At 46.8% G+C, this 57671-nt stretch carries 41 protein-coding genes and 1 pseudogene (1 of these 42 only partly in view); 7 read left to right on the top strand and 35 right to left on the bottom strand.

Going from position 1 to position 57671, the window contains the following annotated elements; all coding sequences use genetic code 11:
- Positions 1–1322 precede the first annotated feature (1322 nt).
- The 16 genes from H6750_14660 to H6750_14585 form a co-directional block, all read right to left on the bottom strand.
- Positions 1323–2666, bottom strand: coding sequence for an ABC transporter ATP-binding protein (locus tag H6750_14660; protein ID MCB9775549.1), 1344 nt, complete (start codon positions 2664–2666; stop codon positions 1323–1325).
- 26 nt (positions 2667–2692) lie between these two features.
- Positions 2693–3541, bottom strand: coding sequence for an ABC transporter permease (locus tag H6750_14655; GenBank protein ID MCB9775548.1), 849 nt, complete (start codon positions 3539–3541; stop codon positions 2693–2695).
- A gap of 342 nt (positions 3542–3883) precedes the next feature.
- Positions 3884–4990 carry a hypothetical protein gene (locus tag H6750_14650; protein MCB9775547.1) on the bottom strand — a complete coding sequence of 369 codons (1107 nt, stop codon included), beginning with the start codon at positions 4988–4990 and terminating at the stop codon, positions 3884–3886.
- A 489-nt stretch (positions 4991–5479) separates the two neighbouring features.
- Complete coding sequence (locus H6750_14645; GenBank protein MCB9775546.1) at positions 5480–6508, bottom strand: hypothetical protein; 1029 nt, start codon at positions 6506–6508, stop codon at positions 5480–5482.
- Between the two features lie 263 nt (positions 6509–6771).
- Entirely contained in the window at positions 6772–7758 is a 987-nt protein-coding gene (locus H6750_14640) for a glycosyltransferase (GenBank protein MCB9775545.1), read from the bottom strand.
- A gap of 362 nt (positions 7759–8120) precedes the next feature.
- Positions 8121–9056: an NAD-dependent epimerase/dehydratase family protein gene (locus H6750_14635; GenBank protein MCB9775544.1), complete on the bottom strand. Its 936-nt coding sequence runs from the start codon at positions 9054–9056 to the stop codon at positions 8121–8123.
- Between the two features lie 373 nt (positions 9057–9429).
- Complete coding sequence (locus H6750_14630; protein MCB9775543.1) at positions 9430–10260, bottom strand: dTDP-glucose pyrophosphorylase; 831 nt, start codon at positions 10258–10260, stop codon at positions 9430–9432.
- Positions 10261–10298: 38 nt separating this feature from the next.
- Positions 10299–11561 carry a DUF4910 domain-containing protein gene (locus H6750_14625; protein MCB9775542.1) on the bottom strand — a complete coding sequence of 421 codons (1263 nt, stop codon included), beginning with the start codon at positions 11559–11561 and terminating at the stop codon, positions 10299–10301.
- A 68-nt stretch (positions 11562–11629) separates the two neighbouring features.
- On the bottom strand, positions 11630–12160 hold the full coding sequence (rfbC, locus tag H6750_14620; protein MCB9775541.1) for a dTDP-4-dehydrorhamnose 3,5-epimerase: 531 nt from the start codon (positions 12158–12160) through the stop codon (positions 11630–11632).
- On the bottom strand, positions 12157–13392 hold the full coding sequence (locus H6750_14615) for a class I SAM-dependent methyltransferase (GenBank protein ID MCB9775540.1): 1236 nt from the start codon (positions 13390–13392) through the stop codon (positions 12157–12159). The genes rfbC and H6750_14615 overlap by 4 nt, the downstream gene beginning before the upstream one ends.
- 133 nt (positions 13393–13525) lie before the next feature.
- Positions 13526–14593, bottom strand: coding sequence for an SDR family oxidoreductase (locus H6750_14610; protein MCB9775539.1), 1068 nt, complete (start codon positions 14591–14593; stop codon positions 13526–13528).
- Between the two features lie 148 nt (positions 14594–14741).
- Positions 14742–15518: a glucose-1-phosphate cytidylyltransferase gene (rfbF, locus tag H6750_14605; GenBank protein MCB9775538.1), complete on the bottom strand. Its 777-nt coding sequence runs from the start codon at positions 15516–15518 to the stop codon at positions 14742–14744.
- A 218-nt stretch (positions 15519–15736) separates the two neighbouring features.
- A complete protein-coding gene (gene lhgO, locus H6750_14600; protein MCB9775537.1) occupies positions 15737–16942 on the bottom strand; it encodes an L-2-hydroxyglutarate oxidase in 1206 nt (401 codons plus the stop codon).
- 795 nt (positions 16943–17737) lie between these two features.
- A complete protein-coding gene (locus H6750_14595) occupies positions 17738–18259 on the bottom strand; it encodes a transcription/translation regulatory transformer protein RfaH (protein MCB9775536.1) in 522 nt (173 codons plus the stop codon).
- A gap of 368 nt (positions 18260–18627) precedes the next feature.
- The gene (locus tag H6750_14590) at positions 18628–19236 is read right to left on the bottom strand and encodes an IS3 family transposase (GenBank protein MCB9775535.1); all 609 of its coding nucleotides are present in this window, start codon (positions 19234–19236) and stop codon (positions 18628–18630) included.
- Positions 19184–19354, bottom strand: a complete 171-nt coding sequence (locus tag H6750_14585; protein MCB9775534.1) for a transposase — start codon at positions 19352–19354, stop codon at positions 19184–19186. Before H6750_14585 ends, H6750_14590 begins: the two co-directional genes overlap by 53 nt.
- A gap of 949 nt (positions 19355–20303) precedes the next feature.
- On the opposite strand from H6750_14585, the gene H6750_14580 reads away from it, so the two are divergent.
- The 3 genes and pseudogenes from H6750_14580 to H6750_14570 all read left to right on the top strand — a co-directional run bounded on the left by H6750_14580 (position 20304) and on the right by H6750_14570 (position 26587).
- On the top strand, positions 20304–21191 hold the full coding sequence (locus tag H6750_14580) for a tetratricopeptide repeat protein (GenBank protein MCB9775533.1): 888 nt from the start codon (positions 20304–20306) through the stop codon (positions 21189–21191).
- Between the two features lie 66 nt (positions 21192–21257).
- Positions 21258–25493, top strand: coding sequence for a PKD domain-containing protein (locus H6750_14575; protein ID MCB9775532.1), 4236 nt, complete (start codon positions 21258–21260; stop codon positions 25491–25493).
- 170 nt (positions 25494–25663) lie between these two features.
- Positions 25664–26587 (top strand): annotated as a pseudogene (locus tag H6750_14570) (transposase).
- A 175-nt stretch (positions 26588–26762) separates the two neighbouring features.
- Here H6750_14570 and H6750_14565 read toward each other — a convergent pair.
- The 4 genes from H6750_14565 to H6750_14550 form a co-directional block, all read right to left on the bottom strand.
- Entirely contained in the window at positions 26763–29021 is a 2259-nt protein-coding gene (locus H6750_14565) for an FG-GAP repeat protein (protein ID MCB9775531.1), read from the bottom strand.
- A gap of 1343 nt (positions 29022–30364) precedes the next feature.
- A complete protein-coding gene (locus H6750_14560; GenBank protein MCB9775530.1) occupies positions 30365–31999 on the bottom strand; it encodes a VCBS repeat-containing protein in 1635 nt (544 codons plus the stop codon).
- Positions 32000–33176: 1177 nt separating this feature from the next.
- On the bottom strand, positions 33177–34478 hold the full coding sequence (locus tag H6750_14555) for an O-antigen ligase family protein (protein ID MCB9775529.1): 1302 nt from the start codon (positions 34476–34478) through the stop codon (positions 33177–33179).
- 245 nt (positions 34479–34723) lie between these two features.
- Complete coding sequence (locus tag H6750_14550; GenBank protein MCB9775528.1) at positions 34724–35689, bottom strand: KpsF/GutQ family sugar-phosphate isomerase; 966 nt, start codon at positions 35687–35689, stop codon at positions 34724–34726.
- A gap of 490 nt (positions 35690–36179) precedes the next feature.
- Between H6750_14550 and H6750_14545 the strand changes: the two genes are divergently transcribed.
- A complete protein-coding gene (locus H6750_14545) occupies positions 36180–36827 on the top strand; it encodes a hypothetical protein (protein MCB9775527.1) in 648 nt (215 codons plus the stop codon).
- Positions 36828–36885: 58 nt separating this feature from the next.
- On the top strand, positions 36886–37854 hold the full coding sequence (locus tag H6750_14540) for a Gfo/Idh/MocA family oxidoreductase (GenBank protein MCB9775526.1): 969 nt from the start codon (positions 36886–36888) through the stop codon (positions 37852–37854).
- An 11-nt stretch (positions 37855–37865) separates the two neighbouring features.
- Here H6750_14540 and H6750_14535 read toward each other — a convergent pair whose 3' ends face one another.
- The gene (locus H6750_14535) at positions 37866–38621 is read right to left on the bottom strand and encodes a hypothetical protein (protein ID MCB9775525.1); all 756 of its coding nucleotides are present in this window, start codon (positions 38619–38621) and stop codon (positions 37866–37868) included.
- Positions 38622–40102: 1481 nt separating this feature from the next.
- Between H6750_14535 and ilvD the strand changes: the two genes are divergently transcribed.
- A complete protein-coding gene (gene ilvD, locus H6750_14530; GenBank protein MCB9775524.1) occupies positions 40103–41776 on the top strand; it encodes a dihydroxy-acid dehydratase in 1674 nt (557 codons plus the stop codon).
- A 29-nt stretch (positions 41777–41805) separates the two neighbouring features.
- Here ilvD and H6750_14525 read toward each other — a convergent pair whose 3' ends face one another.
- From H6750_14525 to H6750_14465, 13 genes are all read right to left on the bottom strand, one after another.
- Complete coding sequence (locus H6750_14525) at positions 41806–43023, bottom strand: hypothetical protein (protein ID MCB9775523.1); 1218 nt, start codon at positions 43021–43023, stop codon at positions 41806–41808.
- A gap of 92 nt (positions 43024–43115) precedes the next feature.
- Positions 43116–44453 carry a hypothetical protein gene (locus H6750_14520; GenBank protein ID MCB9775522.1) on the bottom strand — a complete coding sequence of 446 codons (1338 nt, stop codon included), beginning with the start codon at positions 44451–44453 and terminating at the stop codon, positions 43116–43118.
- Positions 44454–44462: 9 nt separating this feature from the next.
- Entirely contained in the window at positions 44463–44921 is a 459-nt protein-coding gene (locus H6750_14515; protein ID MCB9775521.1) for a PDZ domain-containing protein, read from the bottom strand.
- A gap of 11 nt (positions 44922–44932) precedes the next feature.
- Positions 44933–45811: a hypothetical protein gene (locus H6750_14510; protein MCB9775520.1), complete on the bottom strand. Its 879-nt coding sequence runs from the start codon at positions 45809–45811 to the stop codon at positions 44933–44935.
- Positions 45812–46193: 382 nt separating this feature from the next.
- Positions 46194–47447: a hypothetical protein gene (locus H6750_14505; GenBank protein ID MCB9775519.1), complete on the bottom strand. Its 1254-nt coding sequence runs from the start codon at positions 47445–47447 to the stop codon at positions 46194–46196.
- 88 nt (positions 47448–47535) lie between these two features.
- Positions 47536–47862: a twin-arginine translocase TatA/TatE family subunit gene (gene tatA / locus H6750_14500; protein ID MCB9775518.1), complete on the bottom strand. Its 327-nt coding sequence runs from the start codon at positions 47860–47862 to the stop codon at positions 47536–47538.
- A gap of 22 nt (positions 47863–47884) precedes the next feature.
- On the bottom strand, positions 47885–48700 hold the full coding sequence (locus H6750_14495; GenBank protein MCB9775517.1) for a tetratricopeptide repeat protein: 816 nt from the start codon (positions 48698–48700) through the stop codon (positions 47885–47887).
- A 14-nt stretch (positions 48701–48714) separates the two neighbouring features.
- Positions 48715–49827 carry a hypothetical protein gene (locus H6750_14490; GenBank protein ID MCB9775516.1) on the bottom strand — a complete coding sequence of 371 codons (1113 nt, stop codon included), beginning with the start codon at positions 49825–49827 and terminating at the stop codon, positions 48715–48717.
- 69 nt (positions 49828–49896) lie between these two features.
- Entirely contained in the window at positions 49897–51669 is a 1773-nt protein-coding gene (locus H6750_14485) for a radical SAM protein (GenBank protein ID MCB9775515.1), read from the bottom strand.
- A gap of 250 nt (positions 51670–51919) precedes the next feature.
- A complete protein-coding gene (locus H6750_14480; GenBank protein ID MCB9775514.1) occupies positions 51920–52876 on the bottom strand; it encodes a nitrite oxidoreductase, gamma subunit in 957 nt (318 codons plus the stop codon).
- A gap of 116 nt (positions 52877–52992) precedes the next feature.
- The gene (locus H6750_14475) at positions 52993–53964 is read right to left on the bottom strand and encodes a molecular chaperone TorD family protein (GenBank protein ID MCB9775513.1); all 972 of its coding nucleotides are present in this window, start codon (positions 53962–53964) and stop codon (positions 52993–52995) included.
- Between the two features lie 331 nt (positions 53965–54295).
- Positions 54296–54715 (bottom strand): 4Fe-4S binding protein, encoded by a 420-nt coding sequence (locus H6750_14470; GenBank protein ID MCB9775512.1) that lies wholly within the window; start codon positions 54713–54715, stop codon positions 54296–54298.
- Between the two features lie 258 nt (positions 54716–54973).
- Complete coding sequence (locus tag H6750_14465; GenBank protein MCB9775511.1) at positions 54974–55972, bottom strand: hypothetical protein; 999 nt, start codon at positions 55970–55972, stop codon at positions 54974–54976.
- Positions 55973–56226: 254 nt separating this feature from the next.
- Between H6750_14465 and H6750_14460 the strand changes: the two genes are divergently transcribed.
- Positions 56227–57321, top strand: a complete 1095-nt coding sequence (locus H6750_14460; protein ID MCB9775510.1) for a WD40 repeat domain-containing protein — start codon at positions 56227–56229, stop codon at positions 57319–57321.
- Between the two features lie 69 nt (positions 57322–57390).
- On the opposite strand, the gene H6750_14455 is transcribed toward H6750_14460, so the two are convergent.
- Positions 57391–57671 carry the end of a sigma-54-dependent Fis family transcriptional regulator gene (locus H6750_14455; protein ID MCB9775509.1) on the bottom strand. Its footprint extends 1180 nt past the window's final position, so only the last 281 of its 1461 coding nucleotides appear in the window; its start codon lies off the right edge, out of view; its stop codon occupies positions 57391–57393.

The raw sequence follows: 57671 nt of genomic DNA, 5'->3' as shown, positions 1-57671 counted from the left end.
GTAACAAATCGAAGTCGCCCAGGCAGGCTTATTGTTCAGTTGTTATAAATTGGGCCTACTTTTTAAGTCCGCAGGCATGGGGTTGAGTGCAATATGTTTGTCATTGTCCTGATGATCAAAAATATGGACAAGATTTACCTACTTCAGCCATACCTGATGGAAGAGCCTGTGGGGCAACGCCCATCGCAGCCAAAAAATTGAAGAAACCTTCCTCATCTTATGGGTGGAGTTAAAATCTAATATAGCCAGGCGCTCTCCCATAAGTTCGGACTTTGTCGGGCCCATAATATCCTCAAAATAGCTCCAGATCCTTAGTAGTAATACTTCTAAGATAGCCTCATGAGAACGCAAGGCCGCCATTGTAGCATGGTAAAAATCAAGATCTATAAAAAAATGCCAATGGTGCCGAACGGGACTGAATAAAATCATCAATCGTCTCTTCCCTAGCCCAGGCTTTCATTGAGAATTTTTTAAGGGTCTTTGCAATCGATCAATGTCAATGACGAATTGAGCTTCTGCATCCGTATTGGGAATATCCCGATAATTCTTTGCCTTTCGAGGACTTCCCCCTGTATCAAAAACCTATATATCAAACTTGTACCTCGAAGATCGGCTCCAGTCTTTCGACAATTTTTTCTAAAGCCACCAAACCATTTCTACCTGCGGCACCAAACTTGACAATCGATATGCGATGAACTCCCAGCACTCGCTAAGTTCATTTCTGCAAAACACCCCACAGATAATGTGGCCTCCGCATCTCGGCTAAAAACTTGTGGAATACAATGTGATTTACCATTGATAACTAAATTCTCTAAGGAGATCCTTCAACGTATTTCGTGAAAGCCCGGTATCCTCCTGCAAGCATTTGCGTATTTCTCTCGAGGGTTTTTTCCCTTATTTTCTTTAACATTTTTATCCATTCGGAAACGTCCGTTAACCATATCTTTGGGCAAATGCTTAGAACATCGAGCCTTTGGCACTTGCCAATCAGGGCTTCCCCAATTTCAATGAATCTTCTGATCGTGTTTTTTCCCCACGGCCATTACAAACTTTCAAAAGTTGATACTTACATGAAAGAATCTGCCTGTCCCACACAACGGCATCACGCAGAAAGCCAATCAAAGGGAAAATTTGTCCCCAACCCTCACCTGAGAAAATCTTTCACACAAAGACCACAAAAATATGATTAGGTGCTAGAAATTAAAATGATTAGTCTAGAAAAGCTGAAAGGACAGGACGTCTATTTGAATTACCACGCGCAACAGAACCAACCCTGTGACATTGAGTACAACTTAATGAAAATCCGGCGGATCATTTATCTCCTACCGGATTTTTTCTACGTGGGCTTCTTTTGGGTTAAATTGGGTTTCCCACTTCAAGAGGGGCCTGACCACTCCCGGGATATTTCCTGTGGAATCACCACGAGCTCCATTCCCATCCATGCTGTCAATCACATGGAAGGCAACTGCATCATTCACCCCCAGGCGCTTAATTGATGGATTTTCAGTCCGAATCGTTGGTCCAATAAAATATCTGCCCTCTGAGAGTAAATTCGCAGGAATCACGGATTTACTCACGTAACGTCCTAATGGGCGTGGTTTTTTTACCCATGCGGAATCATTATCAATGGACATAAACGCTTCTATCCCCTCTTCATTAAATACATGGAAATAAATCCGAAACTCATGCCCTGGCTGAAGTACCTCATATTCTATTTCAATTTGAAGTGGTTCACTGATGTCCACCGTTTCCGACACGTAGCCATCATAGGCTCTGACTCTTACCCCACACAACCGCACGGTTTCATCCCCAGGAGCCTCCATGAGATCACTCCATCGACGCTCAGCTTGAGCACCGGTTTCGGTATTGAGATACACACAGATGACTTCATGTGTCGGACCATCCACCTGAACCCTTCCCCCATTTAATAGAATTGTCCGACCACATAGCCTGGTAACTGCCGGCAGAATATGGGAAACAAATAAGACAGTGCGACCCTGTTTCCCAACATCCTTCATTTTATTTAGACATTTTTTTTGAAATCGTGCGTCACCAACGGCGAGCACTTCATCGATGACCAGAATTTCAGGTTCCAGATGAGCCGCAACGGCAAAGGCTAGTCGTACTTTCATTCCACTTGAGTATCGCTTGACGGGCGTATCAATGAATTTTTCCACACCGGAAAAGTCCACAATTTCGTCAAATTTACGTTCTATTTCCTTTTTCCTCATTCCTAAGATTGTGCCGTTCAGATACACATTCTCTCTGCCAGTGAGCTCAGGATGAAACCCGGTTCCCACTTCGAGAAGGCTTGATATTCTTCCACGTATAGTGACAGATCCGCTCGTCGGAACGGTAATTTTCGAAAGAATTTTAAGAAGTGTGGATTTTCCTGCGCCGTTAATACCAATTATCCCCACCACTTCCCCCTTTTTCACCTCAAAGGAGACATCTCTCAAGGCCCAGATCACATCAGGTCGATTCTCAACCTGGTCTGGTCGCAAATCATCAAATTGATAAAGCGAGCGGTACTTACGATAGTTTTGAAGAGGATCTTTTAAGAAATGCAGCACAGATGCACCGAGGCTATCATGCATGTTTTCCTTTAATCCGATACGATAGCACTTGCTGATGTTTTCTACTTTTATAGCTAAATCATTATTCATGGCGCGTTCCTTGATCGTCTATTCGCTCAAATAACATCTACAATAATCCGCTCCATCCGCTTGAAATACACTGTTCCACTTATTACTAACAGGGCCGCCGTTAACATTCCAGGCCAAATATACAGCCAAGGGATTGGGAAGCCAAGCAAACAGGCCCTAAACCCCTCAATCACTCCGACAATGGGATTCAGCGAATAAAGGAGACGATATTGTTCAGGTATGGATGAAGCGGAATAGACGATTGGGGCGCTGAACATGAGCATTTGAATAAAAAACGGCATTGCCTGCCTTACATCCCGAAACCTAATAGCCAGTGTGGACAACCATGTCCCTATACCCAAAGGGATGGATACCATCATAATTAAGAACAATGGGAAGAATAATAAGTTCCATGTGGGAGACACACGATAGTACAGCATGATACACACGATAATGACCATTGAAATTCCAAAATCAACCAGCTTGGCCAGCACCGGAGTAATGGGAAATATTAATCGAGGAAAATAAATCTTCCCAAGCATACTCGATCCCTGAATCAGACTTTGACTAGACTGCGCCGTCGCCAGGGAGATATAGGTCCACGGAATAAGCGCGACACTGGAAAAAAGAAGATAGGGAATACCATCTGTCGTTAATTTGGCAACATTTCCGAAAATAATCGTGAAAATAACGATCTGAACAAGGGGCTGGAGTATTGCCCACATAAATCCTAAAATCGTTTGGGCGTATAACGTCTTAATATCACGCCACACAAGAAAATAAAACAGGTCTCGATAGTCTTTCAACTCTTGAAAGCCTGTCATGGTCCAACCAGATTTTGGTGGGATGACGGTTAAATAATTCCCGCTAGATGTCGAGGAATACCTATCATTCATAAATTATCCTTTCTAACCTGTCACACCTGTTCCAAAAATCAGGGCGAACCAAAAAGCCGAAGGCATTGAATGCAAGGATGGGAATGCGATCGATTCGCGATCAAACACTAGTGCGTCTATTCGGCCAGCTACTCAATCTGAACTCACCATCGCATTCAATCTAAGCAGGAAACCACTCTAAGAAGAGAGCAAGATTGGATACCGAAACGCCATTCCTAAGAATAAGCCTTCACGAGATTTTGTATGCCAGCAGATTTCCTCCAACCCTACTTTCATTGCTCCAAGAAACACAAACAGATTTCAATCCGAAAGGGTTTCAAAAATCAACAGAATCCACTTTTTTTACATTATTTGAAAAGCGTCCCTTTTAAGCCACTTTAAGACTTCATCACAAACCACCTTATTCCCATAAGGCGTATGATGACCAAAGTCCTTATAGCTAAACCATAATTCATCCCTCTTTTCAGGAACATAAACCTGATCGAATGAATCAATAATTTCGATATTATATTTTTCTGCATATTTTTCAATAAGCATTCTTCTCTCATTGGTTTTTTCAAAATCCCTTTCCGAAAAAATCCACGGATCATACTGCAAAAGGATACTTTTCCTTTTTGTCCCTTTTATGCGGGCAAAGCGTTGCATAGCAAAATCAATGATATCCCTAATTTCTGCAGCCTGTTCCCCTCGAACTTTATATCTCCCATCGTAAAAAAAATTTCCTTCCTTCTGTAGTATTGGCAACAGATGCCTTTGAAGTATCACCGAATAACCAAGCAGCCACATAAAATCAGGGGAAGTGTCAAAATCCCCTGGTGGTACCACCATAGTTTCTCCTTCCACAGAAGCAATATACGGCTTGGAGAAACTCGACCTAACACTCAATTGATCGCGATCAAAGTCCGAATCAACCGTGATCGACCAAATAATAATATCAAAAGTCCCATGAATGGCAACCTCCCGCTCAGCTCTCAAGATGGACTGAGCAGCTCCATAACCAAATACTCCGCCATTCCAAACATCAAGCGGCATTTGTTGGGCAATACAAGCCGGCCACGTATCAGAGTTATTCACCTGGTCGCCAAAGGTGAAACTATCACCCACCGCTAACACCCGATCCCCTGAATGTGCACTCATATGATTGTCATCGACATGACGCCGAAATCCGTGTTGGTCAATGGAGACATACACATTATGCCATCCTGGTGGATGATGAATAATCCCATTAAAACCCGGATTGGGCTTATACCCCAGAAGAGGATCTATTGCAGAAAGGCCAACCATCTTATTTTCATGAAACAGATTGATCCTGGTGAATAAAAATTCGTCACATTCACCAGACAAACAAGTCTTGAGGGTAGAATATGTCCTTGCTCCAACTTCCGCTATAACAAAAAATACCCCTAACATGACAATATTTATGAGCAGGACTTTTATCAGATTTTTCATGATATTTTATCTTTTATATTCGACTCACATCTTGAACTCGGGAAATAAGCTGGCCAATCAAACCGAAAAGCAAATTTTATTCCTTTTATTGAAATTACACTAGGTGTTTCTAAATTGATAGAAATATGACAGGGATTCCTATTGTTTACTATGTTTAAACGAATGCCGCAGATAACTTTCTTCAGGAGGCTCGTATGGGAAAACCTTCAGGCAATGCCAGCCAAAGCCTTCAATGAGGCATGTTTTAATTCCAGCCACTACTACCACCCCCGCCCTTAACTACCCCATCCATTATGAGTTCCGAGAAAAGAAAGGCAGCTTGACAGGGCTCATTCAACCACCCATGAGCAATTGTCGCTCATCCTTGCGATACCTGAATAATGGTGTGGGATAGGGGTTGAGGATGGCTTAGCCAAATTCCAAAACGATTGGGGCGAAATTAGTGAAAATTCCCGCAAGGCCTGACCCATAACACAATTAACGAACAAATTATTTTTTGGCCGAAATGGTCTTGCAAGGGGTAGAACTGGGCTCGCATCTCCCATCAACCGATGCCATCCACTGCCCTCTGATGAAGTGCGGGTCAACATTGTGCATGCCATAGGCATTCCATCCTTCTCCCGACATCGTGACGACAGGCTTTGCTGAAACAATTTTTTCTTTGTAGGTGCTTCTCGTTAGTTCTTCTATTTCAAAGGCGAAGACCTGAATGCCATAACGCGGCTCAGTATCTTGAGTGAATCGGTAAATCCGCCCATCATGAACGAGGACCCTTCCACCCGGTCTGGCGATATGTTTGTTTAATTTCACGATCGGATTCATCGGATGAGGCCTCCAATCTCCCATCAACTCGTCGGCATAGTAGAGATTTAAGGCGTCATTTTTTGGGTTTGTATAAAACAACCACCAGGTGTCGTTAAATCGAAAAATGGAGGGATCCACATAGTGTTCTCCATTAAAGATGCTTTTCAGGTATTCCCATTCCGAAGGAAATGATTTGGCCCGGTACAGTCTGATCGAGAGATCCTCATGGCTCTCCAGAATTAAGTAATCGTTATTTTCCCAATTGAAAACGTAGGGATAGGATAAGTGGAAGGGTTCATCGATAAGAATTTTCTTGTATTCCCACTTTTGACCATTCTCGCTTTCAGCATATCCGATGTCTCCTTGATTGTTGGCCCGATTCAATACTTCGAAAAACAAATAAAAGCGACCCGCTTTGATTGCCATAAAAGGATCGGCAACAAATTTGGCATCGATATCCTTAACATCCTTTGCTGTGAGAACGGGATTCGAAATGTCTTCCGGGTCGGTTAACTCAAATGGGGTGGATCCCGTATAAACCCCAATTGACCAGGGGCCATATTGAAGATCGTCTTCCTCATTATTCACGTAATTTTTTGCCATTTCAAAAAAAGTATAGGGAAAGACATGATATTTATGAATAGCTATGCCATACACCGTGCCGATCCCTAAGGTTACAGCCATGACACCGAGTAACAACCAATTTCTTTTCAATATGCCTAAATTCCTACCTTTTATTGGACCCATGTAGCTATACATCCTATCCCATAGTCAGTTGGTTTACGAATTATTTGAGTCCCGCACTCTGTGAGGTGAAATTCCATATGACTTTCACGTCGAGAGAGGCAACCTTTCTCAGGGCTGCGCGCTTGATCTTTATGTCTCATTGCCTGAAGTTGTCGTGACATTCCTGGACGAACGCCATTGCACCAGCTTAGCTGGGGTCATTTCAAACCTTAACTGACTTTAACGCCCATTCAAGTATTTTTTCCCATCTGAAAATCCATCATAATCTTTTCAAGCATTATTCCATACTGTTTTTCAAAATTTTCCACAGTATGATTCGCTCGGGCAAATTCCCAGGCATTTCGAGATTTTCGCTCAAGTTCTGATGTGGAACAACTCGCAAGTTGACGAACGGCATCCTGAATAGCTTCGATTGAACAATCCTCAAGAACAGCATTCACTTCTTTACTCACATCCACACCAGATTCGCGACTAATAATAGGAATAAGCCCAGCATGCAGACACGTAATGACTGCTCCCGCACTACCTTCGGAACAAGATGGGTAAACAAACCCAACACACTGAAGGGCTAAATTGACAAATTTAGGGCTATCAATATCAATCCACCCGAGGGTATGAATATTTGACGTGTGATACAGTTCTTGCTCATACACTCGCTCAAAATCCTCCTCCTTCGCTACGGGACCACATACCGTGAGATGGTACTCCGGCATTCCTGCGAATGCCTCTAATACTAAATCGAGCCCTTTATGAACCATTCCCGCACTCCCCAACCACAGGAATCGGGATCGACAGGATTCAAAGTTTTTCGCTTCCGCCCACGGATACACAAACTCAGCCGGATATGGGACAAGATAGAAGGGCTTATTGGCATACCCAAACGTTTGAAGGCAAAATTCAGAGGGAACGGTTAGACAATCGGCGTACTCAACCGCCACGGCGTCCCGCACCGGCATAAATCTCCGGGACCGCACGGTCACATGCTTCCTCTCTTGTAAGGCCATCAGCCGTTTGGCTTCCGCGGCATTATGAAAATATGGATGAGCCGTTGTGGCATGCAAAATTTTGACGCAATCTTTGTTGAGCATTGGGGCAAGCCGTTCGAAATTCATTCGAGTATCAATGAAAAATGTATATTCCTTTTTTGGAAGAAATGACTTATTTTCATTGGCAATGACATCAACCGTATAGCCAAAATCCAAAAATTTTCTTGCCATCCGCTCAGTAATGACCCAACTTGGATGATAAGTAGGAACTGGCTGACCTGCCCTTTGCAAAAACAATTCAATTCGGTAAGAAAGAAGCACATGACCGCGCACAGGGCCATCCGGATTCAGGGATACTACCAGATTGCGAATTGGTGGGTTGAATCTCTCAAGAACCTTCTCAAGAGCTCCATAAACCAACTGAAGCACTTTTATGCCAAACTTAGGAATAATGCTCATAAACAAACGCAGCCTGTTTAAAACAGATTTTTTTAATATTGCTTACGAGGCATAAAACCTTCGGCAATATTTATTAAATGTAAATTCAGTATAATACGAACCACAACAACCCCATGCCCCAGCTACCTGATTGGTCATTTTTGATGCGGAGACAATGAGGAAGAACGACATTGCGCTCTATACCATTCCACGGTTTGCTGTAGTCCACTTTCAAGCGAAACCTTTGGATTCCATCCGAGCTTTTCGAAAGTCTTTCTTATCTCCGCCTTGCGTGCCGGCTCAAATGCTCGATCAGGCAGTGCGCCAAAGAGAGGTCGTGTAGAACAGCCCACAATCTTGACCAATTTCTCTACTAATTCACGAACGGTCACGAGCGCTCCCGAACCTAAGTCGAACATGGCTCCCTCAATCTGTGGCATCTGAGCTGCAGCAAGAAATCCGTCGATGACATCATTAATATAAATCCAGTCAGCATTCCATTGCCCGCTAGAAAGCTTTGGAGATTCACCTTGCAGGAGTGAGAGCACAACAGAGGGGATGAGCTTCCGGGAATCTTGTCCCGGCCCATAGGTCATAAAGGTTCTGACAATAACCAAAGGAGTGCCATAGAGTGCATGGAACATACGACCATACGCACTCCCCGCCCATTTAGCCGCAGCATATGGTGAACTCGGAATCATCTCGGGATCCTCGGATTGCGGCTCATTAAGTGACCCTGCCAATACGACACGCTGACAACCGACTTCCGTGGCAACTGTTAAAAGATTGACCGTGCTTGTGAGCAAGCTATGAAATGTCGGCAACACGAATTCCACAGTTTGAATAGCTGAAGCCAACCCCGACATATGGAAGATAATATCCGGCTTGACGGTTTCGAATAGACTGCGAACCGCCCCCAGATCCTCCAAATTTGTTTGCCACCAGAGAGGTCCACCCTTGAGGGTTGGTCGTTGGGTCCGGGAAGTCGCATGTACTTCCCCGCTAATCGGACATAGTCGCTGAACCAAATGGGTTCCCAAAAACCCGCTTGCACCAGTAATCAAGACCTTGGCATCTAACAAGGAGGTCATGATCGGCATTGTGGAGAGCGACCCTCTCGCCCCTGTGCACCAGGATATTGCGAAAATTTTTCAAATAACCGATCGCTGAAGTGAGGTCGGTTAGTAGGGAATAAATACTCAACGGTCGCAAGGTAGCAATCACTCAGCATCATCCAACGAGTACTTTCATTAAGCGCCCAGCACATAATTATTTGCCTTTAACCCTGAAATACCGGCTATCCGGATTCGACAGCTCACAGAAACCTATGGAAATAGACAGAGGGAATCTATGGGAGGTGAAATTATAAAAAATTCTCTTTGATTATTTTTGCATGCATCATTAAGACCAAAGGATGAAAAAGAGAAACCAATTTCTATCCAGAAATACGAAATATGGAAAAAGTTAGGTCAACTGACACCCAAACATTTTCAAAGATTTCAGCAGGTTATCTGGTGTACCAATATCAATATATTTCCCCTCCGGGAATACCACGCCGTACGTCTGTAACCCTTTGCTGATTGCCGCTTGTATCACGGCTCCAACGGTCAAATCCTCTGATTCCAGTTTGCCGCCCTTTGAAGTTTTGAAATCATTTTTTTTTCGAAAGCGCTGAAGGTATTCATGCATAAACTGGGTAAACACGGGCGTCCACACTCCGCCTAACCAACAGAGCTCCAAGTCAGTCTTATCCGGCTTCAAAAACATTGCGTGTATTTTCCCGTTTTCATCCATCTCCACCATGTCCATAATTTGGGGCTTATGCGCCGGGAAAACGGCCAGAACCACATCTGCTTGCGTGCGTTCCTGCTGCGTGAGTAATGAACTAAACACATTTTCGGAACTGATCATAATATCTGGGAATCCAAACGCGACCAACTTATCATGAACAAATGGATATGCTTGGTCTAAGGTAAATGGCGGTCCCAAAGATTCCCCCATGATCAAATACCCGAGATGCATGTTTACGAATTCCCCATGACCGAAATAAGCGGGAATATCCCATTTGCCCTTCCGAAGAATAATATACGTTTTTGTAATTCCTGCTAATTGAAACTTCTCCAATAAATAATGCCCCACAGCCTTTGGACGAGGCCGAGAACTTCCCTCCATGAGTTGAAACCCAAGCGGGAACAATTCTTTACTACAAGGCAAGGGGGCAATTCTTTCGGCTTTTCCGCCAGCGGGCATCAACCCAACGACCTCTCTTTCGCAAGATTTCGCGGAAGTTCTCATCAACGAATTCTTCATAGCCTCATCTCTTCCTGAATGAATCACAGAACAATTTCCTTCAACAACCCATGATCAGCTAGGATTACGGCTGCCTCAGAGATAATACAAAAAGGTATGTTTGACCGTTCCGCGATATCTAAAACGGAATAGTGGCCATCGGATAAATTCAGGACCCAAAGCATCGCCATCTCTCGTTTGGCACCTTCGGACTCACCCCCAATTGCCCGATACAGCCCCCTTTTCCCTAGTTGTGGTTCACACTGAAGGTTTTGACTGAGATAGGTTCTATTCCGTTCAAGAAGGGTCAAGACCTCTAAGCAACAAGTCAATGATGCATCAAGATATTCTGGTTGAACAAAATTTAGATTGTCCCCAGAAGTGTGATATTCAGAATATTCTCCATGAGGCGTTCTCATGAAACAGCCAACAGGCAAATTGAAACCGGGAGAACAGTATTGCCTTTCATCATACCCATAAGGGAAAAAATCGATAATAGCATGCGACTGCCCGGACGCTTTAAGAATATAATTGAACGCCCGGTCAATCTCAGCATTTCCTTGCCGACTCTTCTTGTAGGTCACCGGCCCAGGGTCCCCCACTCCTGTCACAACTATTCCTGCCTTAATTTTGGATACTTGCTCTTGATGCAGCGCGAGCCAAGTGATAGACCCAATCGTTCCAGGGATAAAAAGAAAACGATAAGAGTATCGCAATGATGTCGAAGATAAAGCTTTGGAAAGAAACGTCGCCAGGGCAATTCCGGAGAGGTTGTCATTGCATAGAGATGGATGACAAATATGACAGGAGATTAAAATTTCTTGTTCTAATTCTCCTTTTATATAGCATTCGCCGTAAGTCAAATTTCCCTCTGTAATTGTTGAATCGATGCACACCTCATATTCTTGATCTGTCAGCCCCATCAATTGCTGGTGACTCAGACAGAATCCCCAGCTTTCCTTGTAATAAGAGGTGCGGTAGGGAATCCTTTCAGGGTCACCGGGCAAAGAATGCAAATGAGGCAATAACTCTTCGAGAGTCATTGTGGCGTGAACCGGCTGGCTATAGCTGACAACATGCAAGTTTGATTTCTGAAAATCGACAACCCTCTCTCCCCTGGCGTTCTTTATATAGGCATCTTGAATATTCCACTCTTTAGGTACAATCCAATCAAAGACTTTAGTCCCGCTCGGGACTTCATGAATCTCAACAGGAATATGCTTTCCGATGAAATGAAGCGTTTCTCGAACACCATCGCCGGTAATACTCCGACAAATGGGATACAGATCGGCGATAAACCGATGCATTTCTGTCCCCAACTGAATCCCATTTTTATTAGTCATATGCCCTTGCTATTTCAGAGTTTTCAAACATTTTAGAGAATAAAGTTCGGGAAACTTTGATCTCGATCGGATATGAGACGCTCATCCGTGGGCCAATGAATTCCAAAAGCAGGATCATTCCACCTCACACCTTTGGCAAATTCAGGAGCGTAAAACTCAGACATCTGGTAAAAAACGTCAGACTCATTTTGTAAAGTCTGAAATCCATTAGCGAATCCCTCTGGGATGAACAATATTCGACGGTTTTCTGCACTGAGAACGACGGATAGATGTTGCATGAACGTTGGAGACAAAGGACGTAAGTCAATGATCACATCATGAATCGCCCCATTTATACACCAGACAAGCTTAGCTTCCTCATGAGGGGCAGATTGATAATGCATTCCTCGAAGAATCCCTTTATATTTATTGTGAGACATATTGGATTGGACAGGTTGAAAGGAGATACCATGTCGCTCAAAGTCCCGTTGGCACCATGTTCGTGCGAAGAATCCTCTCGGGTCTTCAATTTTTTCTGGATCAATTAGGAAGGCTCCCTTTAGAGAGGTTTCGGTAAAATTCATGAAAGAACCTCTAATTGGGGTATAGGCACCACAAATTTGCCTCCCCATTCCCGAATATGCGCCATTTGCTCCATGACTTCATCTTTAATATTCCAAGGTAAAATAAGAAGGTAATCCGGCTTATGTAATTTTATCGCATCGGGAGAAAGGATGGGGATGTGTGTTCCCGGCAAAAATTTACCCTGTTTGTGGGGACTCCGATCAACCGTAAAATCCAGAAAGTCCGTTCTTATTCCACAATAATTCAACAAGGTATTTCCTTTTGCGGGTGCCCCATATCCAGCTATGGTTTTCCCTGCTTCCTTTGTAGAAATTAAAAATAACAGAAGTTGTCGTTTGACATAAATCACACGACCCGAAAACGACAAGTAATGCTCTAACTGCCCAAAACCCTCTTGTTCTTCACGATGCAGAAGCTCCGCGACTCGGGCTTGAATAGATTTAGTTGAATCTTCTTCGTGGCAACAGTAAATTCTAAGGGACCCTCCATGAGTAGATAATTCTTCCACATCAAAGACTTTCAACCCATGTTTGGCAAAAATCTTTTGAACCGTATAAAAAGAAAAATAGGAAAAATGTTCATGATAGATCGTATCGAATTGGGTGTCCGCCATCAATCGCATCAGATGAGGAAATTCGAGGGTGATGACCCCATTGGGCTTCAACAACACTTTCAGACCTCGAACGAAATCATTCAAAGCTGGAACATGCGCTAACACATTATTTCCAATGAGCAAATCGGCTTGAGTCCCTTTGCTTGAAAGATCACAAGCCAGCTTTTCCCCAAAAAACTCGACAACGGTAGCAATACCCTTCTCTCTAGCAACTTCTGCCACATTTCGAGCAGGCTCGATTCCCAAAACCGGAATCCCATGGCCATAAAAATTCTTCAAAAGGTACCCGTCATTGCTGGCTATTTCAATCACCTGGCTGCGTGCATTCAAGTCAAACCTATTTATCACCTGTTCTGAATATTTTTGGGCATGTCTGAGCCAGGAATCGGAAAAGCTAGAAAAATAGTCATAATCGGAAAAGATCGTATCCGGACTGGAACATTCCTCAAGTTGAACCAACAGACAGGCTTTACAAACATAGACATGCAAAGGGAGAAACATCTCTACAGCATTCAGTTGGGATTCGGACAAATTGCTATTGGCAAGTGGTGACATCCCAAGATCCAAAAAGGTCACTTCCAATGGAGTGTCGCAAAACCGGCATACGCTTTTGTTCACAGCAAGACCTCTTTCATTTAAACGAATTTTCAACTCCAGGACGGTCGTCTGAGGGAAACTTCCTGATAGACGTCACAAGGATAGATTGGTCGAAAAGACTTTTCATTGTTTCCATTAAGAAGGAGGAAGCTTTTTAGGCCAGAATGGGATCTGTCTTTCCAGTGACCCAATCAAGATTTTCCGTAATTAACTGCTTTGCCTTCAACTGCTTGAGAAGATTCAAGCGAATCAATTGTGAGTTTCGGAAGTCTTTATCCTGAAAGTTTATCGCTTTCATACCATTTTTCAATTCGACAATTGCTGTTTTCAAATCAATGGAAGGCTGAAATTCTGGAGCCAACTTCATAAACCGATCAAAGCTCACTTGATAGGATCTTCGATCAGGCTGAGCCCCTTCATTAATAGAAATGGTCGTCCCCGGAATGACCTGAGCCACCGCATCCGCCAACTGTCTGACCTGATAATTCCATTGATTGCTCCCGACATTGATGGAAAGAGCCTCACCGCCGTCCTGGCTCTTTCTTCGAATACCCCATTCAATAGCTTTCGCCATATCCTTAATATGAATAAGGGGCCGCCAAGGAGTCCCATCACTGAGGATGATAATTTCCCCATTGACCAAGGCACTCGCAACAAAATCATTTAGCACCAAATCCAGCCGAAGCCGCTCACTCATTCCACATGCGGTTGCAAAGCGAAGACATGTTACAACAAACCGCTCATCAGCTAACCGGCTAAGATCTTTCTCTGCGCCTAACTTTGACTTGGCGTAAGCTGTGAGCGGATTCAAGGGTGAATCTTCATCCCTGGCACCTTCGGCAAAACCATAAACGCTGCAAGACGATGCAAAAATAAATGACTTCACGCCACGGGCTTTAGCTTTCACTGCGAGGGCATAGGCCGCATGGTGGTTCACATTTGCTGTCACATCCTCAAATAAGGCACCCATGGGATCATTTGAAATTGCCGCCAAATAGACAATCACATCAATGCCTTGAAGCACCTCATCAGGTGGCTTGCGGACATCGGCGAAGTATTGAATATCGACCTGTGCCCTACTCACCATCTCAGGAGCAGTGAGACAATGTGCAAAAAATCCCATATCCAAGCCAATCAGCGTTGCACCCGAAAAACATTCCCTCAACCGCTGAATAACTGCCGGACCGACATAGCCCAGATTACCTGTAATTAATATCTTCACAAGTACCCCCTAGTGTGGTTCACAAATATGATTCGCCCCAAATTCTTAACGAAACCCATCGGTGTCGGACATTGAATGGAAGCGTTTATGTAAAAGGATTCTACAATCGTCAAATTCTCACAGCCCTGAGCAGTAACAGACTAACCACTTAATCGGTCCATATTTTCCATGGGGCATTTTGTGTATCCCAGAGTTCTTCCAAATAGTTTTTTTCTTTCAATGTATCCATACACGACCAGAACCCATAATGACGGTATCCCATCATTTGCCCATCTTTGGTCAGATCTTCCAAAGGTTCTTTCTCCCAGGATGTTTCATCATCACGGATGTAATCTATGGCTTTACCATTTAGCACAAAAAATCCACCGTTTATCCACCCTTCCCCTGATTCAGGTTTTTCATGAAAGTTAGAGATCCTATCTCCTTCAAAGCTGATTCGCCCAAACCGGGCAGGAGACCGTACGGTGGTCACAGTTGCCAATTTTCCATGGGAATGATGAAATTTAATGACAGATTCAATATTGAGATCGGCTACCCCATCGCCATAGGTAAACAAAAATGTTTCATCATCACCCAACCACTTTTTAAGGCGCTTGAGCCTCCCTCCGGTTTGCGTATGCATTCCGGTATCCACAAGATGGATTTTCCAGTTTGGCTGTTTTCCGTCATGAATCGTAGTTTTTCCATTCGCTAAATCAATCGTGAGATCATTATTGATAGCATAGAAATTCAAGAAATACTCCTTGATGACTTCAGGTTTATACCCTAACGCAACAATGAACTCAGTGACATTATACGCCGCATAGACTTTCATGATATGCCAAAGAATTGGTTTCCCTCCGATCTCTATCATGGGCTTTGGTCTTAAAGCCGTTTCCTCAGAAAATCGAGTTCCCAATCCACCTGCTAGAATAACAACTTTCATAATTCTGTCCCTTTTCTTTTTTCTCGCCAATTATACTATCCCAGCTTAGGACAAGGCATAATTACCCAAAGAAAAATGGACAACAGACAAGCTCCCAAGCCAAGCATTTCCTATGTGACAACCTCGTTTTTTCGCTGACATCGGACATGAGGCAATCAAATAAATTCATACCTTCCCTTCCTCTCAGCATGGATTTTCTGCATTAACCATAATGGCTTTTAACCGGTTTTCACTGACGCCTGAATCTTCTCACAGACATATTCTGAAAAAGGGATGGAGCATGTAAATCCAGGAGATACCGCATTTAATATATGCATGGATTTGTCATCTCCTTCAAGGACAAAATCCATTTGAAGGGTCTTCTCCTTCATATTGACCAGCTGTGCTCGTATCCCTGGTCTTCCCCAGGACTTATAGTGTTCTGTCTGCACGCCATCAAGTAAAGCAGAAACCAAAGTGACCAGATGGCCACGGGAGTATTTCCTTAACTCTTCAAAAGCCAATTTTTTAAAGTCAAAATTAGAAAATCCTATAAGATGCATTTGTCTTAAGGTGAGATCCATGCACTCTTGAGCGTTAAAATTCTCAAATCCGGAATATTGTTCACGCCAAAAAGCGGGGATCGCCGTTGGCCCGATCTTCGCTCTTCCCTCCGAAGTAACAGTGACATGGACTCCGAGAAACGGATTCCGCAAATCCGGGACTGGATAAATGTTTGTTCGGATGGCTCCTATTGGCTCATCCGAGTAGAGGTAGAGTCCCTTAAAAGGGAGAATTTTATAATTCTCGGAAAAACCGAAATCTTTTGCAATTTTGTCTGCATACAGACCGGCCGCATTAATGAGATACCCGACTTTAAAGTTGCCAGCTGAGGTAAAAATTCCTTCCTGCGTTTTTTTGAGATACTGAACCCCGCAACGAACCTGTATCCCTTCATGAATGGCATCGCTGGTCATTGATTGCAAAACTTTAGTTGGGTCCACCGTCGATGTTGTTGGAGAAAACAGGGCTCGCTGGCAGGTTTTCACGCGGGGCTCAATAGCTTTGGCTTCCTCCTCGGTAATAGCTTGTAAATCAATGTCGTTTGCTTTTCCTCTCCTGAGAAGTTCGTCAAGAGCTGGGTGTTCGCTACAATCTTTGGCAACAACAAGCTTTCCACACCTATTCATCGGTATCTGCCTGGATTCACAGTATTCCGTCAACAGTTTATTTCCGAGACGTGTAAATTTGGCCTTCAAACTTTCCGGTGAATAATAAAAACCAGCATGCAACACCCCGCTATTCCGACCACTGGCATGAGCTCCACAGTGATTTTCCTTTTCAATAATAGTCACGGACGCATCGGAAAACTGCCGTTTCAGGTGTCGAGCTATATTAATGCCAATGATTCCGCCACCAATGACCAGAAAGTCTGAAGTTTCCATTTTTCACCTACAGCAGATTCGAAAAGTTTGGTTAAGCCTTAAAAACAAAAAGGAATTGACCGTTTGAAAGATGGCCATGACGTTTTCACCATTTAAAATAAAAATCAATCAAGGGGAAAAAATATCGGTACAGCTTTGGCCGAGGTCACTATAGGGGGGGGACGAATTATAAAATAGGTCATCCTCAATCTAGAGGAGACAAAAGGAAGGTTATACGATTTTTCGTCAAACTATCCATTTCATCTTTTTCTAAATTCCTGCCTGGCTTTTCCGGTTTTCCTAAATAAAAATCCGAAACCCAAATGAAATTCTAAAATTATGGCAACTTTCATCGCATTTATTAGTAATGTACAACAATTTCACTACTTGTTTTGGAGTATAAAAAATCAAGCCCTGTTCCCAAAATAGACAGGCTGCCGCCATGCCCAGCCAACTGAGTTAATCTCCTAATCGTCAAGTTTTCGCACTCAAACAAATAACGAAACTATTCAGACTGCAATCAAAAACACAAGTGGAAGTAAACTAAAAAGGGGCTACAAGTACTCTTATTTAATTTCTTAACCGCCTAATCGATCCATGCCCTGAATTAGCTGTTTTTATTACTTAATTCTTGCGACTACTTAGCCCATTACTTTTATATGTTTTTTTTAAACATGAAACCAAACCTAAGGAAAAATCGAGGAGTATAATTACGTATTAGGAGAAATCTATTGGCTAGATTTGCTGATTTGTCTTATTTCAACGCATTTATTCTCGAAATGGCCAAATTGGCCATTGCAAGCCTCATAAGTCTCATTACAACACTACACAGTCGCGATCAAGGACCATACGACCTTGAAATGCAACGGTTTTCATAAGGAGGACGACTCGTTGCCTCCCATTCAGCTCAAGGTCAAAAATTGCCTCAAAGCCACGAAAGGGCCCTTTATGAATACGAACTATTTGTCCAGATTCCAATGAAGCTGAAAGGGGTGGGTTTACAAACCTATTGTGAACTCTCTCCCTAATTGAGTCAATGATTTCTTCTTCCACTACTGCTGGTTCCGGGCCAAACTTGACCACCCTCAGAACCCCCTGAGCATAAGTCACTTTCCGGTATCCAGTCTTTATATTAAATCTTACGAATAAATACCCTGGAAATAATATTTCCCCTTCAGTTTGAGCTTTACTTCGAGTCGCTTTCAACTCCCGTAAACGTGGGCAGAAAGTCTCAACGCCCAACAATCGTAGGTTCAATTCTGCCAGATCTTCCTGACGGACCTTACTTTGAACGAGATACCACCGCGAATCGGACATTATAGTTTTTGTTCCTTCCATCAGAGCATACCAGAAAATTCAATTAACTCAACGTCTTACTCAAAGACATTTTTTTGATATGGCATAAAACAACCCGGAATGTATTTTTCAATCAATATTAGGCGTTTGAACCTCATAGGCATGACTGTGTTTAAATTGAAATCGTCTCAACAATTGTAATTGTCTCTGTTTTCTGAAGTTTTGGAGCGGATAAATATAGAGATCCTGAGGCCTCCAATTTCTTCAGCAGTTCGGTATAAGGCCCCGGGCGACAAGACTCCGAATTTTGATCTGTGGTAAGCCCATGGCGGGGCTTTTAGAAAGTCTGGAACAGACGCGAACGCTTTGTGGTTTTCCTTTCCAGATTTTTTGGTGGTCTTCCCGCGGTTTCACGGACAGGTTAAAGAAAACTTTTGAGAGTATTGAGAGTATTGCTCCATAAAATTTCTTGGGGTCAGGCCTTGAATAAAAGAGTGGGGCCGTCGGTGGTTATAAAACCGTTCGATGTAATCAAACACATCAGCTCGGGCTTCCGCCCGGGTTCCGTATTGCCGTCGTTGAACTCGTTCGCGTTTCAATGAGCAAAAAAAACTCTCCGCCACCCCATTATCATAACAGCTCCCCACGCCGCTCATGCTACTCACAATCCCATGTGCCTGCAGGAAGGCTTGAAACTCCTGTGCGGTATTCTGCGTGCCTCGGTCGGAATGGAGGATCACTGTCTCCGGACTCCGTCGTTGCCACACGGCCATCAGGACGTCGTGCATGACCAGGTCACGTCCCAATTGTGGCTGCATCGACCACCCAATCACTTGCCGAGAAAATAAATCCAGGACCACCGCCAAGTAGAGCCGGCCTTCTTGCGTGGGAATATAAGTGATATCGGTCACCCATTGGGTATTTGGAATTGGTGCGCTGAAGTCCCGAGCGAGCTGATTGGTGATTTCAGCCTGACGCTTTTCGAACTTCCGCCGCCTCCAGCGCTTGGTAGCGGGAATGCCCCCGCAAGCCCTCTCGGCGCATTAACCGAGCAATGCGATGTTTGCCACACCCTTCGCATTGCCTGCGCAACACCCGCCAGATCTTCGGGCTCCCATAGCCCCCAGCCCTGTCCACATGGATGGTGCGAATGTCGGTCGTCCGGTGCTGCCAGTCTTGAGCTCAAGGGCTCAGAGATCGGTGCTGCCGGGAATAATACCTAATAGGGGAAAGTGGAGTAGCCGACACATCAGACGCAAAGAAAACATGGGGTGATAACGGTGAATCATAGGATCCCTCACCGGAGGGTCTTGGAGAAGAACGCTGCCGCCGCTTTCAAAACATGCCACTCGCGAGGAGGCCAAGGCCAATTCAGATTTGAGGCGAGCCAACACTTGCCCATGAGGCATGCCCATGCCTGGCAAAGCTTTCGTCCCTCGCCGGCCGGCCTCCCGACCCCACCGGCCTGTTTGCTCTGTTGAAAGCCTTCCTATTTAACCCCTTGCCTCTAACTTTCTCCGTGATTTCATAGCACACCTCCTTGCCGAGCAAGAGGCTTTTCAGATGTGTCCGGAAATTTGGGTGAAGGCCACAATTAGATATAACGTGCCAATTAAGCTAAATCTTTTCGTCTAGCTGTAAACCGCTGCTTTGGCCAATGACGTCACTGAGTCAACTGGGACAAATACCCCTTCTTAATTTCAACACAAGTCAATTAGATAGGGCAAAAGAGGCATTGCGCAGGAATTACTTATTTTAGAACAGTATCACCTCCTAAACTTGGCTTCTTTTACGATTTATAATAAGCTATTTACAATTTGATTCTTGCATTATTCCAAGAAATTTTCATTCTTGGAGAGAGACTCCTGAAATCCATGAAAAATTAATCGCAGACTCTACCAAGTTACCAAACGGCTCCAATTCGCCAGAAACCCAAGGAGAAGCTATACACTTAGTAGGAGGAACGCAGATGAACAAGATGACACCAGTTCCCAATATAAGACAGGAAAGAATCAAGCCTGTTAAGGAAAAAATAGGCCAGACGGTTAGGGATCCACAGAGATCTTGCATCGGGGTAATGGTCTGTTTGGCGCTAGCAATAGGATGCTTTGGTTTTGTCCAGCTGGCCGCTGCCCATGGCGGACTTGATTCGGAGATTCAAGAAATCACCGAGAAATTGGTCAAGGACCCAGATAATGTGGATCTGCTAGTTCGTCGTGGGCAAGTCTATCGGTCCAATGGAAAATACATCGAATCCTTGCTTGATTTAGAACGGGCCTGGCTTCTAAACCGGGAGAACCGCACTGTCGTCTTACAACGCGCACTGACTCTCTCCGCCTTGGGCCGTGACAAGGAAGCCGAAAGCGCTTTAGATTATTTCCTTCAGGACGAGTCAGACCCGAAACGGGTCTTTGCCTTGGCTGAACGCGCGAACATTCATGCACGCAACGGCCAAACTGAACAGGCCATTACCGACTTTACGTCAGCTATTCAGTTGCAACCTACAATTGAGCTATACCTTGTTCGGGGGAAACTCCAGGAATCCTTGGGAAAGCTTGAGGATGCGGTGGCAGGATATCAGGATGGTCTTGCCAAGCTGGGAGATGCCATCTTACTAAAAAAAGGCCTCATTCGTGTACGGATGGTTCAAAAACAATACAGTGAAGCGCTAGCCTTGGTAGACGAAGAGATAGCTAACTCCTCAGTAAAAACATCCTGGCACCTCAAACGAGCAGAAATCCTTGATCATATGGGTCGACCAGACGAGGCCAAACTCGCCAATGAACAGGCATTAGCTGAAGCCAATCGGGTACTGGGAAAACGCCAGACAGCCATGCAATTGCTTGCCCGCGCTCAAGTTTATCAAGCTATGGGTCGAATTGAAGAGGCTAAAAATGATCTCCGTGTGGCTATTAAACAGACTCCGAATTTTGCCGAGGCCAATGACCTTCTAAGAACATTAGAGAGCCGATAGACCCTCACCACCTCCCCACCAAAAAGCGAACACTTGGAAATTAAAAAAAAGTCAGAATGGTTTATAGTGGCACTTGGGTGTGCGCTAATTATGCTGGTGGGCGCTGTTGTGCCAGCCGCCGCCGCTGTAGTGCGGCAACCTTACCTGCAGCTTGTCACCCCCACCTCCATCACGATTGTCTGGCGTACCGACCTGAATTCCGGGGACAATAGCCAGGTCAAATACGGCACGGTATCCGGCTCCCTGACCCAAACGGCCACTGGCACGGCGGTCACCCGGTCCGGGCTCAACGTCAAGGATCACATTGTTACCCTTACGGGCCTGACGGCTGCTACGAAATATTTCTATAACGTCGGCACCGCAACCGACGGGATACAAGGCGGTGGCACGACCAATCACTTTTTTGTCACAGCACCCCCCGTCGGGTCGGCTACGCCTATTCGAGCATGGGTGCTGGGTGACTCAGGCGAAAACAGTGTCAACCAACGGAATGTGCGGGATGCGATGCTCACCGAAACCGCACTGAATCCCCCTGTTCCCAACCTAATCCTGCACATGGGAGATATCGCGTATGAAAGCGGTACCGACGCGGAATTCACCACCAAACATTTTGCGGTCTATCAAGATATTCTCCGCCAGACGCCCCTCTGGCCGACGTTAGGTAACCATGAGGCCCTGTCGGTCACGACCTCATTTGGCATTGGTCCCTACTACGAAGCCCATGTCCTGCCGAGCAGCGGCCAAGCGGGGGGGGTGGCCTCCGGTACTGAGGCCTACTATGCCTTTGATTATGCCAACGTGCATTTTATTGTGCTAGATTCGATGGACAGTAGCCGGGCCCCGGGCTCGCCGATGGTGACTTGGTTACAAAATGATCTGGCTTCGACGGGGCAAGAGTGGATAGTGGCCTTCTGGCATCATCCACCTTATTCAAAAGGCCACGACTCGGATAATGTCAACGATTCCGGAGGACGTCTGGTCGACATGCGGGAGACGATTCTCCCCATTCTAGAAGCTGGTGGTGTTGATTTGGTCCTCTCGGGACATTCGCATGCCTATGAGCGGTCCTATTTGATTGATGGCGTCTATGGCTATGGTACGGCGCCCAACTTTGCCACCCCATCATTCACTACGCTTCAGGCTGATGGCCATATTCTTGATGCGGGAGATGGTAATCCCTCTGGCACAGGAGCGTATCAAAAAAGTGCCGGGGGTGTTTCGCACGAGGGAACGGTCTATGTGGTCGCAGGGCATGGGGGTAAAAGCATCGAAGCCACTGGATCCCATCCGGTCATGACAGTGGTTGACCTGGCTTATGGGTCGGTACTCTTGGACATTACGGGCAGCAGCCTCACGTTTCGGAATTTGCGGGCAGGTGGCGCCATCACCGACACCGTGGGCATTCAGAAAGGTGTGCCGCCACCCTCTCCTTTAACCATTTCGAACCTGACCGTGGCCAGCGGGCAAGCGTATGTCGTGCCTACTACGGGCCTCCAAGCCGGGGGCACCGTCTATATCGACCGCGCCTATACGTTTACCACAGTCCCTGTCAGCGTGCAGGGTGCCGCATATATCCGAACCGCCAACAATGATAAAGCGGCGACCAATGCCGCCTTTCTCAGCTTTACGGTTAATCAACCCGTCTCCGTGTCGGTCGCCCATGACGTGCGTCTCACCCCTAAACCATCGTGGTTGAACACCTTTACGGATACCGGTACAAATCTGGTGACCTCGGATACAACCCTCCGCCTGTTTACCCGGTCCTTCCCGGCTGGGACCATTACCCTCGGGGGTAATGCGGGTAGCGGAGGCAGCATGTATTCGGTCATTGTCCAACCCCAGGGCGGAGGAGGACCGGGTAACCAAGCCCCAAATGGGGTCATCAACACCCCAACTGGGCCTCAGACCATCCAGGTAGGTCAGACCGTCACCTTTACTGGAACGGGCACTGATCCTGAACCGAACCTACCCCTTACGCATCGATGGACCTTTGGGGCCGGCTCCGGGATTGCTGATCGCACGGTAGAAGATCCCGGCGCCATAACCTTTACAACCGCCGGGGTGTTTACGGTGACCTATACGGTTACCGATGGCCTGGGGTTGGCCGACCCCACCCCCGCGACTGTTCAAGTGACGGTCCAGACGCAAGGAACAGGCTTTACCGCCTACAATGACCTCGCCTGGGGCACCGGACAGCTCGAAACGAATATCACAAAGATCACCTCACCCATCGGAAATTCAGGCTTACCCAGCAGCGGCATACTCAAAGATTTCACCACTGGCCTCGAAACCGGTGTGACCCTGACCGTGACGGGAGGCGAATTTATCGGAAGTGGCCAAGCCACTCAGGGTGCCAACCCTAACATGGGAGACGCCTTTACCATCTTTAATGGGAAAGTCAGTACTCTTGGCGTTATCTCCTACGTCAATCAAGTCGACAACTCGCTCCTGTTGACCTTTAACGGGCTCAATCCGAGTAAGACCTACGATTTGTCATTTTTTGCTCATCGAGATTCTTACGGTTGGGATCGGGCCTCACTCGTGACTCTTTCCGGGCAGGACGCGTTTACCAATACAAGTTCGGTCGCCAGTGATAATCCCAGTGAGCTCGGTGGGGTAATCTTCTCCGGCCCCTCTGATACCTCGACTCGTCTACCATCGGACAATGATAAGGGATATGTTGCGCGATTTAGCAATATTGCGCCAGGCAGCGATGGAATGGTAGCGCTCACCATTAGCTTCGATGGAAACGTCGCCAGCCAATACACGGGTAAATATGGCAGTGCAATCCGGCTGATGGAGTCCGACAATGGAGGAGGACCGGGTAACCAAGCCCCTAACGGGGTCATCAATACCCCAACTGGAACGCAGACCATCCAGGTGGGCCAGACCGTCACCTTTACTGGAACGGGCACTGATCCTGAACCGAACCTACCCCTTACGCATCGATGGACCTTTGGGGCCGGCTCCGGGATTGCTGATCGCACGGTAGAAGATCCCGGCGCCATAACCTTTACAACCGCCGGGGTGTTTACGGTGACCTATACGGTTACCGATGGCCTGGGGCTGGCCGACCCCACCCCCGCGACTGTTCAAGTAACAGTGTCTGGCACACCACCACCCTCTCCTTTAACCATTTCGAACCTGACCGTGGCCAGCGGGCAAGCGTATGTCGTGCCTACTACGGGCCTCCAAGCCGGGGGCACCGTCTATATCGACCGCGCCTATACGTTTACCACAGTCCCTGTCAGCGTGCAGGGTGCCGCATATATCCGAACCGCCAACAATGATAAAGCGGCGACCAATGCCGCCTTTCTCAGCTTTACGGTTAATCAACCCGTCTCCGTGTCGGTCGCCCATGACGTGCGTCTCACCCCTAAACCATCGTGGTTGAACACCTTTACGGATACCGGTACAAATCTGGTGACCTCGGATACAACCCTCCGCCTGTTTACCCGGTCCTTCCCGGCTGGGACCATTACCCTCGGGGGTAATGCGGGTAGCGGAGGCAGCATGTATTCGGTCATTGTCCAACCCCAGGGCGGAGGAGGACCGGGTAACCAAGCCCCAAATGGGGTCATCAACACCCCAACTGGGCCTCAGACCATCCAGGTAGGTCAGACCGTCACCTTTACTGGAACGGGCACTGATCCTGAACCGAACCTACCCCTTACGCATCGATGGACCTTTGGGGCCGGCTCCGGGATTGCTGATCGCACGGTAGAAGATCCCGGCGCCATAACCTTTACAACCGCCGGGGTGTTTACGGTGACCTATACGGTTACCGATGGCCTGGGGCTGGCCGACCCCACCCCCGCGACTGTTCAAGTAACAGTGTCTGGCACACCACCACCCTCTCCTTTAACCATTTCGAACCTGACCGTGGCCAGCGGGCAAGCGTATGTCGTGCCTACTACGGGCCTCCAAGCCGGGGGCACCGTCTATATCGACCGCGCCTATACGTTTACCACAGTCCCTGTCAGCGTGCAGGGTGCCGCATATATCCGAACCGCCAACAATGATAAAGCGGCGACCAATGCCGCCTTCCTCAGCTTTACGGTTAATCAACCCGTGTCCGTATATGTCGCCCATGGCGATCGTATTATCCAGAAACCTTCGTGGTTGAACACCTTTACCGACACTGGCGAAAATCTGGTGACCTCGGATACGACCCTCAGCCTGTTTGTGCGAACCTTTCCCGCCGGCACCATTACCCTCGGGGGTAATGTTAGCGGGGGAAATGTCGGAAATAATTTGAGTATGTATTCCGTCATCGTCCGGCCCCAGAACACATCTCCGTAAACCGATCGTTTCCAAGTCTCACAACAATAACAAGAAATGGGATCATCGTCTGTGGCTGCCTGAACCAAATCCCGCAATCATTCAGTGACTGACCGGTACCCCGTTTTTCAGACCGAAAGATAAGCGAGTTTCTGGCATAATTCTCCCGAGAAGGGAAAGGAGAAGATGCCATGAAACGAAAGCGTTTTTCGGTGGAACAAGTCGTTGCGGTAATCAAACAGGCCGAGGTGGGCACTCCCGTGACCGGCCTGATTCGCACAGTGGGGATCACGGAGCAGACCTTCTATCGGTGGAAGAAACGGTATCAGGGGATGGAATCCGACCAAGTCCGAGAACTCAAACAACTCCAAGAAGAAAACATTCGGCTGAAACGGGTGGTCGCGGATCTGACCTTGGACAAAGTCATGGTACAGGTTGGCCTCGCAAAAAAGTTCTAACGCCCTCGCGGAAAGGGCCGATGGCACGTATCTCTGTCAGCAGTATGGAGTCAGCACCCGAGGGTCACGTCGGACGCTCCGACTGAACCGACCCACGCACCAATATCAGCGTCACCGAGATCCGTGCACCGCGTTACGCGAGTGGGTGCGGGAACTGAGTCAACCCCGGGTGCGGTGCGGCTATCGTAAGATAACCGTGTTCCTCAAGCGCGAGGGCTACGCGGTAGGCCGGAAATTGGTGTATCGCTTGTATCGAGAAGAAGGGTTGACGCTACATCCGCGCTCACTCCAGCGTCGCAAGGCCGTCGTGACCAGACGCGAGGCGAACAGGTGGTGACGGTGCTGAATCCTATTCTGAAAACCCGGCCAGCGCCGAAAACCTTACGCTGTGACAATGGTAGTGGTAGTGAATTCCCGAGTCAGATCCTGGACCTGTGGGCCTATCAGCATCAGGTCAAGCTGGATTTCTCTCGCCCAGGGAAACCGACCGACAATGCCTACCTTGACTCGTTTAACGGGACCCTACGGAGAGAATGCTTGAATACGCAGTGGTTTGTATCCCTGACGGACGCGCAGCAGCAATTGAACACATAGCGCCAGGAGTACAATGTGCGTCGGTCTCACAGGGCATTACACGATTGGACGCCAACTGAATTCGCTAACAACCATGCGGCAAAAGGTAGGATGGAGGAAGTTAAACCAGCCAGCAATCTCGCCTTAAACCTGGTCTAAAGAGGGGGCCTAGCAGTAGTCACAGCACTCCAGCTCTTGATGGCTCGACAAATGGGTGCAGTACAAGTTTTCACAAGCCAGGAAACCCGCAATGCTTGGGCTATTGAATTTGCCAATCCAGAGCCGTAGTAGCGGGATAGCCCGTTGATGTTATGGTCGCCCCATTCATTAACCATACCGCTACTGTTCCACTACCCGTATTATGCCAGACGAGGTCGGCCTTCCCATCGCCATTGAGATCGCCTATCTGCTTAATCACCCAATTCAACGAGACACTCCCTGGAAAGCCGGTCGAGGTGACAGTCGCCCCATTCATGAACCACACTGACACCGCACCTGAGCTCGCATGGCGCCAAACAATGTCGTCCGTGCCATTCCCATTCACATCTCCCACGCCTGCAATTTGCCAGGCTAAGGAGCCACCAGATGGAAAACCCGTCGACGAAATAGTGGCCCCATTCATCAGCCACACCGCCACGGCCCCCGTGCTGTTTTTACGCCAAACGAGGTCGGCCTTCCCATCACCATTGAGATCGCCTATCTCCTTAATCACCCAATCCAACGGGACACTACCTGGAAAGCCGGTCGAGGTGATGGTCGTCCCATTCATGATCCACACCGCCACTGCACCACTGCTCGTATTTCTCCAGACGAAGTCCGCCTTCCCATCGCCATTGAGATCCCCCATTCCCGCGATCTGCCACACTAAAGGCGCCCCGGATGGAAAACCCGTCGACGTGATGGTTGTCCCATTCATGAACCACACCGACACTGCACCACTGTTTGTATTTCGCCAGACGAGGTCGGACTTCCCATCGCCATTCAGATCGCCCCCTTCGGCAATTTTCCAGGATAAAGACGCCCCGCCTGGAAAGCCGGTAGAGGCAATATTAACACCATTCATGAGCCACACTGCCGAAGCCCCGGTACTGGTATTCCGCCAAACAATATCCGATTTGCCGTCGATATTAAAATCCTGCGCGGCAATGGCACCACTAGAATTTTTGACAATGCCCACGGTGTCGGTGATGGCGCCACCTGCCCGCAAATTCCGAAACGTGAGGCTGCTGCCCGTAATGTCCAAGAGTACCGACCCATAAGCCAGGTCAACCACTGTCATGACCGGATGGGATCCAGTGGCTTCGATGCTTTTACCCCCATGCCCTGCGACCACATAGACCGTTCCCTCGTGCGAAACACCCCCGGCACTTTTTTGATACGCTCCTGTGCCAGAGGGATTACCATCTCCCGCATCAAGAATATGGCCATCAGCCTGAAGCGTAGTGAATGATGGGGTGGCAAAGTTGGGCGCCGTACCATAGCCATAGACGCCATCAATCAAATAGGACCGCTCATAGGCATGCGAATGTCCCGAGAGGACCAAATCAACACCACCAGCTTCTAGAATGGGGAGAATCGTCTCCCGCATGTCGACCAGACGTCCCCCGGAATCGTTGACATTATCCGAGTCGTGGCCTTTTGAATAAGGTGGATGATGCCAGAAGGCCACTACCCACTCTTGCCCCGTCGAAGCCAGATCGTTTTGTAACCAGGTCACCATCGGCGAGCCCGGCGCCCGGCTACTGTCCATCGAATCCAGCACAATAAAATGCACGTTGGCATAATCAAAGGCATAGTAGGCCTCGGTGCCGGATGGCACTCCCCCCGCTTGGCCGCTGCTCGGCAGGACATGAGCCTCATAATAGGGGCCAATGCCAAGCGATGTATTGACCGATGGCGATTCGTGATTGCCAAGAGTGGGCCAGAGGGGCGTCTGGCGGAGAATATCTTGATAGACCGCAAAATGCTTGGTGGTGAATTCCGCGTCGGTGCCGTTTTCATACGCGATATCTCCCATGTGCAGAATAATATCGGGTGGATTTGCCGCAGTCTCGTTCAGCATCGCATCCCGCACATTCCGTTGGTTGACACTGTTTTCGCCTGAGTCACCCAGCACCCATGCTCGAATAGGCGTAGCCGACCCGACGGGGGGTGCTGTGACAAAAAAGTGATTGGTCGTGCCACCGCCTTGTATCCCGTCGGTTGCGGTGCCGACGTTATAGAAATATTTCGTAGCAGCCGTCAGGCCCGTAAGGGTAACAATGTGATCCTTGACGTTGAGCCCGGACCGGGTGACCGCCGTGCCAGTCGCCGTTTGGGTCAGGGATCCGGATACCGTGCCATATTTGACCTGGCTATTGTCCGCGGAATTCAGGTCGGTACGCCAGACAATGGTGATGGAGGTGGGGGTGACAAGCTGCAGGTAAGGTTGCCGCACAATAGCAGCGGCGGCTGGCACCACAGCGGCCACCAGCACGGACAGCAGACAGCCCAGACTGACCACACCAATTTTCTTCATAATTTATAATCCCTAATGAGGTGCGGAAATAGGGCACCCTTCGGATAACCTAAAAAAAGTAAAAAGGAGGATTTATAATTATTAAGGCTCCTCGGGAATCGAGAAACTCTCCTGGCAACAGAACTGGGTTTTTATTGGCATAGTGAATCCAAGACACCGATGCCATTATTACGTGCACTTGATTTTCCCATCCCACAAATTTGGATTTTTTCATTCCTATTGATGTCACCAGATTGTGCATTTTGAATCAAAGGCAACAAAAAGATGCCTAAGTAAATCCCAATAACCGCAGATTTCAAAATCTTAGTTCTTAACCTCGCTATGCGTTTATACCAATAATTATGGAAATTGAAATACCGCAATAAGACTATTAAATTAAGCATATCCCGTGCCAGGGGTATCTCAGATGAGGAATGGAATGAGGTGGAGGGGCAAAATGGTCAATATAGCTTAAGTCTCATTTATATTAAAAAAAATTCAAATGAATTCATTAGAACCGACAGCAATTGTAGACAAAACCTTTTTACCTTGAATTTTATAATAGCCTTATACCCTTTAAACATTAATTTTGGTCCCTAGCACTCCCCCAAGAATCCAAGATTGGTCAATGTACCATATGATAATAAATCCACACCTCCACTCAAACGCTTCATTGAAAGTCCTCAGTTAATTCATGTTTGAGATTTTTCCGAATCTTTTAGCCTGCTATTTTGCATAAGATCATCTTCCCTGAAGCTAGAGTCTAAAACATTTACTTACATTTCAAATGAAAACCTTGCGCAACTTCCTTAGCTTATAATTTTGAATGAATTCTTGATAAAAATCCCCAATCCCAGGGTTTTCCAAGATAGGCGAAAGTTTCACATGCACAACCACTTACCTGCTTCCAACCTGTAGTGATTTTGGACTATGATAACCCCTCCCGTTAGTTTCTATTTTTCCAGAGATATCCCCCGCACTTGGCTCATCTGCTATAGAATAACCATACCCAACGGATATAAAGCCAAAAAATCAATAAATCCAAAGAGGCCATCATTAATTATATTTCTATGACCGCAGTATATTGTAATTGAAAGCTTCTCCTCGATTTTTATACCAACCGTAAAATCTACTTGGCCTTCTCATTTCTCATTAGCTATGAAAAAAAAATGGAGGGCAGTCTCAAGAGAGGTATAAATCTGTTCCTCATTCCCTGCCCCCAGTTCTTAGATGAAATTCCCCTAATACTAGTCCTACTGCAGAGTTCTTTAAATCCTTGGGTCCTCAACTTGACATGACCCCCATTCCTAAAACGAAATGGGGGTCACAAAAGCAAGAAACCTTTATGCAACGGTTGATTCAAGCTAATTTTGAATTTCCCAGGACGTCGACGCGGTGCCGGGGAAACCGGCGGAGGTCATGGTCACTCCATTCATTAGCCACACCGCCACCGCACCGCTCGCGGTATTGCGCCAAATAATATCCGCATTGCCATCGGCATCGGTATCGCCCACTTGCCGAATTTGCCAGGCTGAGCTCACCACACCTAAAGAGCCGGTAGCGGAGGGAGCCGCTGTTCCATTCAGCAACCAGACCGCAGCACTACCATTCGTGTGCCGCCAGACCAGATCCGCCCTACCGTCACCGTTCAGGTCCCCGACCCCCTGAATTTGCCAAGACGTCGATGCGGTGCCAGGGAAGCCCGCGGAAGTCATGGTCACCCCATTCATTAGCCACACCGCCACCGCGCCGCTCGTGGTATTGCGCCAGATGATATCCGCATTCCCATCGGCATCCGTATCACCTACCCCTGAGATTTGATAGGCTGAACTCACTACACCTAATGAGCCGGTAGCGGAGGGAGCCGCTGTCCCATTCAGCAACCAGACCGCAGCACTACCATTCGTGTGCCGCCAGACCAGATCCGCCTTACCGTCACCGTTCAGGTCCCCGACCCCCTGAATTTGCCAAGCCGTCGATGCAGTGCCGGGAAAACCAGCGGAAATTAGGGTTCCCCCGTTCATCAACCACACCGCTACCGCACCGCTCGTGGTATTGCGCCAAATGATGTCCGCATTCCCATCAGCATCCGTATCACCCACCCCCGCGACCACCCACGCCGAGCCCACACCGCCTAAAGATACAGTGGAGGAGGGAGCCGCTGCCCCATTCAGCAACCAGACTGCGGCATTACCATTCGTATGTCGCCAGACCAAGTCGGCTTTGCCATCCCCATTCAGATCCTGCCCAACGGAACTAGATGCGGACTCAATCAGCCTGACCGCACTACCATATTTGCCAAGCCCTTCATTTCCCATAGTTCCATCAAAGCTAATGGTCAAAACCACGATCCCATCGCTGCCGGAACGGACCTCACCCCACCGCGCAACATAGCCATTATCATTATCCGCCGGTAGCCGAGTCGATGTATCTGACGGCCCGGAGAAGATCACCCCCCCGGGCTCACTGGGATTATCACTGGCAACCGAACTCGTGTTCGTAAAAGCCTCCTGCCCGGAAAGAGTCACGAGTGAGGCCCGATCCCACGCATAATTGTTTCGATGAGCAAAGAAGCTCAGATCATAGGTCTTACTCGGATTGAGCCCGCTAAAGGTCAAAACCAGCGAATTGCCATCATAAGAAATCGCTCCCAGCCCGTTGACCTTGCCATCAAAAATAGTAAAGCCATCGCCGGTAGTGGGATTTGCTCCTTGAGTGGCCTGCGTAGTGCCATCATATGAGCCCCCCGTCACAGTCAGGGTCACGCCCGTATCGAGGCCAGTGGCAAAATCCTTCAATAAACCAGTAGCGGGCAGGCCAGATCCCCCGTTGGGAGAGGTAATCTTTGTAATATTCGTTTCAAGCTGCCCAGTGCCCCAGGCGAGGTCATTGTAGGCGGTAAAACCTGCCGCAGAAGCCATAGACGCCGTCCCCATAGCCAACATAGCTGTCGCTAGCGACCCCGCTACCCACATTTTTCGACACTTATTCCTTTTCATAAATCCGCCTTTCTTTATCATCTCTACAGGAATTCCAATCTTAAATGGAAGCTGTTCATTTCAATCTCCAAAAAAGATCCTTCCCGGACAATTGTTATGACACCCCCTCAAAAACATGCATATGCACATACTGCAGTACATTTTTTCCTTCTCGAACATATTTAAATGTTTGGGGGAGTAGGACCCCAAATTACCCGATTTCATAGATTGCTTCAAATATTCTCCCTGTAACCACCTCCTTTGTGTCTCCTCAGAAATTGAGCCGTTTTTCATGGAGGAACAATTTCGGAACGACCAGCCCTCATGCATATTGATACTGGTTGCCTATTGAAAAACTGATGAATATCTTTCTTACGACTTACCAGAGCAAAACATCTGCCATGCTTCGATTTACCACGATTAGTTCCGCGCTTTCCTTCGGTCTCAGCGCGTTATGTGAGCTAAATGATCGTATGGAATAGTTTTTGAAAACCGTTTTTCGAAAATTGTAAAAGGCTTTGACAGATTTTGATTCCCAGCGGCTTCTGACCTGAAGAAAGCAAAAACATCTTCCAAGAGCTAATGTAATAGGCTTCTAACATAGATAAATTTTTCGACGACACGGAAACTCTTATTACCCAATGCTCCCAAGCGAATTGTTGATTATTCGACTATTTTGAGAATTTCAAATTCTTTTCGAATTTTCTCCTTCATTGCTTTCGGTTAATCCAAATTTCTATTTCTAATTTTCCTATTCATTTTCTGAGTCCCTAATTTGGTGGATCCCTGAACGAATGCAATTCTTATTTGTTTAGTTAACCATGGGTAAGAATGAAATCAGGCATGGATTGACAATCTTGAGCGAGAGAATTAAAAAAACCACATCAGTCTCATGCGGCTAATTTTGGATGAAGTTTCTAGAATTCCATCAGTGGCAGGGTGCGTGGTTACAGACAAAGAACACTATATTAAGAATTTTGATTGACCCTTTATTGAAAGATTATATCACCGGATCAGACCAACCATTCAGGCATGGCTTTTTTCCATCGAAATTTTCCAGAACAGGGTAGACCATTTTTACCGCTCATGAAAATGGGGAAGCCACAGGGTAAGAAGAGCTATAAATGATTATTGATCGCTGAACATAATTGCATGGTTTAGCCCCTATAGCATTCACCAAATCTTCTCTATACAGTTGCTAGCCACTTCTATGCCCTGACCGGTTGTATTTTCCCTCCAGTTGTGAGTGCGAAAGAACCACACTCGTCCCGACCAGTATCCAAAATAGATAAGAATGGCTTCCGCCGAAACTGTCCTCAAAAAAAATTCTGACCGAAAATCCAAGGACCATGAGAAATATTCCCATCTGTAACCACCGATGTGAGGAATGAATAGCTTTGGTCCATTCCTCATAAATGCCAAATCCCACTTTGGCGAGCAACCAAAGAAACAAGGCCAACCCTGGCAATCCAGCCCCCGTCACCACCATGAGATACCAGTTATGCGGTTTTTCGGGAATATCGGGAATTCCGAGGTTCGCAGCTTCCAATTCCAGGATATTTTGCCCATGCCGCTTTTCTAAAATAGGCACGCCATAACCCACACCAACAATTGGATGGTCCAAAATATCTGCAGCACTAAGATTCCATAGTGCTAACCGAGCCTTAATAGTCCAGGTATTGAAGGTTTCACGATGTAGGCCCGATTGACCAAGGACCACTCCAACCGAAAAAAATACCACCAATCCCATCATGAGCAAACGAAACGTGTGACGTTTCTGGACAAGAAATCCTCCAACAATTATTTGCGTCAGACAGGCTAACCAGACCCCACGACTATAGGAAAGCACTAGGGCCAGGAAAGAGAGAAAGATGCCACAACCTAACATCACCCGTTTCCATAACCTAGTCACCGCCAAGAATCCCGTGATGAACAGAGGGAAAACCATCATCACATTGGTACTCAGCCAGGTAAAATCTGCGCCGCCTTCTTTTGGAAAACCCGCACGGATCGTGCGATCCAAAAGATTCCCGCCTCGCTCCCAAAAATCAATAAGGGAATAGGAGTAACAGGCCATGGCCCCTACCAGGAAGACGGGCAGAGCCTTTTTTAGAAAATACTCATTCCGTTGTTCCTGCACAATCAAACAGGTGCCATAGAACACCGCCAACTGTGCTACAATTTTCTGCCATTCCTGCAGACTGATCCAAGGATCAATTGAAAAAGGAATCGTAAAGGCAATCCATCCTACAAAACAGATAAACGGGACAAGGAGCGGAACATGAATCCAGAGAGGCTTTCGCTCCACTACACAAAGGAGTATTGCCATACCCAGAAGAGGGAAAAAGAAATATTCTTGAATATGAAACAGTCTGGGAGAAAACCCCAAAAGAATAACTACACAAAGCCCCCACCCAAGGGCAGGCCAAAGATTAGAACTGGAGAAAATCCTTGAAGAAGAGGTGCTGCCAACCTGTCCCACGTCTGAGTCCATGCTCATTGGATCAATTCATTTGAGACACGGTAGATCTCGCACATGAAACCTTTTCAAATTAACCCTCATTAGTGGTTCACAGGTGGGCAAAAATACGTGAAACTCTCTTTCCCAAGATGCGGGCAAATGAGCATCCCGCAATCAGGGAACATACATGGATGTTTCCTATCACCCAGTATTCTAATCATCTCAAACCACATTCACCCCCTCGAAGCAGACTCAGGCCTTGGCCCATCGACAAGAAATCCTTGCTAAAGCCCACGGGAAATCAAATCATGAATATGTATCATGCCGACGACTTTTTCCTGTCGATCAAGGACGGGAAGCACGGAGATGGGCTTTTCCCGTTTCTCCATAAACTGAAGAACTTTGACGGCTTTTTCATCCTGATATACCCAACTGGGTTTTGGATTCATGACCTCTCCAATCGTGAGAGCGAAAAGATTCCCCCCCCCTTCCAACACCCGACGAATATCAAAGTCAGTAATCAATCCCAATAAACGATTATCCTCATCAATGACAGACACCGCGCCGGCACGTTTACTTGTCATTTCACACAACATGAATTGAATCGTATGAGAAAGGCGAATAACCGCATTGGCTTCACCGGTTCGCATCAAATCCCCAACGTTCAAAAGCAGTCGTTTTCCTAACTGCCCACCAGGGTGAAACATGGCATAGTCGGCTGGTTGAAATTTTCGCAATTTCATCAAAGCCATGGCCAGCGCATCCCCTAAGACCAAGGCTGCGGTCGTGCTACAGGTTGGTGCCAGATTGAGCGGGCAAGCTTCTTCTTGTATGGGCGTCACAAGAACAAGGTCGCTACTTCGTGCCAGAGTGGAGTTTGCCCGCGCGGTAATGCCAATCATTCGTGCTCCAATTTTTCGAATAAATGGAACCAGTGCCAGCAATTCTTCGCTTTCGCCTGACTTTCCTACCGCGATCACTATATCGTCTTTGCCCACAATCCCAATGTCCCCATGCAACCCCTCGGAGCCATGCAAAAACACCGCAGGTGTACCGGTGGACACCATCGTAGCCGAAATTTTATTCGCTATCAGGCCGGATTTCCCCACCCCTGTGAGAATCACTTTTCCCTGACAGGCTTGCAACATCTTTACGGCCTCCTCGAAGGGAGGACCTATGCTCTCCTCAAGGTGCGCAATGGCTTGACCTTCCAGCCTGATTACCCGACGAAGTTCTTGAAGAATATCCATAAGAATCTGACCGTTTGATCGCTAGTAAAATCGGTTTTTCCGGCAAAATGTTTCAAAGTGAAACTATCATAAAATAAACAGTTAACTTTGGTTCTGTCTCAGAAAAGGCGCAGGCTTCCCCCGCACCTGAGGAGCACCTTCGCTATACTGGAGAACCCCAACAAAGAGCTTTCCTATTGACGCACAATAAAAAGAAGGATTGGAAACGGTGATAGGAGGAACTCTTGCCCCTTATTGGGAAAAGACCTTTTTCCTTGGAAGAGCGTCTATGCCTAATCAAGTGTATCAATACATAAAATAGTAATTCGGGTCAAGTTGAGCTAGGGCTTAACTTCCTGGCTTGGACCATGACCCCGCACCTTCCTGTTAGGGCTATTATCTCCTTCGCCGAACCTGGTACAAAGAAGGAAACCCAAGACATCTCGAAAGGCCCACACCAAGGATGAAACCTCCAAAATTATCATCTGCCACAACTCAAGAAATTACCAGAATGTATAAAATGTTAGACTATCATGGGCTTGGCCCAGTTTATTGCGACGAAGGTGGAGACGCGTTTTGGGAGGATCGCCGAGGCCCTTGCAAGAAACTGGGGATCGCGCTTGCGAAAGCCCTCCGCACCAGGTTGCCCCCTATGGGGCGAAGTTTATATGTGGGCGCAGGAGTCCCAGAGATTCCGGTTTTGCTTATGGAACGGCTGGAATTAAATCGAACAGTATGTCCCTATAATCTTCGACAAGCAGAAGTGGATATTCTCAACCAAGCCGGAGGGGAAAACGGAATCCATTTTTACTGCGGGTCGGCAGAGACTGCGACAGGCAAGGTTGATCATCTTTGGATTGTCAGTGTGCTGAATGACCCTGAAGAATTTCCCAATCTATCAGTCCTTTTTTCTTACGGCCGTGCGGACCCTCTGGCATTTGACGTATCGGCCTTTTCACATGAACGGGAAACAGGAGTTCGCTTATTTGCCAATTGCATGGCCAAACTTACCCTCCCAGGGTTGCTTACGACCTCGGTGGAAGAAATGCCCTGGGTTGAACACTGGTGCCACTTACATGGCATTCCCTATCAGGTTGAGAATCGGACTTATCCAACAGCCCTGGTAGGCGATCCCGTATGTTTTATACACATTGGATGAGAACAACTCCTTTTTTGTTTATCACTCCTGGGGGTTAAGGCAAAGGACCAGGGTTGTTATGAAACAGATTCGCCTTGGATTAATTGGCGTCGGACGACACGGCTACCGTTATCTTCACCATTTGCTCTCCGTCGAGACGGGAGGAAAATTAATTGCCATTAGCCGAAGAAACATGGAAGAAGGTATTCGACTTGCCACTGAATACTCCCTCCGCTTTTACCCGAATTATCAGGATCTTTTAGCCGATTCGACTATTCAGGCCGTTGTGATCGTAACCCCTCCCTCCCTCAATCTTCCCATTGCCTTAGAAGCCATACAACATGGTAAGGCGGTTCTTCTAGAAAAACCCCTCGCCCTAAACCAGATACAGGGCCGCCAAATCGTTGAAGCCGCTACCCGGGCTAGAATCCCTGTTATGACTGCCCAGACTCTGCGGTATGAGTCAGCAATCCGGCAATTGCAAGCCATTGCCTCATCCTTAGGCCAATGGCACTATCTTGTTTGCACCATGCGATTCGAATCCCGCCAAGGGTTGTCTGCAACAAACGCATCATGGAGCAATTATGGGGCCCTCATGGAATTTGGGATTCACTTGCTGGATCTGGTCCGTGTCCTCACTCAGGATGAGATCCATTTGGTCTCGGCTGATATTTGTCGACCAACGGTCCAGGATCCGGAAAATCAGGCTTTCATTAAACTGGTTACGCAAAGAGGGCTTCCCTGTTATCTCGATATTTCACGTGTCAGCCAGGGACGAGTCACCCGGGCAGAAATTATGGGATCAAAAGGGCAAGCCTCAGGTGATTGGACGACCAACATCGTTCGAAAAATTTCCGGAAGAAATGAGACACTAGACTACCCCTGCCCTCCCAGTGCAACGTTGATTGAAGTGCTTCGAGACTTTTGCCTGGCGATTCGAACCGGAGGCCCAATGCCCGTTACCGCAGTAGATGGATTACGAGCAGTCGAAATTGCTGATGCGTGTTACCGATCCGCACAGACCGGAAAATCTGTTCTCCTCAATTAATCACGGTATTTTCATGACCGGTCTCCTGGCATCTGCGCTCTCCACCCCTCATAGGCCTCATGGATGGATAATCCTTTTAAACGATAGGCTGCGTCGGCTTCGCGAAAGATTTTTTCAATCAGTTCCCAATCCTGCCGGGAAATATTATAGCGCTGAAAGATTTTAACAAGAACTGGTTTCTCCCACATTGGTATTATGTGGTTATAGCTCACAAGGGCCTGTAAGAATTTTGATGTTAAACCACTTTGATAAATTGACGGTAAAAACCCTGCACTTTCCTTTTCAAAATGCTGTTCAACCGCCGCCGAGAAATATTCGCTCAACTCTGAGGATTGAGATTTCACTAAGGCCGACTGCATTTGAATAAGGCCATGTATCAGCTGATTAGCCTGGGAGGTCCCTTCCGGTGGAAGAACATCAGCACTTTCAAACGTGGCTAAGAGGGCCATGACAGAACCAACCAAGACCGAGCCAGTTCTCTGTGAAGAAAAATCTGGCGAATGCTGGGGGGACGAGGCAATCTCGCGGTCAGCAAAAAATAAATGAACCGGCACCCACGGTTTATACGTATAGGCTAAGCGAACGCTTATCTTCTCCTTCTGAATTGGCTTCAAATTTCCAATTTCTGAAAAGGACTCATTCTCCAAACCTCCCTCACTTCTACTTAGATCAACCTCCCACAGAAAAAAGGCAGCCGCCCCCATCCATACAGTCAAGAAGATCCACGAGGATTTACAAGTGTTACCCTGGTAGATCATCAGATTCATGCCCTCCACTAGTTCTTTGAACCATTTCCTTGCCGCGCACTTACGTTTTCAGCCAAATACAATGAATGGTCAAAGAACCGTTTTATTATGAGTCCAATAGGCAACCGGCAGATTCTTCCTGTGTTTTGAGGAAAATTTTTGGCTTCAGGGTAAAGAACCCCCACTTCCCTAACAGACAATTTCGATAAAATTCCATTGTCTTATTATCCCTTCACAAAATTACAGCCGGTACCATTTTTGCTTCGTTATTAAGAACAACCGATGACTTCATTTTCACTCTAGTACCTTAATCATGAACAACCCCTTACGCACTTCTCAACTGCCTTCTTTCCAATGCCCAGTGAACTCGAACCTTCCCCGATCACTTCGTTATTACCAAAAGGGCACCTTACACCCCAAAGCCTGGTTTTCAATTGTGGAAAACGATTACACCCAATTCCTGGGTGCCGTAAATTGGGATTCGCTATTTCCAGAACACAACGCAGGCTATCAAGTACTAGACATTGGATGTGGACCCGGCCGATTTCCGAAAATATTGCAGTCATGGCTTCCGTCAACAATACGCCTTCATTATGATTATTTGGACACCTCCCGCTATTATCTCTCCACCTGCAGACAGTCTCTGCGCCGGCCATTTCTCCCCAGACATGGCTGGCAAACCAACTGGGATAATGCTGAACAGCTCCTGACTCCAGGTTCTTACGATGTGGCATGGGCGATCCAATCCTTCTCCTCCCTGAATCATGCCTCTCTCCATACTTCATTGTCCCGACTTATCTGTGCTCTGCACCCATTTCGGGGAACAGCATGCATTGTCCTTGCCAAGCAAGAGGCTTTTTTCTCACAACTGCATCACACTTTCTTTCAAGAATGTTCCCCTCACGCTCCAGCACCCTATCTTTCTGCCGAGTCAGTAGTTGCTGGTTTAGAAAAGTTGGAAGCTCCCATCACTATTAGAGAAATAGCCTGCACCCATAGCATTTCAATCCGGCATGATCGCCTTTTAGAACAATACCTCCAACAAGTCGTCATGGATTCAACCCCTCTGCCAAACTGGATGAAGCAGCCCAGATTACGGCAGCTAGTAGATTCCTGCCGTCATGGAGACCTCTATCATTTTACCAATCCATATTGGCTCATATTGTGTACACCCCCATCTGCAGGAGCCGGAGGGAGGCTTCGGCTCCAGCAATACCTCTCATCGGTAACCTCTTCCAAACTCGCCTCCTAGGCATGTCACAGGCAAAACCGCCCTCCTTGCCATGTCAGTGGACAGGTCTATGTGACATCTTCCCCCCTGCGCATCCATTTCTCCTCTTTTGCTTATTCCTAGTAAATCATCGTCGCCAGGGCTGCACGTGTAATCTTTTATCCTACCAACATTGACCATTTTCCCAGCATTATGAGACATTCAGGAAACGAATCATCGACTGCCCTTATAATCCATTCATCAACGGTTATGATCGAAGGAGCACTGTTTCATGTCAAAAACCTTGAAGAAAAATAGCCTACCCCTGACTGAGGGTCCGGACCGTGCCCCCGCTCGCGCGATGCTCAGGGCCGTGGGCTTGACCGACGACGACTTTACCAGGCCCCTCATCGCGATCGCGAATACCTGGTCTGAAATCACCCCTTGCAACTATCATCTCCGCGATCTCGCGGCGAGTGTGAAACAAGGAATTCGTGAGGCGGGAGGGACCCCCATCGAATTCAACACGATCGTAGTCTCGGACGGTATCAGCATGGGGACCGAGGGGATGAAAGCCTCTTTAATTAGCCGAGAAGTGGTGGCGGATTCCATCGAATTGGTGGTTCGCGGACATCTGTTTGACGGAGTCATTGCCTTGTCGGGTTGCGACAAAACCATACCAGGGTGCGTGATGGCGCTGGCCCGTCTGAATCTTCCCTCAATTATGCTCTATGGAGGCTCCATTATGCCTGGAGAATTCCATGGAAAACCGGTATCGATCCAGGACGTCTTTGAGGCCGTAGGATCACACGCCAAAGGGAAAATGACAACGGAGGAGCTGATTGAATTAGAACGACGCGCCTGCCCAGGGGCCGGCGCCTGCGGTGGTCAATTTACGGCCAATACCATGTCAATTGCGTTTGAGTTTTTAGGAATTTCCCCAATGGGATTCAATGGCGTGCCGGCCCTCGACCCCAGAAAGCACCAAGTGGCCAAGGAATGCGGAAACATCCTGATCAATCTCCTGAAAAATGATCTTCGCCCACGGGATATTATTACTCGCCCCGCATTGGAAAACGCCATCGCGGCAATCGCCACTACCGGTGGATCTACCAATGGCGTCCTCCATCTTTTAGCCCTGGCCCATGAAATGTCGCTCCCATTAAATATTGACGATTTTGATACCATTAACCGCCAAGTCCCGCTCCTGGCTGATCTGAAACCAGGAGGTCAGTTCATGGCAGCCGATCTTTATCAAGCAGGAGGCACACCGTTGGTGGCAAAATGGCTTTTAGAATCCGGCCATCTCCATGGAGACCAAATCACCGTCACCGGACGAACGTTAGCTGAAGAAGCTGCCACAGCCAAGGAAACTTCAGGGCAAACAGTTCTTTTTCCCCCTTCCCATCCAATAAAACCAACAGGAGGACTTGTGATTCTGAAAGGCAACATTGCCCCAGAAGGCTGTGTTGTCAAAGTGGCTGGTCATGCCAAATTGGCACACCATGGGCCGGCCAAAGTCTTCGACTGCGAAGAAGATGCATTTCAGGCCGTCCAACAAGGAAAGATCGTGAACGGGGATGTCGTCGTTATCCGCTATGAAGGACCACAAGGCGGACCAGGGATGCGAGAGATGTTAGGCGTGACGAGTGCTATTGTGGGGGCAGGATTAGGCCAATCAGTCGCGCTTTTGACCGACGGACGGTTTTCCGGAGCCACATATGGCTTCATGGCTGGACACGTCGCCCCCGAAGCCGCAAAAGGAGGACCTATTGCGGTGGTTCAAAACGGCGACCTGATTCACATCGATATTACTTCGAGACGTTTGGACGTTGAACTTTCAGAGCAAGAGATTCAAGGCCGTTTGGCAAAATGGACTCCACCACCACCACGCTATACAAACGGTGTCCTGGCCAAATATGCCAGGATGGTTTCCTCTGCATCCCTCGGAGCCGTAACTTCTTAACGGATCACCCTCTAGGGAGGGAGCAGTAATTATTTTTTAAGAGGAACGTTCAACTTCTTTTGGGCAATCTGGACCGATTGAAAAGCTTTGTCCTTTTGCCCAAGCGCCGCTTCTTGTTCAACCTTTTTAAGGAAATCCTCTGGTCCGTGTAAAGGGGCATACGTGAGAGTCACCACTACATCCATTGATGGCGCATCCTGTGGTGTGGGAAATGTAAAAACCTCTACCCGCCTCTCCTCAGGCTTCAGAAGTGTGTCGCGTAATACCTTTTTTGCCTCAAAATCAAAAATCGTCTCTTTTTCCTCCGCATCTCCAAAGGTCCGCTCATAAAAACGTTGTTCGTTGTAAACCTTTTTGAGATTTTTCCCAAAAATGGAAAGATCAACGACAACCCGAGACCAGCCGGGATGCGGCAAAGGCAAATTATGCGGAACCAGGCTCTGAATATTGACCTGCACATGAGAAGTCTCGGGAGTGGTCTCAGTGGTAAAATCCAAGGTAACAGCTTCCGCGCGGACTTTTCCGAATCTCCCGGGGAAACTGTGATTGGCGACCTTCCTGACCTTCTCCCCATTAGCAGATTCATCAACTGCCTCTGGCATATGACAGGATTGACAGGGCTTCCCATTGGTTTCAGATTTGGTTTTTTCCCAAGGTCCAAGCCACCCAGGAAGGTCCTTGGCAGAGCCTGAGATCTTTGGGAGTGAATCATGACAGGTCACGCAGAATTTTGACTCTCGGTAGAGATCCAGCTTCTGTGATTGATGTGCCAGATTTTCAGCGGCTTTATCATATCCTCCAAAAATCGTCGTTCCCAATTGAAATGTTGGCATTGGTGGATGGGAATTCATATCCACATCCTGAATAAGATGGCATTGGGGGCATCCGACTCCATCCATCTGTGGATCCTTTGATTGCACTTCCTTAATGAAACGAGTCAAGTGGTCGGCATACTCAATAATGTGCGGAGCATGACATCGAAAGCACATTGCATGATCTTTTTTATCCGTTGAAGCCAGAAATTGGTCCAAGGTGACTCGGAAGGGAGCAGTCACAATAGAGCGCGATTGAGCCGAAGCTTCCCATTCTTCGAAGACCCTAAGGTGGCACCGTTTACATTTTTCGGAATTAGGAAATGATTTCTCTAATGGTTTTTTGGTTGAAGACGATTCACCTGCAAACAAGCCTTGAAGAGGCGCCATCAGCAGAAAACATCCTAAAACCAGCAAAAATATTCCACCCCTCATACCTATACTCCTTGAGGCACTCTTTTTGTAGCTTTTCCTCATCAGATAATCCTTTTATGTTATTCAACTAAAAATCTGGAGGTTCCTGCTGCCTATAAATTCATGGTGCGAAACGTGAGGAGACGCGGGGAAGAATAATCATGAATAATGCGTTCTGCCGCTTCCCGCTCTTTATCGGTGGCCAGGCTTTCAAGGAACTTCGCGGTAAGGGCTTTCGAGGGCTCAGGAATGAGAGAATAACTGACTGAGGCTTCAATGAGGGAAGCTTCTGAGTCTTTGGGATATTTCAACGTAAATGGGATGTGTCTGGTTGTGCCACCATTGACAAATGGTCGGGGGATCGGACCACGAATCAGTTCTTCAAATGTTCGGCCAAACCGTTCCTCATATTGATCGATAACCTGTCCATCTGAATTTTTGAGAGTTATCGTGACATAAAATTGTTTTAACACCGGATCGCCACCCGGAAAAGTATGAGGCAAGGCACCGTTTCGCACCAGGACTTCACCCTCAACCTGCCCCTTGACCTTTTTAGCCTCAATATCCACTCTCGAAAACCATTCGGCCTGTAGATTTCTATTGCTCAGCATAATCCCCGGAATCACAATTCCTTGAAACCAATGCCGACCGATTGGCCGAGTGAGAGCTCCACGTTGAGAGGTTGAACTCCCCGTAGAGCGCTCCATATGACAGTCCTGACAAATAGTGCCTTTCAAAATTTCTCCTGGAATGTCAGGCCGAGTAACATCCCTTACCTTATCAAAATGGCAGGATGCACAATAATGAGCCCCTCGATAAATATCCACCTGCCCAGATGGATGCACAAGATTTTCCTCTGGTTCTGCGTAGGGTCCGTAAAGAGTCTCCCCAGATGTAATTTTAAAAGTGGGGTGCCCATTGGCATTTTCTTGAATGCCCGTAATCAGGTGGCAGGCACTACAACCAATGCCTTCTATTTTGACCCGTTTTCCTCCTTTCATCACTTGATCAATAATCCGATCAGTGTGCTGAGGAAACACGGTCACCGCTGGAGCGTGACAAGAAAGACAGCGAGTACGTTGCTCCTGATCCGGATCCGTTTGAAGCCACAGGCCTAAAACGGTTTTAAACACCGGAGAGGCCAAAGCCGTTCCATGAAGAAGAGCTCCATCAACCCGGCCAAATGTCTTTAAATCCATGGTTTGCTCACGCATCCCCTTCCACTCTTCATAATGCCGGTCATGGCATTGTTTGCATTGTTCAGAAGGGATAAAAACTTGCTCAATTTCATTAATCCAGGTTTCTTCTACTTCACCGACAGCCGTGCCTGACTGTTGCCCAAACCCGACGCCAGATAAGCAAAAAATCCCTAATATGATTGTTAAAATCCATCGGTTGTGCATGGGCATAATTTCCAATAAACGAATATTTTTGCTAAACAGATTCTTCATGCAAGTCATTTAGTCCTGAAGAATTCGTACAAAATGGAAATTAAGTCCACCTGTAACCCCTTGATTATCAGGATCCGCTGGTTCATAGGTAGCAACAGTAAAATTCTTTGTGGGGAGCGTCTGCTCCAAAGCTGTTCCCAAATCTACAAGGGTTTGAATTTCATATTTATCCACTTCCTTAATGATCGCTTTCACCTTTATGCCAGACAATTCAGCCGGAGACCCTCCTATGACGGCATACACTACAACTCCTTCAGCCTTGGTCAATCCAAGAATTTTCTTGACCTCCTCATCTACTTCCCCCACATCGATGCCAAATTTTTCGGCTAAAATCATGGCTTTTTCATTGGTCATATTCTCACTGGGCGATTGCCCAAGCGCTTCTCCTTGAAGAACCATCAATCCAAACCACAGGCACCAACATACTAAGAACCATTGCATTCCGCCTGTAGATTTCATCTTGTTCATTATTGGGTTCCTCATGACGGGCTATGCGTGGATTCAATCCCTCCTGCCCCACTTTGAGATGAGGACTGAACAGGATCAATAAGTAATTGCATCCAGGAGGCAACAGATTTTTGCCCATTCCGCTCCTTATTTTCTCCATTCCAAACGGCAAAGGCTATGGCTTGCATTCGTCCTGGAACCAGCATCGCTTCATTGTCCAGATCGTCTCCCACAGACGTCAGAGGCCGTTTCATGACCACTCGCCATAGGCCATTTTTCCACTCTGCTTGTCCTTGGATTCGTCCCTGCTGTTCTTTGCTAGTTAGGGTACTAAATCCTCCTCCCACGAGGTCCTCGACCGATGAGGGCCGACGCGGGATCACTTCAAACCGGCGAGGACCTGATTCCCCACGCTTAGATTCTTTGGCTCGCTCGGCACGCCGATCCACGTCGCTTTGCCAATCTGCTTTCCAATGCCAGATATTCACATAATGATCCAGTTGGCCCATGCAAAAAAAGGCCGGTGCATCTCCCAAAGGCAGGGCCACGGCAACCCCATCCCTGAAGACCCCAGGCGTCAACGATTCATTAATTGTTGCATCCTGCCATTCCAGCAAAAACGCGATGTCTTTTCCGTTATGAATTGATCGGATAGAGAGGGCTCTCGCACTGGGTTCCGGCCATACCGGTCTGGTAATGATTTGGCCACTGAGGGGAACAGGGAGGGGAGCTACGGTCTCCCACGCTGAATCGGAAGGATGAGAGGGCACATCCCCTTTTGAAAAATGGGCCAGGACAACCATGCCCTGGGAACTGACCAGGGGAACTTGATACCAAGTCAATCCGAATAAAACCACCACCGCAAAAACCCCAAACAAAATAAACCGTTTTTTTGCGTGAATTGTGTTCAATCCTCGATTTCCTTGGAATTTTTAAAGATTCAATGCCAATGATATTTCAAGAATGAGAAAAAATCAGTTCATTATTACAGAGACACTTGCGATTACATTCAATCTTATTCTCTAATTGAATGCATGTTTTTCGAATTAGAGACCTATACCATCTTGCAAGCTGAACGGCGCCAAAAACAAATCGGAAAGACGCTTTTAGGAATTTCGACCAAAAATGACCAACGAAAAATGACAGAGTCCCACCTACAGGGTATGAGGAGAGAAACGAAACAAATGATATAGATTAGATCTGATAAGTGGGGCAACAATTATTTGTCTCACTGGGGCAGGAGTGGCTGCACCGAATACAGCCAAACTCTACTGAAAAATCAGATTAGCCTCGTTATCGTAATTTCACCCGACGAATTTTATTTTCATTCCGTTCACAAATATACAAATATCCCTTTGAGTCCAAGGTCAAGCCAGCTGGAGTGTTCACAATCGCCTCAATGGCAATAAGGCCATCTCCATGTTTCAGCATCCCAGCGTCTTCTTTTGCCACAAAGCGCGCAGCACCGCACCCACCCATATTTTTGTCATCGTAGCCACTATCGCCATTCCCCGCGATGGTTGTAATGATACCGGTCTGGCAATCAACTTTTCGTACCCGGTGATTCATGGAATCGGATATATACACATTTCCATCTGAGTCCACCACAGCGCCCTCCGGGACATTAAGCATGGATTTCACCGCTAACTTTCCATCGCCGTCAAATCCATAGCGGCAGATCCCAGCAACGGTGGACATTATGCCCGTTTTCCGATCTAGTTTTCGAATGCGGTTTGTTCCCTTATCAGTGATATATAGGTCTCCATGTTTGTCCACATCGATATCGACCACGTCATACAACTTGCACTCCAAGGCCGACTTGCCATCGTCAAGATATAACGATAAATCTAGTCCATCTGAACAACGTGGACGCAGTAACCCCTCATCGTTACTAAAATCTATTCCAATCGCATCGCCAGAAAGAACAATTAGATTTTGTGCTGTCAGAGGGCTCACGCGCTCATCATCTTCTGCTGTCCAACACCCGGCGATGGTCGTAAGCATTCCTGTCTCAGGATTATAATGCCGAATGCGATGGGCTTGAGTGTCTGCAATGTAAAGATGATCCTGATCGTCGATCGCTATGGCTGCCGGATAAGTTAAATTGCACTCCAAGGCAGGCCCATCACCATTATATCCCCACTGCCCCGTCCCGACGATGGTTGTAATGATTCCAGTATCTGCGTCAATTTTTCGAATTCGATTGCTGCCTGAATCACAGACATATATATGATTGCGCGAATCACACAAGACATCCAATGGAAGGTAAAGCCCAGCTTCCCCACAAGGTCCGTAATCGCCGCTATAACATGTCTCGCCGGTCCCTGCAAAGTTATGCAGAAGGCCTGTTTCCATATCCACTCGCCTGATTCGGTCAGAACCAGATTCGGCAATGTAGAGAAACCGACCATCCCGATCAACCGTAATATGGTTTGGCAGTGGAATTCCAGATTTCACCGCTCGCTTTCCATCGCCCGTACTGCGAGATTTTCCATTGCCGGCAAAGGTTTCAATCACTCCGATTTCTAACGCGGTCTCAGTACTCATAAACAATTCACCCTTCAAGGTTCATTTCAAAAAATCCCGTCCAATCACCACGGAGAAGATTATGGCCCCTAACCATTATAGAAGAGAATTAGGCCTTAGATGACGCAGGGACCTGTTCCGGTTGAGCCGACTGGACTGCTGCCGGCGGCACTGGAGAACCCTTTTCTAACGGGGCGGTATGCATAGGCTGTGAAATTTGAGGTTGGGCATTACTACCCTGGTTGGCCGATGCTGAATTTTCCGCCTGTGCCTGAGGGTCTAGGTCGTACGCCTCTGCCTCTTGAACAGATTTCTTGAACCCTTTAATCGCCTTTCCAACCCCTTCCCCTAATTGGGGTAATTTTCCCGCCCCAAAAATGATCAGCACAATCATGAGGATGAGAATTAATTCTGTAAATCCTAAGCTTCCAAACATGGTACCTCTCCTTGTTGGGGTATCACTTTTTTACCGTTTCACGCGAACGCTTGTTAAACCGATCCTTGAGACGATTTCTGGCCTCTTCCGCCTGCTCAAACATCTTACACTTTTCATAGGTGTTAATCAGATTATAATAGGCCAATGGTTCATCCTGATTATTTTCAACGGCATCTTCCATAATCTTCACTGCCATATCAGGTTTCTTCAGATTTAGTGCAATTTCCATGAGCTTAAAGCTCGACTCCAAATGACTCGGATCAAACTGTAGGACTTTCATATAAGCCTGCATAGCCATGTCTAACGTGTTAAAGTCGGAGATATTGGGATCATCCAATTTCTCATAGACTCCAGCCAAATTATACCAAGCAATCGGATCTTCAGGGGAAATTTCGATTAGACGTTCGAAATACTCTTTGGCCTCCAGAAATTCATTTTTGTCATTATAGAGTCGGCCGACATTAAAGAGTGCAAGAACATCATAGGGGTTTAGTTCCAGGGCTCGTTTGAATTGAGCCGTGGCCTCATCCAACATCCCTTTCGTTCCATAAATCGTTCCAAGATTCGAGTAGTACATGGCCAGAGACCGATCCATTTCTATCCGAATGCCCTCTGCCATCTCAATGGATTTCTTTACCTCTGCCAGTGCTTCATCCATCCGTCCTTTATTGAAATACAGCTCACCCAGTCGACACCGCGCTTGAAAGTCGTCCGGTTCCTCGCTCAGTAACTTTTCAATCTCAGCAATTTCCTCATCAACCGTTAAGGGGCGATCTTCTGTGGTCGTTTCCCCCGACTGCGGATCCATTGTTTGGCTTCCAGCTCTTTGTTCTTCCATTTCAGGTATCCTAACTACTGTGTTTGCCCGTAAACGGGACGAATTGGTTGATAGACTACCCCATCTTGGGTTCTCTTACGAATTTTTCCTAAAGTTCCTTTTTTATCAATATTCAACAACATTAACCCAAGCACTACCATCAAGGTCAAATGTGACAATTGGAGCGCATAGCCTGCCATAAACATGAGACCTAGCCCATATCCTGCTAATCGACCAATCAAGACCAACTTAATCACGGTATACGCCCAGCAGGTAAATCCCAACACATAAAATGCAAAAGGAAGATAAAAGGTATAGCCCATTCCCATTTGAAAAATCCAGCCTATCCCCTCTCCAGCCTTCCTAACTTCTTTCGCCATTTCAGGATTCCATAAAGAAAGGAAAAAATCCATGAACAAGAGGACGACAAAAGCACTGCCCCCGCTAACAACCAAGGTTAATCCCCACCGGCGTTGTTGCTTGTTTTTGGTAATAATTGAAGTGGTTCCATAGGCCCAAAACACCAGGATGCTTGAAAGAACCATTAGTGCTTCCCCAAGCCTATTCCCTTCATGCACAAGCGGGGGAGCATCAAAAATATTGAGCCATCCATAAGTCGTTGACATTGTCTGATAATACAGCCATCCGCTTATACCTAGAAAAAAACTACCCACCATAAGGCGTTGACTCAAAACTCGGTGAGTAGCCCAATACTCCAAAACCAGAAAAACGATCAACCCAAATGCCAGAATATTATAAACAATGGTCCCGACCATGACCGGAGGAAAGAATAAATAACCCACAGTACAAGCTACCAATAAGGCCGCCAATGGAATAACAACCTTATCCCACTCTCCTACCCACAACTTTGTCCGTAATTTTTGAACTAGCAAAATACCCAAAATCAGAAAAACCAGAATGGCCGTCATATTCAACAGGACAAATCCTAATGAAGAGAGTGTGCGAAATCCGATCCTGACCGCTTCATATTTCTCAGCCAATTTGCCAAGATGCATACCCAACCGTGAAACCAGCCGATACAGCACCAATTCAAAAAATGCCGCGAATAACAAACTCTTGAGACCCCATTCAAAAAGAAGCCCCGGGCTGTCTATTCTTTCCTGGTTCTTTTCAGTAGTAGAAATCATTTTTTTGAACTTCAGATAGTGACGCACATGCGCAAAAAAATAGCTAGATTTTTATCCTGTATATCTTACCTACACCCTGGAAGGTTCTACCTCAAGCTCTTTGTTATGTCTGGCGATATATAACAACCCATCCGCCATAGAGTAATTAAAGGGTAATTCACACACAACTTCGCTAATCTTTTCATACACATATTGATATACTTTTTCAGCCTGCTCAGGAGTCATTCCCGATTTTACTTCATAAAAGAACCCTAAGCTCAAATCTTCAGAGGCTGGTCGCATAATTCTTTGAATCCCATATCCCGCTGGATCGCTCATAATAGGGGCTTCCTTTTCCAAATCAAACAAACACGGTTGACAGGAAAACCCATAGGAGGAATGTAGCTTCGTATTATTGACAATGAAATTCAATGTTTCTAACGATTCTTCTTCTGTTTCGGTCGGAAATCCAACGATCACATAGCAATGCACCGCAATTCCAAGATCAACACAATCGGAACAGATCCGATCAACATTTTCTTGTGTAATCCCCTTCACCATAAAATCCATCAACCGGGCATTATAGGTTTCCAGGCCAAAGACGATTTTCTGACAGCCTGCCTCCCGCATGGAGGTAAGTAACTCACGAGATAAATTCTTTTCAAATCGCAACTCGGCCGTCCATTGTAAACCCAATCCTCGATGATTGAGCTCCTTACACAATCGCTTGGTTGGCGAGAGGGCCAGACATTCATCCGTAAAGAAAAAGTACGGTGTTTCATATTTATGGGACAGCGCTTCCAATTCATCCACAACTTTTATCGGGTCCTTTTGCCGGAAATTTTGATGATCCAAAGTCAGGGCACAAAAGGCACAGTCTTTGTAATAGCAACCTCGAGAAAATTGAACAGGCAGCACCGTATGAGGGGCTAAATAGTCATTCAAGGGAAACCCGTCATAATTTGGGGCTGGGTGGTCGGCAAGGTTTTCAGAGTAGAAGGGTTGATTTACTATTATTTTTCCATCTTGCCGCCAAATAAGATTCGGCACTTTCGTGAAATCCTTTTTCCCGTCTAGCTGATGTATCAATTCCAAAAGGGCGGTCTCACCTTCAAACACAATAAAATCATCAGTCAATTGAAATAACCGATCACACCGTCTGAGATTATCTACCAGCCTGGTAAAAATACTACCCCCGACAGTTACATGAACCTCAGGATGAATTTCCTTAATTAATTTGCACAGAGTTAAACCCGGGATAATCTGTGAGGTTGCCGTAATAGAGACTCCAACAAAGTTTGGAATATCTTGCCCAAAATCAGGAAGGAAAAATTTTCGATAAAGCTCAAGATATGGATTTTGGTTTTCATCGTGTATAGCTTGAAGAATTTCTCGTGATGAATAGATTGAATATGAAAATTGGTTGTCTACCACCGTTATCCTGGTCGGAAAATACAGAGAAGATACGACTTCCAGCCACCGATCAATTAAAAAAAGACATTCTCGGTAACGCTCAATGTCATAAAACTCTTCTCCACGCAAAGAGGCTTTAACGGGTTCGATTTCATCTATGAGATAAGGAAACCGGTCAAGTGATTCAACAACACGAGCATAATGCTCCTTACTCCCGTAACCGGTATCTCCAGAAACCGATACTTCCAGTTTTTTCACCAAATCAACTAACCGTGGATAAATATCTAAACCAAAGCCTTTAGTTAACACCCTATCAAGCAACTCAATATTTAAATCTCGTTGCTGATGAACTGGAACACCAGATTTTTCAAGAAAGGCTGAAAGACAGGGAACACTCAAATAAGGCTGAGAGGGATGCCAACTAGGAGGGAATAAAAGTGAAATTTTCACAATGCGGCTCCCAGGTAATGGGGATAATAAGGAGAAAAAAAGATTACTATCTTAAATTTATACACGTCCCATTCTCTTTAATGCAACAATTAGCCTTTTCTTGCCTTATCGCATACACATTTATTCGAAAAAATGTGGTTATAAAAAAACCTCCGGCAACTTTCCCCATTACTGGAGTCCATTACCGGAGGTCTTCAGGCTTAGCTATCGTCCTATATGATCAAGGACCTGATGAAAAAAAAGGATGAACTTAGTTTGGCATTTGAGCCGTAAACCAAGTCGAAATCCCTTTCATCCCGTTACGTTCTACGTTTGAGCCGTCCCATACCGCAAAAGCTACTGGGAAGCTGGCCCCTGCCGCGAACTGAACATCATTGGGGTCTTGAGTCTTGAGACTCCTCTTCATTACCACCCTCCAGGTAGGACCGCTGCAGCATCCACCTTTCAGTGACCCATATGGTTCCCATAATCCATTACCAACCACGTCTTGGGACGCTTGGGTAGTCAAGGTACTAAAACCGTTAGCATTCAAGTCTTCGACAGATCCTAACCTCAGGTTGGGGTCGGACATGATGTTGCCAGACCAAATACCAGGGTTAAATGGCCCTAAACTCCGACCAATTCGGTCAGGATAGGTCACACCACCAGCTGGCTCTTCATAGTAGTAATCCCATGCTATGGAGGGATATTGGTTGTCCACATCCCACATACCGGCCACGCCAGCTCCAAGATCTTTTTGCCATTCCGCATTCCAACGCCATATGTTGACCGTCCCACCAGACTGTCCCATACATTGGAATGGAGGTGCGCCTGCAGATTGCACAGGGAATTGAACCGCCACTTGATCTCTGAAATCCTGAGGACCAATAGTGGTGTTATTTAATGTTTGGTCACCCCAGTTGGCCCAAACGCCGATTTCCTCGCCATTTGTTGCCATCTTGATCATCACAGTTTTCACTGAAATGTTCGGGTGCATTGGGGTAGTTATCGTCTGCCCACTTAATGGGGCAACGATACCGGGCACGGATTCCCATACAGGATTCGCCGCATCCATAGGAATTGGGCCAGTAATTTTGCCAACCGGAATCGTCACCGGCTGCGAGACGGCCAGCGGAATCTGCCCAATGGTCAAACCTACACACACCACCAGGACAGACAGAAGAACGCCAAACACCAGTCGTTTGTTACGCGTCTGCACCAATCTCATAATGACGCATCCTCCTTTGATAAAAGATTAAAACCGAAAAGGCTGCTAACTACCTGTCTCCTCAAACCTGTCGCCACTAAAACTAATTTTCAAAAATGACTTAACCCAATCCTTCACTATGCATTTCCTGATTGGCCAGATGTTCCACTTTCCTTATCCAAAAATGCATCAGCCCCAACTTCACTCATCAGGAGGCTTAGCTCATTTCCTTGATCTTGAGCACCACATTCAAAGCTTTGGCCTTCAGGGTTATTGTATGAGGCAGGGCGATAATCTGTTTCTGAATAAGGTTGAGGCGTTACCCCTAAAAATGCAACATCGAAAGCAATCCAATGAGAGGTAAAATCAGCCAAAATCTTATAAAATCCGTAATCGGCCTTTCTATTTAACATTCCTGAAAATAAAGGAACCCATCGACCAATATGCTCTTTAACAAATTTTTTCTCAGCTTCAATGACGGTTTTTAGTTTTTCTGCTCCATCATGAAGAATCGCATATGATTCTTTATATGCCAGATAATGCATAAATTCCAACTCTACACTCAAATGATCCAGGCGTTCATGAATATCCGGAGAAAGCTGAAGGCCAAATGCACTATAAAAACCGGCAATGTCTCCCATCACATATGACTGGCCGAAAACATGGTCATTTCCAAATAATGTCTCGTATGGCGGACAATCTAACGCGATGACATTGCTAAACACTCGACGATGCTCATCTCGTAAGTCTTGGAGGCTCCAGTTTTCGCCTTCTGATGAAATCCAAGCTTCAATCGCATCAAAATTGCCCACCAGTGCATCAAGACGCTCTTGTGCTTCATCGCCCCCTATATTTTGTAATTCTTTTTTCAGCCCTTCTAATGCCGATTTTCCATCCTCGACAAATTCCCCACTTTGAAGGTAATCGAGAAACTCCTCATCTTCCGGGTAAAGATATCCCCAGGATACCAACAAGTAAAGCTTACTGCGACAAAGTGCCCGATCAACAGCTGGCGCATCTTTTGGAGAAATTTTGACGGCCTTTTCATTTCCAGAAACTGGCATTCCGCTTTTCCCTGCTTTTTTCCCCTCTTTAACGCCTGATGTCATATTTCACCTAACTTTTAAAATTTTTACATTTCTTAAGCATTTGCTTCAATTAGGATCATTGTCAGGGCCATTAAGGATTCATGAAAAAGGGATCAGATAATAGGACAACAGCCCTATGAAGTCAAGACTTCAATATCCCTCATAGCCCCACGTTTTCCAGAATTTTCCTGCAACTTGAATCCCCTAAATTTACCTTAGAATCCACACAGAAAAATCCCATTTTATGCCTCCGTCCACTTTCCATACCTCCCCGCAAAAGGTCCATATTCATACTTTTCCCCCAGATCACTTAAGCTTTCAACATCACTAAGCGAAAAATACCTCACGTTCCTCATCTAGAAACAATCCGAATTGCGCTACGGTCATTTACTGTTCCACAAATATATTGGCATATACCACAACCCACGCAAACCGAATCATCTACACGAATGTGATATGAGGCAAAATCCATCGAGAGTGCCTCCGTGGGACATTTAGAAACACACGCATTGCAGCCAGCTCCCGCCGTACACATTTTTGACAAAACTTTCGCCACTCCCATATTTACCTGAAAACGATCCGCAACAGGCAACAGAGCCTCCGTAGTACAGGCCCCAATACAAGGAAGATCCTCACATAATTCGCATGGGGTTTCCCCTGGATAGATAACGGGAGTATCGTTGCTCAATAACATCTGAATTGCATCGTGAGGACAAACCTCGACACAATCAGCGCATCCAGTGCAGCGCTCCAAAAACAACTCCTCATCCACAGCACCTGGGGGACGGAGCCACCCCGTTTTCTCAGGAACAGGCTGCTCCTTTTTTATTGGTGAAGGAGCATCGCGATGTTTTACGAATTCATGAACTGTGGCACCTATGGAAATTGCCGACTGTCGAAGAAACATTCTTCGACCTAATGTCGGATTGGACGAAGGCTGGTTTGGCAGATGGGAGTCCGACATTACGACACTTTCAACAGGCTAAAACCAATGAAACTAATGGGACACGAGATAAGGTCGTGTGCAAATTTATACCACTCCTGAGGCCCGCAGCTTGTACACCTCCACGCATCTGTCACAGGCTCCATATTCCACATCCCATCCTGGGTGATTTTCGCGAATATAATCTAAGACAAAACCTTCAAGCGTCTCATCCATATTTTCCACCCAAGTATAAGTTGGGAATCGACAAAGAGGACACGGAAACCCTGGGAGAAGCATGGGTTTGGTTGGCACATCAGGCACCTCACTGTCCTCAACCTCAATCGCTCTCTCAATCACTCGTATCGTATCCGAAGCCATTTCCACTAATTCGGCATGAGTAAGATAATCCGTCTGCCAGACTCCTTCAAACACAGACTCCACCTGGCCTGGAGGAATTTTTCGATACCAAGAACGGAACTCTCGAAACCGATATTCCTTGGAAAACATCGGTTCTTTGCCTGTTCGGGCAATCCGGCTATCGACATGAAGGTTCCACAGCACACGGTAACGATTTAAAATCAAATGTTCTTCCCCGGGGTTCAACCCCACTTTTGTGTCAGGATCGTAACCAAAAGCCTCATCTAACATGTCAGAGATATGCGTTAACTCATGTCGCAGGTAACGGGTAATGGCTGGATCATAAAATCGCCGAGGGATCAATTTAATCCCCACCCCTTTTTTCCCGGCCTCTTCAAATTGACGAGCGAGTTTTTCTTCGACCACCCCCCACTTCCGAAGAACATCCACCCCTTCCTGATCTTCTTTCAATACCCCCCGCACCAACACAATCCCGGTTTTATCTCGCAAAACCGGGAAGTCATCAAAAGCGTCACGAAGAATATCGGCAAACCCCCATTTAGCAAATAAGTGTTGATAGAGGCGCTTGAACTCCGGATCGCGGTCATCGAGAGAAAACTTCTCGTAAATGGGATCGGCAAACTCATGAAATTCATTAAAATAAGTCGGGTCCCCTTCACGCTCAGTTTTTTCAGCGAACGAATCAATCACCTCCTGAAGGAGGGCGGGTTGAAAACGAATTTCCATGAGCAAACCTCCGTTTACCGCAAGATCACCACCAGACGAGTTTTGTTGCTGGGAAGATGATCACCGTAATAAATAAATTCACAATAATTTGGGAGGTAGCTACCTTGACTCCCTCGAAAAGCGCCGTTTAGTATCATAACCAATTGAATTATAGGAATGCGTTTTCCCTTTTGGCAAGAGAATCCCATTCATCATTCCTGATTCCCTTTAGCCGATCCCTTGGATGTCAATCTGTTTTCGAAGCGAGGAATTTCATGACCCAGCCAACAAGCCCAGACACACTCAGTTCTAACCCCGGGTTCATCAAGAATCCTGGTTCGCAACCTCCGACACTCATCGATTCACTGGCCTATTGGAAAGGCGGTGCCAGGGAACTGAAATCATTCCGTGGCCACACACAGGAGATTTGGGCTGTCGCCTTTTCTCCGGATGGGCTGACATTAGCAAGCGGAGGGAATGATCGTTTTATCCGGATTTGGGATATTGAGACCGGCCGCATTCTTCGTTCCCTACGAGGGCACACACATGTCGTGCGAGAAGTCAAGTATAGCCCTGACGGCCAAATAATCGCTTCTGCAAGTGAGGACCGGACCATTCGACTGTGGAATCCTCAAACCGGAGAATCTCTTCGGTTACTCTTTACCCGTTACGACCATGCCGTATGCAGTATTTCCTTCTCCCCAGACGGGCTCATGCTCGCCAGGGCCGGACAGAATAAAGACATCAAAATTTGGGAGGTGACCACAGGCACCGAACTCATGACGCTGCTTGGTAAGGATCAATACGACCATAATTGGAGTGTCTGCACAGCATTTTCACCTGACGGCATTCACCTGGTGGCTGGCACCGATATAGGAAAAATTAAGCTCTATGAGGTTTTGCCAAGCGGGGAAGAAAAAATCGTACACAATGGCCATTGGAGAGATGAGGCCGATGACGAAGAGACCGAAAATCGTGGTTTCTACGTAGACGACCAAGGCGGATTTCAAAAACCCATGGAATATTGGATTGGGGCCCTCACCTTTACTCCTGACGGGAGAACCATGATCTCAGGAAGTCGCGACTGTACAATTAAATTCTGGGATATGCCCACGATGGAAGAACGCCGCACACTGAAAGGTCACTCTGAATGGGTGAGAAATCTTATTGTGACCCAGGATGGCCAGGTACTTATCAGCGCCAGCGATGACGGGACCGTCAAAATGTGGGACATCCAAACCGGCCGTCAATTTCGAACGATTCGGTCGCACAAAGGACCTGTCAGGGGAATCGCCTTGTCTTCTGATGGGAAATACCTCGCCACAGCCGGAAATGACCGAATCATAACCCTCTGGGATGGTGGAGAATAATCCCGTCTCGGAAACCCTAAGCTTCAGTTAATCAGGGCAGCTTACCTTTTCTAATATAGAGCTGACCTTTCAACCGCCATCCTCATCACCCTTCTCAGGGTCCGGTGAGTCGTATGCCCGCACAATTCCATACCGTTTACATTTTTCCCAAAGGCCTTTTCTCGATAATCCTAAAACCTTCGAAGCCGTCATCCGACTCCACCCTGTGCGATTGAGTATTTCAAGAATATGCTCCCGTTCAAAATGCTCCCGCGCTTCGGCCAATGTTTCCATCGCCCCATTTTTCACGCCTCTCCTGCCTTCCTGATTCCCGCAAAACCCACATCCTTTTTGCGGTTCTCCTCCCGCAT

This window comes from Nitrospiraceae bacterium, from assembly GCA_020632595.1.
GTDB lineage: Bacteria > Nitrospirota > Nitrospiria > Nitrospirales > UBA8639 > Nitrospira_E.
Note: the sequence above shows the minus strand (reverse complement) of the source record. Positions and strands in the feature narration are given on the sequence as shown.

What these genes read in the sequence shown, in the direction of transcription:
- H6750_14660 (MCB9775549.1), bottom strand. Translation starts at nt 2,666, where the DNA reads ATGAATAATGATTTAGCTATAAAAGTAGAAAACATCAGCAAGTGCTAT.
- H6750_14655 (MCB9775548.1), bottom strand. Translation starts at nt 3,541, where the DNA reads ATGAATGATAGGTATTCCTCGACATCTAGCGGGAATTATTTAACCGTC.
- H6750_14650 (MCB9775547.1), bottom strand. Translation starts at nt 4,990, where the DNA reads ATGAAAAATCTGATAAAAGTCCTGCTCATAAATATTGTCATGTTAGGG.
- H6750_14640 (MCB9775545.1), bottom strand. Translation starts at nt 7,758, where the DNA reads ATGGCAAGAAAATTTTTGGATTTTGGCTATACGGTTGATGTCATTGCC.
- H6750_14635 (MCB9775544.1), bottom strand. Translation starts at nt 9,056, where the DNA reads ATGACCTCCTTGTTAGATGCCAAGGTCTTGATTACTGGTGCAAGCGGG.
- H6750_14630 (MCB9775543.1), bottom strand. Translation starts at nt 10,260, where the DNA reads ATGAGAACTTCCGCGAAATCTTGCGAAAGAGAGGTCGTTGGGTTGATG.
- H6750_14625 (MCB9775542.1), bottom strand. Translation starts at nt 11,561, where the DNA reads ATGCATCGGTTTATCGCCGATCTGTATCCCATTTGTCGGAGTATTACC.
- rfbC (MCB9775541.1), bottom strand. Translation starts at nt 12,160, where the DNA reads ATGAATTTTACCGAAACCTCTCTAAAGGGAGCCTTCCTAATTGATCCA.
- rfbF (MCB9775538.1), bottom strand. Translation starts at nt 15,518, where the DNA reads ATGAAAGTTGTTATTCTAGCAGGTGGATTGGGAACTCGATTTTCTGAG.
- lhgO (MCB9775537.1), bottom strand. Translation starts at nt 16,942, where the DNA reads ATGGAAACTTCAGACTTTCTGGTCATTGGTGGCGGAATCATTGGCATT.
- H6750_14595 (MCB9775536.1), bottom strand. Translation starts at nt 18,259, where the DNA reads ATGGAAGGAACAAAAACTATAATGTCCGATTCGCGGTGGTATCTCGTT.
- H6750_14565 (MCB9775531.1), bottom strand. Translation starts at nt 29,021, where the DNA reads ATGAAGAAAATTGGTGTGGTCAGTCTGGGCTGTCTGCTGTCCGTGCTG.
- H6750_14560 (MCB9775530.1), bottom strand. Translation starts at nt 31,999, where the DNA reads ATGAAAAGGAATAAGTGTCGAAAAATGTGGGTAGCGGGGTCGCTAGCG.
- H6750_14555 (MCB9775529.1), bottom strand. Translation starts at nt 34,478, where the DNA reads ATGAGCATGGACTCAGACGTGGGACAGGTTGGCAGCACCTCTTCTTCA.
- H6750_14550 (MCB9775528.1), bottom strand. Translation starts at nt 35,689, where the DNA reads ATGGATATTCTTCAAGAACTTCGTCGGGTAATCAGGCTGGAAGGTCAA.
- H6750_14545 (MCB9775527.1), top strand. Translation starts at nt 36,180, where the DNA reads ATGTATAAAATGTTAGACTATCATGGGCTTGGCCCAGTTTATTGCGAC.
- H6750_14540 (MCB9775526.1), top strand. Translation starts at nt 36,886, where the DNA reads ATGAAACAGATTCGCCTTGGATTAATTGGCGTCGGACGACACGGCTAC.
- H6750_14535 (MCB9775525.1), bottom strand. Translation starts at nt 38,621, where the DNA reads ATGAATCTGATGATCTACCAGGGTAACACTTGTAAATCCTCGTGGATC.
- ilvD (MCB9775524.1), top strand. Translation starts at nt 40,103, where the DNA reads ATGTCAAAAACCTTGAAGAAAAATAGCCTACCCCTGACTGAGGGTCCG.
- H6750_14525 (MCB9775523.1), bottom strand. Translation starts at nt 43,023, where the DNA reads ATGAGGGGTGGAATATTTTTGCTGGTTTTAGGATGTTTTCTGCTGATG.
- H6750_14520 (MCB9775522.1), bottom strand. Translation starts at nt 44,453, where the DNA reads ATGAAGAATCTGTTTAGCAAAAATATTCGTTTATTGGAAATTATGCCC.
- H6750_14515 (MCB9775521.1), bottom strand. Translation starts at nt 44,921, where the DNA reads ATGAACAAGATGAAATCTACAGGCGGAATGCAATGGTTCTTAGTATGT.
- H6750_14505 (MCB9775519.1), bottom strand. Translation starts at nt 47,447, where the DNA reads ATGAGTACTGAGACCGCGTTAGAAATCGGAGTGATTGAAACCTTTGCC.
- tatA (MCB9775518.1), bottom strand. Translation starts at nt 47,862, where the DNA reads ATGTTTGGAAGCTTAGGATTTACAGAATTAATTCTCATCCTCATGATT.
- H6750_14495 (MCB9775517.1), bottom strand. Translation starts at nt 48,700, where the DNA reads ATGGAAGAACAAAGAGCTGGAAGCCAAACAATGGATCCGCAGTCGGGG.
- H6750_14490 (MCB9775516.1), bottom strand. Translation starts at nt 49,827, where the DNA reads ATGATTTCTACTACTGAAAAGAACCAGGAAAGAATAGACAGCCCGGGG.
- H6750_14480 (MCB9775514.1), bottom strand. Translation starts at nt 52,876, where the DNA reads ATGAGATTGGTGCAGACGCGTAACAAACGACTGGTGTTTGGCGTTCTT.
- H6750_14475 (MCB9775513.1), bottom strand. Translation starts at nt 53,964, where the DNA reads ATGACATCAGGCGTTAAAGAGGGGAAAAAAGCAGGGAAAAGCGGAATG.
- H6750_14465 (MCB9775511.1), bottom strand. Translation starts at nt 55,972, where the DNA reads ATGGAAATTCGTTTTCAACCCGCCCTCCTTCAGGAGGTGATTGATTCG.
- H6750_14460 (MCB9775510.1), top strand. Translation starts at nt 56,227, where the DNA reads ATGACCCAGCCAACAAGCCCAGACACACTCAGTTCTAACCCCGGGTTC.